At 39.3% G+C, this 57,671-nt stretch carries 59 protein-coding genes, 2 tRNA genes and 2 riboswitches (2 of these 63 cut by a window edge); of the genes, 31 read left to right on the top strand and 30 right to left on the bottom strand.

Translation table 11 applies throughout. From position 1 onward, the window contains the following. The 4 genes from AC6UDB_RS00620 to AC6UDB_RS00635 all read left to right on the top strand — a co-directional run. Positions 1-1,168, top strand: the 3' portion of a protein-coding gene (locus tag AC6UDB_RS00620) for a cation:proton antiporter domain-containing protein (protein WP_500708865.1). It extends 698 nt beyond the left edge of the window; 1,168 of the gene's 1,866 nt are visible here — the last part of the coding sequence; its start codon lies beyond the left edge, outside the window; the stop codon is at positions 1,166-1,168. Positions 1,169-1,353: 185 nt separating this feature from the next. Beyond that, positions 1,354-2,010 (top strand): histidine phosphatase family protein, encoded by a 657-nt coding sequence (locus tag AC6UDB_RS00625; protein ID WP_500708866.1) that lies wholly within the window; start codon positions 1,354-1,356, stop codon positions 2,008-2,010. Between the two features lie 10 nt (positions 2,011-2,020). Next, a complete protein-coding gene (hflX, locus tag AC6UDB_RS00630; RefSeq protein WP_500708867.1) occupies positions 2,021-3,283 on the top strand; it encodes a GTPase HflX in 1,263 nt (420 codons plus the stop codon). Positions 3,284-3,553: 270 nt separating this feature from the next. Continuing rightward, positions 3,554-4,900 (top strand): APC family permease, encoded by a 1,347-nt coding sequence (locus tag AC6UDB_RS00635; protein ID WP_500708868.1) that lies wholly within the window; start codon positions 3,554-3,556, stop codon positions 4,898-4,900. Positions 4,901-4,920: 20 nt separating this feature from the next. Here AC6UDB_RS00635 and AC6UDB_RS00640 read toward each other — a convergent pair whose 3' ends face one another. The 7 genes from AC6UDB_RS00640 to AC6UDB_RS00670 form a co-directional block, all read right to left on the bottom strand. After that, the gene (locus AC6UDB_RS00640; RefSeq protein WP_500696510.1) at positions 4,921-5,739 is read right to left on the bottom strand and encodes a DUF6681 family protein; all 819 of its coding nucleotides are present in this window, start codon (positions 5,737-5,739) and stop codon (positions 4,921-4,923) included. Further along, positions 5,739-6,287 (bottom strand): hypothetical protein, encoded by a 549-nt coding sequence (locus tag AC6UDB_RS00645; protein ID WP_500696509.1) that lies wholly within the window; start codon positions 6,285-6,287, stop codon positions 5,739-5,741. Before AC6UDB_RS00645 ends, AC6UDB_RS00640 begins: the two co-directional genes overlap by 1 nt. A gap of 91 nt (positions 6,288-6,378) precedes the next feature. Then, positions 6,379-6,948: a guanylate kinase gene (locus AC6UDB_RS00650; protein WP_500693500.1), complete on the bottom strand. Its 570-nt coding sequence runs from the start codon at positions 6,946-6,948 to the stop codon at positions 6,379-6,381. Then, a complete protein-coding gene (locus AC6UDB_RS00655) occupies positions 6,938-7,360 on the bottom strand; it encodes a bis(5'-nucleosyl)-tetraphosphatase (RefSeq protein WP_500707298.1) in 423 nt (140 codons plus the stop codon). Before AC6UDB_RS00655 ends, AC6UDB_RS00650 begins: the two co-directional genes overlap by 11 nt. 49 nt (positions 7,361-7,409) lie before the next feature. Next, complete coding sequence (locus AC6UDB_RS00660; RefSeq protein WP_500708869.1) at positions 7,410-8,549, bottom strand: cation:proton antiporter; 1,140 nt, start codon at positions 8,547-8,549, stop codon at positions 7,410-7,412. 59 nt (positions 8,550-8,608) lie between these two features. Then, complete coding sequence (locus AC6UDB_RS00665; protein ID WP_500696507.1) at positions 8,609-10,276, bottom strand: glycosyltransferase family 39 protein; 1,668 nt, start codon at positions 10,274-10,276, stop codon at positions 8,609-8,611. A 114-nt stretch (positions 10,277-10,390) separates the two neighbouring features. Next, positions 10,391-11,998: an ArnT family glycosyltransferase gene (locus AC6UDB_RS00670; RefSeq protein ID WP_500696506.1), complete on the bottom strand. Its 1,608-nt coding sequence runs from the start codon at positions 11,996-11,998 to the stop codon at positions 10,391-10,393. 161 nt (positions 11,999-12,159) lie between these two features. Here AC6UDB_RS00670 and AC6UDB_RS00675 point away from each other — a divergent pair, with 161 nt between their 5' ends. Next, positions 12,160-13,074, top strand: coding sequence for a proline-specific peptidase family protein (locus tag AC6UDB_RS00675; protein WP_500695260.1), 915 nt, complete (start codon positions 12,160-12,162; stop codon positions 13,072-13,074). A gap of 35 nt (positions 13,075-13,109) precedes the next feature. On the opposite strand, the gene AC6UDB_RS00680 is transcribed toward AC6UDB_RS00675, so the two are convergent. After that, on the bottom strand, positions 13,110-14,657 hold the full coding sequence (locus AC6UDB_RS00680) for an ABC-F family ATP-binding cassette domain-containing protein (protein ID WP_500693494.1): 1,548 nt from the start codon (positions 14,655-14,657) through the stop codon (positions 13,110-13,112). Positions 14,658-14,775: 118 nt separating this feature from the next. On the opposite strand from AC6UDB_RS00680, the gene AC6UDB_RS00685 reads away from it, so the two are divergent. The 8 genes from AC6UDB_RS00685 (at position 14,776) to AC6UDB_RS00720 (ending at position 21,631) form a co-directional block, all read left to right on the top strand. Further along, entirely contained in the window at positions 14,776-15,156 is a 381-nt protein-coding gene (locus tag AC6UDB_RS00685) for a VOC family protein (protein ID WP_500693493.1), read from the top strand. A 112-nt stretch (positions 15,157-15,268) separates the two neighbouring features. Further along, positions 15,269-16,915, top strand: a complete 1,647-nt coding sequence (locus AC6UDB_RS00690; RefSeq protein WP_500708870.1) for an APC family permease — start codon at positions 15,269-15,271, stop codon at positions 16,913-16,915. Positions 16,916-16,995: 80 nt separating this feature from the next. Then, positions 16,996-17,526, top strand: coding sequence for a hypothetical protein (locus AC6UDB_RS00695; protein ID WP_500708871.1), 531 nt, complete (start codon positions 16,996-16,998; stop codon positions 17,524-17,526). A 74-nt stretch (positions 17,527-17,600) separates the two neighbouring features. Beyond that, the gene (locus tag AC6UDB_RS00700; protein WP_500706291.1) at positions 17,601-18,110 is read left to right on the top strand and encodes a YbhB/YbcL family Raf kinase inhibitor-like protein; all 510 of its coding nucleotides are present in this window, start codon (positions 17,601-17,603) and stop codon (positions 18,108-18,110) included. A gap of 16 nt (positions 18,111-18,126) precedes the next feature. Continuing rightward, positions 18,127-18,594 (top strand): universal stress protein, encoded by a 468-nt coding sequence (locus tag AC6UDB_RS00705; protein ID WP_500693489.1) that lies wholly within the window; start codon positions 18,127-18,129, stop codon positions 18,592-18,594. A 162-nt stretch (positions 18,595-18,756) separates the two neighbouring features. Continuing rightward, complete coding sequence (locus tag AC6UDB_RS00710) at positions 18,757-19,560, top strand: alpha/beta fold hydrolase (RefSeq protein WP_500708872.1); 804 nt, start codon at positions 18,757-18,759, stop codon at positions 19,558-19,560. A 16-nt stretch (positions 19,561-19,576) separates the two neighbouring features. Continuing rightward, positions 19,577-20,761 (top strand): O-antigen ligase family protein, encoded by a 1,185-nt coding sequence (locus AC6UDB_RS00715; protein ID WP_500708873.1) that lies wholly within the window; start codon positions 19,577-19,579, stop codon positions 20,759-20,761. A 102-nt stretch (positions 20,762-20,863) separates the two neighbouring features. Then, positions 20,864-21,631 carry a flavodoxin family protein gene (locus AC6UDB_RS00720; RefSeq protein WP_500707224.1) on the top strand — a complete coding sequence of 256 codons (768 nt, stop codon included), beginning with the start codon at positions 20,864-20,866 and terminating at the stop codon, positions 21,629-21,631. Positions 21,632-21,682: 51 nt separating this feature from the next. Here AC6UDB_RS00720 and thiM read toward each other — a convergent pair whose 3' ends face one another. The 6 genes from thiM to AC6UDB_RS00750 all read right to left on the bottom strand — a co-directional run bounded on the left by thiM (position 21,683) and on the right by AC6UDB_RS00750 (position 26,037). Further along, entirely contained in the window at positions 21,683-22,474 is a 792-nt protein-coding gene (gene thiM / locus AC6UDB_RS00725; protein ID WP_500708874.1) for a hydroxyethylthiazole kinase, read from the bottom strand. A 4-nt stretch (positions 22,475-22,478) separates the two neighbouring features. Next, complete coding sequence (thiE, locus tag AC6UDB_RS00730; protein ID WP_500708875.1) at positions 22,479-23,117, bottom strand: thiamine phosphate synthase; 639 nt, start codon at positions 23,115-23,117, stop codon at positions 22,479-22,481. Between the two features lie 5 nt (positions 23,118-23,122). Next, positions 23,123-23,929: a bifunctional hydroxymethylpyrimidine kinase/phosphomethylpyrimidine kinase gene (gene thiD, locus AC6UDB_RS00735; protein ID WP_500708876.1), complete on the bottom strand. Its 807-nt coding sequence runs from the start codon at positions 23,927-23,929 to the stop codon at positions 23,123-23,125. Between the two features lie 19 nt (positions 23,930-23,948). Further along, positions 23,949-24,587, bottom strand: a complete 639-nt coding sequence (locus tag AC6UDB_RS00740; RefSeq protein ID WP_500708877.1) for a TenA family protein — start codon at positions 24,585-24,587, stop codon at positions 23,949-23,951. A gap of 66 nt (positions 24,588-24,653) precedes the next feature. Next, a riboswitch (TPP riboswitch) is annotated at positions 24,654-24,744 on the bottom strand. Positions 24,745-24,789: 45 nt separating this feature from the next. Next, positions 24,790-25,353 carry a cysteine hydrolase family protein gene (locus tag AC6UDB_RS00745; protein WP_500708878.1) on the bottom strand — a complete coding sequence of 188 codons (564 nt, stop codon included), beginning with the start codon at positions 25,351-25,353 and terminating at the stop codon, positions 24,790-24,792. A gap of 15 nt (positions 25,354-25,368) precedes the next feature. Further along, the gene (locus AC6UDB_RS00750; RefSeq protein WP_500708879.1) at positions 25,369-26,037 is read right to left on the bottom strand and encodes an SDR family NAD(P)-dependent oxidoreductase; all 669 of its coding nucleotides are present in this window, start codon (positions 26,035-26,037) and stop codon (positions 25,369-25,371) included. 224 nt (positions 26,038-26,261) lie between these two features. On the opposite strand from AC6UDB_RS00750, the gene AC6UDB_RS00755 reads away from it, so the two are divergent. Then, a complete protein-coding gene (locus AC6UDB_RS00755) occupies positions 26,262-27,326 on the top strand; it encodes a DUF5067 domain-containing protein (protein ID WP_500708880.1) in 1,065 nt (354 codons plus the stop codon). A gap of 152 nt (positions 27,327-27,478) precedes the next feature. Here the strand turns inward: AC6UDB_RS00755 and AC6UDB_RS00760 are convergent. The 3 genes from AC6UDB_RS00760 to AC6UDB_RS00770 form a co-directional block, all read right to left on the bottom strand. Beyond that, positions 27,479-27,550, bottom strand: a tRNA-Arg gene (locus tag AC6UDB_RS00760). Positions 27,551-27,596: 46 nt separating this feature from the next. After that, a complete protein-coding gene (locus AC6UDB_RS00765) occupies positions 27,597-27,923 on the bottom strand; it encodes a hypothetical protein (RefSeq protein ID WP_500695279.1) in 327 nt (108 codons plus the stop codon). Between the two features lie 57 nt (positions 27,924-27,980). After that, the gene (locus tag AC6UDB_RS00770) at positions 27,981-28,601 is read right to left on the bottom strand and encodes an LVIS_2131 family protein (protein WP_500708881.1); all 621 of its coding nucleotides are present in this window, start codon (positions 28,599-28,601) and stop codon (positions 27,981-27,983) included. A gap of 83 nt (positions 28,602-28,684) precedes the next feature. After that, positions 28,685-28,774: riboswitch (TPP riboswitch) on the top strand. A gap of 65 nt (positions 28,775-28,839) precedes the next feature. Between AC6UDB_RS00770 and AC6UDB_RS00775 the strand changes: the two genes are divergently transcribed. From AC6UDB_RS00775 to AC6UDB_RS00785, 3 genes are all read left to right on the top strand, one after another. Then, the gene (locus tag AC6UDB_RS00775; protein ID WP_500708882.1) at positions 28,840-30,204 is read left to right on the top strand and encodes an ATP-binding cassette domain-containing protein; all 1,365 of its coding nucleotides are present in this window, start codon (positions 28,840-28,842) and stop codon (positions 30,202-30,204) included. Next, a complete protein-coding gene (locus AC6UDB_RS00780; RefSeq protein ID WP_500708883.1) occupies positions 30,194-30,838 on the top strand; it encodes an energy-coupling factor transporter transmembrane component T family protein in 645 nt (214 codons plus the stop codon). The genes AC6UDB_RS00775 and AC6UDB_RS00780 overlap by 11 nt, the downstream gene beginning before the upstream one ends. 70 nt (positions 30,839-30,908) lie before the next feature. Next, the gene (locus AC6UDB_RS00785; RefSeq protein ID WP_500693476.1) at positions 30,909-31,106 is read left to right on the top strand and encodes an LBP_cg2779 family protein; all 198 of its coding nucleotides are present in this window, start codon (positions 30,909-30,911) and stop codon (positions 31,104-31,106) included. Between the two features lie 32 nt (positions 31,107-31,138). Here the strand turns inward: AC6UDB_RS00785 and AC6UDB_RS00790 are convergent, their stop codons facing one another. After that, positions 31,139-32,296, bottom strand: a complete 1,158-nt coding sequence (locus AC6UDB_RS00790; protein WP_500708884.1) for a hypothetical protein — start codon at positions 32,294-32,296, stop codon at positions 31,139-31,141. A 165-nt stretch (positions 32,297-32,461) separates the two neighbouring features. Between AC6UDB_RS00790 and AC6UDB_RS00795 the strand changes: the two genes are divergently transcribed. The 11 genes from AC6UDB_RS00795 (at position 32,462) to AC6UDB_RS00845 (ending at position 43,318) form a co-directional block, all read left to right on the top strand. Next, positions 32,462-32,806: a hypothetical protein gene (locus AC6UDB_RS00795; RefSeq protein ID WP_500693474.1), complete on the top strand. Its 345-nt coding sequence runs from the start codon at positions 32,462-32,464 to the stop codon at positions 32,804-32,806. Positions 32,807-32,853: 47 nt separating this feature from the next. After that, a complete protein-coding gene (locus AC6UDB_RS00800) occupies positions 32,854-35,232 on the top strand; it encodes a helicase C-terminal domain-containing protein (RefSeq protein ID WP_500709026.1) in 2,379 nt (792 codons plus the stop codon). Further along, positions 35,219-35,716, top strand: coding sequence for a GNAT family N-acetyltransferase (locus AC6UDB_RS00805; protein ID WP_500708885.1), 498 nt, complete (start codon positions 35,219-35,221; stop codon positions 35,714-35,716). Before AC6UDB_RS00800 ends, AC6UDB_RS00805 begins: the two co-directional genes overlap by 14 nt. 84 nt (positions 35,717-35,800) lie before the next feature. Further along, positions 35,801-36,325, top strand: a complete 525-nt coding sequence (locus AC6UDB_RS00810) for a Fur family transcriptional regulator (protein WP_500707238.1) — start codon at positions 35,801-35,803, stop codon at positions 36,323-36,325. A 158-nt stretch (positions 36,326-36,483) separates the two neighbouring features. Continuing rightward, positions 36,484-37,173, top strand: a complete 690-nt coding sequence (locus tag AC6UDB_RS00815) for a VIT1/CCC1 transporter family protein (RefSeq protein ID WP_500700839.1) — start codon at positions 36,484-36,486, stop codon at positions 37,171-37,173. An 11-nt stretch (positions 37,174-37,184) separates the two neighbouring features. Then, positions 37,185-37,889 carry a VIT1/CCC1 transporter family protein gene (locus AC6UDB_RS00820; RefSeq protein ID WP_500708097.1) on the top strand — a complete coding sequence of 235 codons (705 nt, stop codon included), beginning with the start codon at positions 37,185-37,187 and terminating at the stop codon, positions 37,887-37,889. Between the two features lie 205 nt (positions 37,890-38,094). Beyond that, positions 38,095-39,303: a quaternary amine ABC transporter ATP-binding protein gene (locus AC6UDB_RS00825; protein ID WP_500696488.1), complete on the top strand. Its 1,209-nt coding sequence runs from the start codon at positions 38,095-38,097 to the stop codon at positions 39,301-39,303. After that, positions 39,303-40,184, top strand: coding sequence for an ABC transporter permease (locus tag AC6UDB_RS00830; protein ID WP_500693468.1), 882 nt, complete (start codon positions 39,303-39,305; stop codon positions 40,182-40,184). Before AC6UDB_RS00825 ends, AC6UDB_RS00830 begins: the two co-directional genes overlap by 1 nt. Further along, complete coding sequence (locus AC6UDB_RS00835) at positions 40,184-41,092, top strand: glycine betaine ABC transporter substrate-binding protein (protein WP_500693467.1); 909 nt, start codon at positions 40,184-40,186, stop codon at positions 41,090-41,092. Before AC6UDB_RS00830 ends, AC6UDB_RS00835 begins: the two co-directional genes overlap by 1 nt. 91 nt (positions 41,093-41,183) lie before the next feature. Further along, positions 41,184-43,112 carry a M13 family metallopeptidase gene (locus AC6UDB_RS00840; protein WP_500708095.1) on the top strand — a complete coding sequence of 643 codons (1,929 nt, stop codon included), beginning with the start codon at positions 41,184-41,186 and terminating at the stop codon, positions 43,110-43,112. Positions 43,113-43,150: 38 nt separating this feature from the next. Then, on the top strand, positions 43,151-43,318 hold the full coding sequence (locus AC6UDB_RS00845) for a hypothetical protein (protein WP_010022596.1): 168 nt from the start codon (positions 43,151-43,153) through the stop codon (positions 43,316-43,318). Positions 43,319-43,368: 50 nt separating this feature from the next. Here AC6UDB_RS00845 and AC6UDB_RS00850 read toward each other — a convergent pair whose 3' ends face one another. The 5 genes from AC6UDB_RS00850 to AC6UDB_RS00870 all read right to left on the bottom strand — a co-directional run bounded on the left by AC6UDB_RS00850 (position 43,369) and on the right by AC6UDB_RS00870 (position 50,329). Beyond that, positions 43,369-44,175 (bottom strand): alpha/beta hydrolase, encoded by an 807-nt coding sequence (locus tag AC6UDB_RS00850; protein ID WP_500693465.1) that lies wholly within the window; start codon positions 44,173-44,175, stop codon positions 43,369-43,371. A gap of 134 nt (positions 44,176-44,309) precedes the next feature. Further along, positions 44,310-45,356 carry a WxL protein host-binding domain-containing protein gene (locus AC6UDB_RS00855; protein ID WP_500708886.1) on the bottom strand — a complete coding sequence of 349 codons (1,047 nt, stop codon included), beginning with the start codon at positions 45,354-45,356 and terminating at the stop codon, positions 44,310-44,312. An 85-nt stretch (positions 45,357-45,441) separates the two neighbouring features. Next, positions 45,442-48,435, bottom strand: coding sequence for a pectate lyase-like adhesive domain-containing protein (locus AC6UDB_RS00860; RefSeq protein WP_500708887.1), 2,994 nt, complete (start codon positions 48,433-48,435; stop codon positions 45,442-45,444). 25 nt (positions 48,436-48,460) lie between these two features. Continuing rightward, positions 48,461-49,492 carry a WxL protein host-binding domain-containing protein gene (locus AC6UDB_RS00865; protein ID WP_500708888.1) on the bottom strand — a complete coding sequence of 344 codons (1,032 nt, stop codon included), beginning with the start codon at positions 49,490-49,492 and terminating at the stop codon, positions 48,461-48,463. An 18-nt stretch (positions 49,493-49,510) separates the two neighbouring features. Next, entirely contained in the window at positions 49,511-50,329 is an 819-nt protein-coding gene (locus AC6UDB_RS00870; RefSeq protein WP_500708889.1) for a hypothetical protein, read from the bottom strand. Between the two features lie 352 nt (positions 50,330-50,681). Between AC6UDB_RS00870 and map the strand changes: the two genes are divergently transcribed. Further along, complete coding sequence (gene map, locus AC6UDB_RS00875; RefSeq protein WP_500695297.1) at positions 50,682-51,482, top strand: type I methionyl aminopeptidase; 801 nt, start codon at positions 50,682-50,684, stop codon at positions 51,480-51,482. 127 nt (positions 51,483-51,609) lie between these two features. Beyond that, positions 51,610-52,212, top strand: coding sequence for a matrixin family metalloprotease (locus AC6UDB_RS00880; protein WP_500708890.1), 603 nt, complete (start codon positions 51,610-51,612; stop codon positions 52,210-52,212). 45 nt (positions 52,213-52,257) lie between these two features. Here the strand turns inward: AC6UDB_RS00880 and AC6UDB_RS00885 are convergent, their stop codons facing one another. From AC6UDB_RS00885 to AC6UDB_RS00905, 5 genes are all read right to left on the bottom strand, one after another. Continuing rightward, on the bottom strand, positions 52,258-52,887 hold the full coding sequence (locus tag AC6UDB_RS00885) for a DNA-3-methyladenine glycosylase (RefSeq protein WP_500693458.1): 630 nt from the start codon (positions 52,885-52,887) through the stop codon (positions 52,258-52,260). Between the two features lie 38 nt (positions 52,888-52,925). Then, complete coding sequence (locus tag AC6UDB_RS00890) at positions 52,926-53,372, bottom strand: universal stress protein (RefSeq protein WP_500693457.1); 447 nt, start codon at positions 53,370-53,372, stop codon at positions 52,926-52,928. Between the two features lie 94 nt (positions 53,373-53,466). Beyond that, entirely contained in the window at positions 53,467-55,182 is a 1,716-nt protein-coding gene (locus AC6UDB_RS00895; protein WP_500706273.1) for a BCCT family transporter, read from the bottom strand. Positions 55,183-55,276: 94 nt separating this feature from the next. Beyond that, positions 55,277-55,834, bottom strand: a complete 558-nt coding sequence (locus AC6UDB_RS00900; protein ID WP_500693455.1) for a sugar O-acetyltransferase — start codon at positions 55,832-55,834, stop codon at positions 55,277-55,279. A 42-nt stretch (positions 55,835-55,876) separates the two neighbouring features. Beyond that, on the bottom strand, positions 55,877-56,551 hold the full coding sequence (locus AC6UDB_RS00905; protein WP_500693454.1) for a ribonuclease H family protein: 675 nt from the start codon (positions 56,549-56,551) through the stop codon (positions 55,877-55,879). 107 nt (positions 56,552-56,658) lie between these two features. Here AC6UDB_RS00905 and AC6UDB_RS00910 point away from each other — a divergent pair, with 107 nt between their 5' ends. After that, complete coding sequence (locus AC6UDB_RS00910) at positions 56,659-57,099, top strand: hypothetical protein (RefSeq protein WP_500693453.1); 441 nt, start codon at positions 56,659-56,661, stop codon at positions 57,097-57,099. Between the two features lie 90 nt (positions 57,100-57,189). Here the strand turns inward: AC6UDB_RS00910 and AC6UDB_RS00915 are convergent. Both AC6UDB_RS00915 and AC6UDB_RS00920 read right to left on the bottom strand, forming a co-directional pair. Next, positions 57,190-57,263, bottom strand: a tRNA-Asn gene (locus AC6UDB_RS00915). A 125-nt stretch (positions 57,264-57,388) separates the two neighbouring features. Next, a protein-coding gene (locus AC6UDB_RS00920) for an NAD(P)-dependent alcohol dehydrogenase (protein WP_500693452.1) crosses the window boundary here: on the bottom strand, positions 57,389-57,671 show its final stretch. Its footprint extends 818 nt past the window's final position; the window shows 283 of its 1,101 coding nt (coding positions 819-1,101); its start codon lies beyond the right edge, outside the window — the gene reads right to left on this strand; the stop codon is at positions 57,389-57,391.

Consider the following 57,671-nt stretch of genomic DNA (forward strand, 5'->3'; position numbering starts at 1 on the left):
AGCCTTCTTCATCATCGTTTTACTATCAACGATTGCCGTCTTTGTTGGATCAGAGGACATCTTAGGAGCATTCATCGGTGGAATGGTCTATAAATTACTACAACCATCCGAAACCACGAAAGATCGATTGGATTCAATCGGATATGGGCTCTTCATTCCAGTCTTCTTTATCATGAGTGGTGTTGGTTTGAATGTCAAAGAGTTGCTGTCAAACCCAGCGACTTTGGTTCTAATCCCTGTTTTCTTTGCTAGTTACATCATCGCGAAGTTGGGACTTTATCCCATCTTTAGGTTACGTTTCAATAAGCAAAACTCACTGGCTGGAATGGCCCTTCCGAGTGCAACCATCACCATGGTTCTGGCAATTCTCCAAGTTGCTAAGGGGATGAAAGTGATCACATCTCAACAGTCGGGGGCATTTTTGCTTGCAGCAATTATTACCTGTATCATTGGCCCACTGGTCTTTAACAAGGCCTTTAAAGTCGAACCAGAAACCTATCCTAAGATTAAGGTTAATTTCTTTGGGGTTAACTTAACTACCATCCCAGTCGCTCAACAACTTTCAACTGGGTGGTACGACGTTAACGTATACACTGATAATCAGGAGCACTACCGCTCCTATAACAGTCAGGCTAACGTTCATCTTGTTTCTAAGCTTGACCCAAGATTTTTAATTGACAACGGCTATTTTGACTGCGATATCGTCGTTATGGCCTACTTTGATTCAGAGAAAAGTTACGAATTGGCCAAGTCGGCTAAAAAATATGGCGTCAAACGGGTTATCGCTCGTTTTGAAAATCGCGATGTCCTTGATAAGCATCAAGATGAACTCCTTTCTCTAGGAGTTGAGATATATAACAACCTTGCCGTTAATATTGCCATGCTAAGAGAGTTGATTGAGGTCCCGTCAACATTTAAGATGATTGAATCTAACGAATCAGTTCTCCATGAAGTTAAACTAACTAATCCGAGTTTGGCTAACATAGCAGTCAAAGACCTTCCCTTTAGTAGTGACATTACTATTAACGAAATCTTTCGCGACCATAAACTACTTCACCCGACCGGTGAGACGATCCTAAGATTAGGTGATCAAATTATTTTCTCAGCCCAAAAGGGAACTGGAATTCAAATCAGAAGTGATTTTAACCCGGAAGCATCACAAAATTAGATTAATTAATCCACTGACTAAGATGATGTCAGTGGATTTTTTATCTGGTTCATGATGATTTACGCAAAACAATATAATGATTATTTCAAATGATTACTAAATTATACCAATTCCACCCGTCCCGTTTATCTTGGACGTTAAAATATGCTAGAATTAAGCAACTAGTGAATCAGGGGGAAATAAAAATGACTTCAATCAATTTATATTTTGTCAGACACGGCCAAACATATTTGAATCGTTACCATCGTTTACAGGGATGGGCAGACTCAGCTTTAACCGATAAGGGAATCACCGATGCAATCGATGCTGGAAAACACCTTAATAAGGTTGATTTCAACAAGGCATATAGTAGTGATACCAAAAGGGCCCGTGACACCGCCGAACTAATCCTAAAGGAAAATCCATCAGGACTAGTTGAACCGATCGAAATGGAAAACCTCAGAGAAGAGAATTTTGGATACTTTGAGGGCAATGACATGGGACAAGTTTGGCACATCATTGGGGGGCCGTCTGGCGCTGATTCATACAGTCAAATGATCGCCACTTATACGATGGAAAAGACCCGCGACATGATTGCTGACGCCGATCCATACGGGGATGCCGAAAATGATTCACAGTTTTGGAAACGAGTTCAAACTGGGCTGGACGAAATCGTTAACAACGCTGAAGATGGTGATGATATTCTCATTACTGTTCATGGAACTCTCATTCGAAGTATCGTTAGTCGTTTTAGTGACATCGATATTAGTGAACCCATTCAGAATGGCAGCGTCACTAAAGTTGATTATAAAGATGGCGATTATATTATCAAATACTATAACAACATTTCAGATCCAGTCTAAAGGAGTATAAATGATCGACAACTTTACTGATATAATTACAATTGGTTTAGATTTAAATGATGCTAATTTTCAGTACTCAATGGAGGAACTTAACAACTTAGTCACCGCGAACAACATGCATAGCGTTGAAACTGTGACCCAAAAATTGGATCACCCTGATCCAGCAACCTACTTCGGCAAAGGTAAGGTTGAATTTCTAGAACAACTCGTCAAAACGTCTGGGACAGATATCATTGTGGCAAACGATGAACTCAGTCCTAGTCAAATTCGAAACCTTGAAAAATTAACCAACGCTAAAATCATTGACCGAACTGGGCTAATTTTGGAGATCTTCGCCAATCGAGCTCGTTCTCGTGAAGCCAAGTTACAGGTCCAGCTTGCCAAACTAAACTATCAACTCCCAAGGCTCCGTACTAGTGCTAGTCAACGATTAGACCAACAGTCTGCTGGTGGCGGACTAGCTAACCGTGGTGCTGGTGAAACCCAAATTGAATTGAATCGTCGAACCATTCAACATCAAATCACGCACGTTCGTCACGAATTAAAGGAAATTGACAAATCATACGACACTCAAAGTAAAAAGCGCAAACAAAACGATTTGAAAACCATTGCTCTTGTTGGTTACACCAACGCAGGCAAATCCACGATTATGAATCAACTGGTAAAACGATTTGGTGAAAACGAGGAGAAAGAAGTTACCGTTAAAAACATGCTATTTGCCACCTTGGACACCAGCGTGCGAAAGATTGAGCTACCAAACCATAAACGTTTCCTTGCAACCGACACGGTTGGTTTTGTCAGTCAACTTCCGCATCAACTAATTCAAGCCTTTAAATCAACTTTAAAAGAGGCAAGCAACGCTGATCTCTTGGTACAGGTAGTTGACTACTCTGACCCAAATCAAGAACTAATGATGCAAACTACTGAAAAAACTCTAAGAGAAATCGGGGTCCCCGACATTAACATGATTAAGGTCTTTAATAAGGCTGATAAGAGTGGAGAAAATTATCCCGTTCGTGAAGGCAATAACATCATCATGTCAGCTCTTGACCCTGATTCAATTAATTTATTAATCGACATAATTTCTCAAAACTTGTTTAAAGATTACGTCAAAAAGACGTACCTCATCCCTTTCAGTAGTGGCCAAGTAGTTTCGGACCTAAATGAAAACGAAACGGTCTATCAGACTGATTACACCGATCAGGGAACGAAGTTGAAAGTTGAACTTCCCGAAACATCGGCCAAAAAATACCAAAAATACGAAGTTAATTAATAAAATTACATTGACATTTAATATGGATCGCGGTTAAATGGTCCTATACTAATTTAAGAGAACAATATTTAAAGAAACCGCCCAAGAGAAGCCGACGTTATTCTGGAAGTTGGCTGACTAATCTTTATTTAACCACCTCTTAAAACACATTAATACGCAACAAAAAGCGCTCTGAAAATTTCAGAGAATTTTGGGTGGAACCGCGCAAATTTGCGTCCCTGACATTTAGTTGTCAGGGACTTTTTTTATTCTCAAAGGGAGGAATTTTATATGAAGAAACCAAAAGAAGAGTCCAATGTAAAGTTAAACCGTTCTTTAGGAATTTGGTCCGCACTCTCACTTGTAGTTGGAACCATCATCGGAGTTGGAATCTTTGTTAGACAAGCTGCCGTTCTAAACGATGCAGGATCAGCAAATGGTGCCATGCTGGCTTGGCTAGCCGGGGGACTTCTGACTTTAGCCGCGGGACTTTCAATTGCCGAGATTGCCTCGCAAATTCCAGAAACCGGTGGACTATATGCATACATGGAAGTCATTTATAACAAGTTTTGGGGCTTCTTATCTGGATGGATGCAGATTATTGTTTATGGTCCCGCAATGATCGCTTCACTTGGAGCTTATCTTGCCATCCTATTAGGTGACTTTTTCCATATTTCACCAGAATGGAACATTCCGATAGCTATCATTGCAGTTGTTGCGGTTGGTCTATTAAATACCTTTCCCAATCGATTTGGAGCTGCTTTTTCAATTATTACCACAATTTGTAAGCTCGTCCCAGTCGCAGCGCTTATTATCTTCGGACTTTTCTTTGGTCACGCTAATGCTTTTACTCAAAGTGTTAGTGACGTCCACTCCTCAGTTGGTGGTTTTGGAGTTGCCATGTTAGCCACTCTATTTGCCTTTGACGGGTGGATCCTAGTTGCTAACCTTGGTGGAGAAATCAAAAACCCTAAAAAGATGCTACCACGTGCTATCACCTTCGGAATTTTAATTGTCATTGCCATTTATATGCTAGTTTCATACGGTGTTTTAAAAAGCATTGGTCCCGAGAAAATTCATGATCTTGGAACAAATGCCATTCCATACATGGCTAACAAAGATTTTGGAATGATTGGTGGGAAGATTTTAAGTATCGGTATCATCATCTCAATCATCGGTTGCATGAACGGAAAAATCATGACCTTTCCCCGTATCATGTATGCCATGGCGAAAGAAAATCAACTTCCGTTCTCTAAGCAGTTAGCTTACCTCAATCCAAAGACCAGAACGCCAGTGGTATCAATTGCTGCTGTTCTGATCATTGTAATCATCATGATCTGTTTCTTTGATGCCGACCGACTCTCAGAACTATGTATCTTTACTGTCTATTGTTTTTACGTGATGGCGTTCTTCGGGGTTTTCATCCTTAGAAAACGTCACCCCGACCGAAAGCGAGTCTTCTCAGTTCCACTATATCCATTCACACCAATCGTAGCTATTTTGGCATCCCTTTTCGTAATCTGTTCAGAAATTGGATCAGACTTCTATGGAGTCGTTTGCTCACTGGGAATCGTTGCACTCGGGATTCCAATCTATTACTTTGAAGTTATTCTCAAAAGAAATAAGGTTAAAAAATAAGAGATCTCAAATGAGATCTCTTATTTTTTCTGATATGCAATTTTAATCTGAACCGCATAGTCGTCAGCTCCATCAATTAAGCCGGCTCGACCAGAAGTCTTGTATTTTCCTCCAACCAAAAAAGCTTCAGCTAGATACAACTTGACTTTATTCTTATCGATTTTTTGAATATCTTCAAAACCAGCCTTAACAATGTGGCCAACGGGTTCACAATTAACCTGATTCATTCCGGCATAGACTTCATACTTTCCGTTTTCTTCTCTTAAATCAAAGTAAGGGATTAACACTCCATCACCCAAAGCGTAGACGCGATGCTTAGGATTAGCTTTAATTTCGGAAAGAAGCGCCCGATCGCCTAATCCATTGTAGTCATCACTTGCAACTTTTTTGGTAATCATGGTATCGGCTAACTGATGAACGTTATGGCGCTCACTAATTGTCGATTCCAATTTAGCTGGCATCGTTTTTCTTTCATCAAATAAACCGTTGGCGGGAATATTGCGATAACGACGACTTCCACTACGAGCCTCGGTTTGCTGATCAGTTTCCTTGGGCTGAATGTGCAAGACCTTATTAATGACCGGGGTAACATCAAACTTCGCCCGTTTTTTAGTAAAGTAATACATGATGTTTAGGTACAAGAAGTACGCTAAAATCAAGACAACTAAGAAGACCAGAACCCCCCTAATCATAAAGCCATTTACAACAAAACGGTAGGCAACGTACAAAAGGTAAAAGTCGCCTAGAATCCCTAAAATTACGTAAATTCGGCTTTTAGTGTTTGTTTCAATCGTTATATATCCAAGATAATGATTAATAATATCTAGAAAACTAAACATTAATGTTCACCCCCAGGATTAGTCGTATTGGCTTGGGTATTATTCTGAGTATTGTTAGAAGTAGTCCCCGTACCATTATTAGAATTGCCGTTATTTCCGGTATTCTGACTTGATTTTTCGGCATTTCCACCGTTATTATCAGTTGTCTTTTGATTGTTATTACCAGTCTCCGAATTATTTCCATTCGTGCTGGTCGAATTATTTTGCTCCTGTCCACCAGAAGTTGTTTTCCCTTGTTCATTATTTGGTGACTTACTATTACCATCGTTATTGTTATTATTCATATTATCTTGTTTAGCCCCAGAACTATTGGATTCATTTTTACTATTATCGTCATTAGAATTCGAGTTCTGGTTCTTAGTACCCTTATTATTATCATCATTCTTCTTAAAGTCAAAAATAGAACGTTTCTGGCTTTGATGGGTAGTGACTTTAGCACCCTCGTGGGTATTGGTTGCTTTATTGACAACAATATTAGTGGCTCCTAACGCTAAACAAATTGAAATAATGGCAAATGGAGTAAGAAATGGTGGTACTCGATTTGGCATTTAATCATCCTCTCAACGTATATTCTCTTTTGTGAAACTTAATTATTGCACTTAAAAGTAAAGAATTTATTCCAGTCGATAAAAGATTTCTTTAAAGTTGTCTTTTTAAATTTAGTACAATTTGATCAATCTGATTCTTAGTTTGACTCCATTTCTCATTATCAATCACAATTGACCGATTTTTTAAAGCAGCTGGAAGCTTTAAATCACGCGCGTCTTCTTTACTTTCCATTCGAACTTGAATCTGAGCCAGAGTATCCCCGCGATCAATCATGCGCTTTTTAAGCTCAGCCGGATCTTTAACTTTCAAAAAAATGACAACCGCTTCTACTCCTAATCGATCCTTGTACGTAATTGCACCCTTCGTGTCTAACACAATTGAAACAATGGGAGACTTTAAAAAAGCGCGATCTAACCCTTCGTATGATGATCCATAACAGTGCCCCGAATATCTTACTGATTCTAAAAGATGAAGTTTTTTAAAACTTGTCGGTGATTCAAAATAATAATCCACTCCATCTTGCTCTTGATCCCGTGGTGCTCTGGTCGTATGGGTAATCACCTTAGGAATTCCATACTTTTTCATTAAATAATCCGAGATAGTGGTCTTACCAGTGCCAGCGGCTCCAGTAATCACAATTACAAATCGTTTATTTGACATAGTGGTCCTCAATGTATTCATTGGCCTTTTTAAGTGGTGGAAGTAAGTTATCGTATGTGACTAACTTCAAAGCTTCTTCGTAGGTGCACCAACGATCTTCACTAATCTCTTCCTTCTGTCTGGTAACCGAAGTGTCAACCGGAACCTCCGTCACAAAGAAAGTTACCACTTTGTGGTGGCCATTCTTCATGTCATACTCGACCTTTACATCAAAACCATCATCAATTTCAGCATGAATTCCCGTTTCTTCTCTTAATTCACGTTTAGCAGCCTGTTGTAATGTCTCATTTCCCTCGACGTGCCCCTTGGGATATCCCCAAAAATCACTAGTTGCACTTTTTAAAAGTAAATATAGTGGTTGATTTTCCTTAAGTTGAAAAACAATCGTTCCACCATCAATTTCATTAATCATAAAAATGCCCCATTTATTTGTTTCTTTCATTGTACCAAAAAATCAAAAACTACACTGATTTAATACTGAACTTAAGCATAATTGGTGAAAGAATCGTTGAAAGTACAATTACCATAATAATTTCGGAGTAAAGTTCAGAAGCAAGCAGATGACTAGATAGTCCAATCTGAGCCACAATAAGAGCCATTTCACCTCTTGATACCATTCCGGCACCCACTACGTTGGCATCTTTTAGGGTCAATCCAGTTAATTTCGCTCCAATTCCACACCCAATCCATTTGGTAAGAACCGCTAAGATCGTCATTATTACAACAATCAACCACGTGCTAGAGAGCCCCTTAAAACTCATCTCCATCCCAATTGCGGCAAAAAAGATTGGAATAAAGAAGGAATAACCAATTCGATTAGCACTTTGAATCACCTGATCATGAAGCGGCGTACGTCCAATTGCAATTCCAGCAAAGAAAGCCCCTAACACCGTGCTCAGATTGGCCGCTTCTGCCAGATATGCCATGATCAAACAAATGCTAATCCCCATAATCGACACGGCTGAATTGGCAGGAAGAAGGTCGGCTAACCGCATGAGCCAAGGTGCAATCCATTTAATGACAACAAAAATCAATCCAAAAAACAAGATTTGAAACGTAAACAGAACAAACAAATTTTTAGATCCTGATTCCGTCCCAAACACACTGGAAAAAACACTCAACAAAATAATTGAAATCACATCGTCAACTACCGCGGCCCCTAAAATGGTTGCTCCCGCGACCGATTTCAACTTGCCAAACTCCTGAAGCACTTCGACACTAATGGATACTGAAGTAGCCGAAAAGATCACTCCCCAAAAGAGCGCTCTTTCAATTCCTTGGCCTAGTAGTTGACCATAAAGGGTAAAAGCGACCACCGGTAAAATGACCCCACAGATAGCAACGCTAACGGCCGGCTTTAAGTACTTCTTGACCAATTCGAAGTCACATTCTAATCCCGCAATAAACATCAAAAAGATGACCCCAATTTCGGATCCAACCGAAACCAGGTGATTTAAACTGACTAGGTGCAAAACCGCGGGTCCAATTAATAAGCCGGCCATAATCTCTCCTACCACCGCTGGCATCCCAATCCTTTGACTTAAAACTCCTAAAATCAACGTTGAAAGTAAAATCAATCCAATTGTTGCTAAATATTCCATATAACCTCCGGTATCCCTCAAAAAAAGCAGAGTTTGCCAATTTGACAAACTCCACTAATTTAATAAAACTTATGTTCTTTTATCATTTTCTTTGCATTGGGGTTAGGCTTGGACCTAGCTTCAAACAAGTAATAGGTAGCTCGTCTTTCCTCAAACATTTGGGCATGACTACTACGCAATTTATAATTCTTAATTAGCGCATCACGTCCACCCTTTCTAGAACCACTGCTCATGTACTTGTACAACTCAGCATTACTCTTGTTGCTTGTATTATCAACCCTAATTACCAACCATTGAACTTGTTTCTTTCGAACCACCTTGTTAGCTGATCTCATCATTTTAGGATAAGCGCGGCTAGGAATATTATTACGTTCGAAGAAGTAATGAGTTGGATATGCACCAGAACTGGTGTAAAAACCATTTTCTAAACGACTGTAAGTTAAAAGGGTCGGTGTTCCCTTACTTTCGTCTCTAATAATCTTTCCAAACGAAACTTGAGCAGGCTGTTGGTACTCACCTTTCTTAGGATTAAGAGTAACGTATAAGTTTTGGGGATGCAACTTCGAGTAAATAAAGTTATTGTTTGATCCAAGGACAAAGGTTAAGGCCATACATAGCGTTACGAAAACAAACGTCCAAGGGAGAGCGAGCTTTCTGTTAGATTCAAAGTGTCTGATAAAAAACACCAGTACAAAGATAGTTGTCACCATGATAAATGGGAAATAAGCTAATTGATAGTACTGATAGATTTTACCAAAGGTGTGACCGTAAACTGCTACAATCGCATTTACAATCATCATGAACAAGAAAAGCGACTTTGAAATTCCATCTTTAAAGATTTCATGGTCAAATAAAACATAGATTAAGCCCAAGAGACCAAAGACCACCGTGATCGGATACTGCGTCAGAAACTTCATAAAGAATCCAGTTGCCATTAGAATCTTAGTTGGTACAATTCCCGATGAACCGTAAACGGTCATGTTAATGGTAAAGTAAACGTGGATAAAGGACTTAAAACTCCCTGTTACTAAGAAATAAATCAACCATGGAATAAGTGCGATTAAGAAGCTGAGTCCACTAAAGAAAATCAATCGCCACATTTCTTTAAAGCGACGATGGTAAACATAGAAGATAAACATAAAGACATAAAATCCAATCCATGGACCAAGTAAAGTGTACTTCGAAAAGAAGACCACTCCGACCATGAATCCCTGAATCATCCATTCCCACCATTTGATATCAAAATCATTTTGACAAGCCTTTAAAGCAACATAAATCAAATATAAAACGGCCGGGAACACGAAGAATTCAACCGAACCACCATAGTCATAAAATGGCTGAAGCACGGAAAAAACTGGCATGAACAATGAAATTACAAATGACCAATTTTGTGACAAGTATAATCTAGCAATCTTGTAAGCCATGGTCATAATAATAATCATCGCAATAATCTCAAACGGTACCATCCCAACAAGCGATCGTTTTGTAATCAGTGAGGCTAGTCCGTAAAGCAAATAAACAAATGGCCCTTTTTGCTCAAAAACATCCTTATATGGAATGATTCCGTGAAACATTGCTTTACCGACAGTGAAAAAATTATTACTGTCGGGTGAGGTATCAAAATAATAGAACGGTGAAGCAAATGACAAAAGTAGAATTATGATAATACTCATTACTACAAACGTTAAACCAAATAAATAAGGTTTAGTTTTTAGTTTTTTTAACATACATTGTTCTTCCAATCATTAAGAATTTAAGCTCACACTCAATAATAAAAGCAATTATACCACATTCCTCCACTCAAACGCGGAGACGCCAGACTTCATAACCTTATTTTAAGATTATACTTTTCTTTTTAGTAACCAATATACTGACTTCCGATTATTGGGAGCCTTTTGTTCATGAGTGGATACGACCCGATAATTCTCTAACAGGGTTTTGGATGCTGGCCTAGTAGAATCGTGTCTGCCAAAGTATGTTTTGATTGAATCAGCTTGATTAGTCTTTACGACAATCCATTCAACCGCCTTCTTTTTAACAACTTTATTTTGTGACTCGACCATTTTCGGGTTCTTATCATACGAGATATTGTTGATCTGGAAATAATACTGCGTGGGAAGTGCTCCTGAAACCGTGTACATGCCAAGATCAAGATATCCGTAGTTGAGAAGGGTTGGAGTTCCCTTACTCTCTTTTCTAATAATTTTGCCAAACTTCTTTTGCGCGGTCTGAGGATCACTAGGATCCAGCGTTTCCTGATTGTTATTCGGAAATAATTTTGATTTTTGAAAATTGCCGTTAACCCCCATGGTAAAGAACAGGACTAAAAGCGTCATCAAAACAAATGTCGAAATAAGTCGCTTATTAGGCAATGTAATTTGCTTATAATTTAGTCCTTTAGCAATTAAAACGACCAACGTTACAAGAACATACGGCATAAACGCTAATTGGTAATAGACGTATAGGGTGTCTGGGGTATAGCTGTAAACAGCAAAAAAAGCACTCACAAACATCATACACAAAAAAATATTCTTTTCCGCCCCATGGCTAAAGACGACAAAAAGAATTAACGGAATTGCACCCAAAACAAAGAGTTGCGGTTTATCAATTAAAAATTCACTAAAAATGGCTAGTGAGCCAGCAATCTTCGTGAAAATTCCACCATTAGCTGAGGTGCTATAAACCGTCATGTTGGAAACAAAATAAACATCGTAAAAGGCTTTAAACGAGTTAGTAACGAGAAAATAAATTCCCCAGGGTACTATCGCGGCCAAAAAACCAACGCCACTTGAAAGAATCATCTTAAAAAGACTACTAAACTTTTTATGATACAAATAAACCAGCGCAAAAATAATGTAAAAAGCAATCCAAGTGCCCAACAGCGTGTATTTAGATAAAAAAACCACCCCAACTAGGAATCCCTGAACTAACCAGTTCACGTTACTAATCGCAAAATGATTGTGGCATGCTTTAAAAGTTAAATAAATGGCCGATAAAATCATCGGAAAGACGAATTCTTCCGCCAGGCCACCATAGGTAAAATACTCTTGAAACATTAAGAAAAAGGGCGTTATAAGTGCCAAAATTGAAGCAGTTGGTTTACTAACGTATAAATGAGCGGTTTTAAAAACCAAAAATAACGAGGTTGCTAACGCAATTATTTCTGCTATGGTAATTCCAATAATCGAATAGTGACTGATTAAATAAGCGAGCCCATAAAGCAGATAAACGTATGGCCCCTTTTGCTCAAAAACATCCTTGTACGGAACTAGTCCGTGCATCATACCCTTGCCTACCGTAAAGAAACAGTTAACGTCGGGCGAATAATCAAAATAATAAAGTGGGGATGCGTAACTAAACATCCCAATAAAGATTAAGGCTACGACCACAAAAGCCAAAAAATAACAAACGTTTACATTTTTAATGAAACGTTTTATACGGAACTCCATTTCCGATCCTACTCCTTTTTAAACCGTTCCCATTATATCCTAGAATAATTGTTATGTACACGTTTGAACGTGTATCACACGGGTACGTTGATTCTTCCACACTTTTTTTACCATTTTAAAGTGTTATCATAATAATTAAACTAATTAGGTAGGTGAATGTTATGAAACAAGGAACTAAAATCATTACATTAGATAATGGTTACCACCTATGGACTAACACTCAAGGGACCGGAGACATTCATCTTCTCGCCCTTCATGGTGGCCCGGGTGGAACACATGAATACTGGGAAAACACTGCGAAACAACTGAAAAAACAAGGACTAAACGTCCAAGTTCACATGTACGATCAATTAGGTTCGTGGTACTCCGACACTCCCGATTTTGATGATCCGAAGGTAGCTAACAAGGTTTTAACCTACGACTACTTCCTTGACGAGGTTGAAGAGGTTAGACAAAAACTCGGAATCGATAAATTTTATTTGATTGGTCAATCTTGGGGTGGTGCTTTAGTTCAGATGTACGCCGCTAAATATGGTGATCACCTGAAAGGTGCCATTATTTCTTCAATGGTTGATCGGATCGGGGACTATACTGACCATTTAGCTCAAATTAGAGAAAAAGCGCTCACCCCCGAACAATTAGCGTACATGAAAAAATGCGAAGCAAATAACGATTACGATAACGATAAGTATCAGGAACTGGTCGAACTCTTAAACCGTGAATATGTGGATCGAAAGCAACCCCCTGCAATTGCCCACGTCATTGATACCATGAGCAAACCGATCTATAACGCCTTTCAGGGTGATAACGAATTTGTCATCACTGGAAAGTTAAAAGACTGGAACTTTACTGATCATTTAAAGGACATCAAAGTTCCAACACTGGTCACTTTTGGTGAACACGAAACCATGCCAATGGAAACCGGAAAACGAATGGCTAAAATGATTCCAAACGCTCAATTTGTTTCAACCCCAAACGGTGGTCATCACCACATGATTGATAATGCCCCCGTCTACTACGACCATTTGGCCAACTTCATTAGACAAGTTGAAAATGGAACTTTCAACCAAAAATAAGCAAACGAAAAGACACTTCAAAATGAAGTGCCTTTTTATTTTTGGTTTAAACTTAATTTTTCAACGTCAATGGTCTTGTCAACCAATCCATCATAAAAACTGGCTTCATGACTAACAATGATGGCATTCCCAGGAAATTTAATAATTGCCCGTTTTAAAGCATTTTTAGTCTCATCGTCCAGGTGATTAGTCGGTTCATCCATGATTAAGAAATTGCTTTTTACAAATTCCATCAAAGCCAATTTGACCTTAGTTTGTTCTCCACCAGAAAGTTCACCAATTGGTTTCATGGCGTTAGCAGCGTCGAGTCCACAACGACCCAGCTGAGAACGAATCTCCTTCTGTGTCAACTTGGGATACTTATCCTGAATGATTTGCAGGGGTGTCATCTTACTATTCGGCCAGATCAAGTCTTGACTGAAATAGTTAACCTTCGCGGATGGAGAAAAGTTAGCCTTTCCCCCCTTTGCCGGAATTTGTCCGAGGATTGATTTAATTAAGGTTGACTTTCCAACCCCATTAAAACCCTGAAGCCCAACTTTCTGATCAGTATTAACGGAAAAGGTAACTGGCTTAAGTAACGGTTGATCGTAACCAACTGACAGTTGGTCAACCACTAGTGCGTTCTGGGATCCAGTATCAGCATACGGAAAGTCAAAAGAAGCCTGGATGTTACTTGAAGGTGGCTCAATCACATCCATTCGTTTTAACATCTTTTCTCGTGATTTAGCCATATTGGAATGACTTCCGGCCTTGTTTTTTTGAATAAAAGTTTTGGCCTTGGAGATCTCTTCTTGTTGTTTCTCGTACTCCCGCTGCTGGGTCATTTCTTTTTCGTCTTTTTGTCTCATGGCGGACTTGAAATCACCACGGTACTTAGTGACCTTCCCAAACGCAACGTTTACGATACAATTCGTTACTTTTTCTAGAAAGTCGTAGTCATGGGAAATGATCATCGCTGCCCCATCAAAACTATTTAAATAATCTTCCAACCAATTAATGTGAGCGGTATCCAGATAGTTAGTCGGTTCATCAAGCAAAATTACATCGGGATGCTCCAGAATTAATTTCGCTAAAATGATCTTAGAGCGTTGTCCCCCGCTCATTTCAGAAATGGTTTGATCTCTTCCAATGTCGTCAAGACCCAATCCATTAATCACCTGCTCGACTTCAGTATCAATATCATAAAAATTACGAGATTCAAGTTGTTCTTGGATTCTTCCCGCTTGTTCAAGTAACTTTTCGTCCATATTGTCGGCATATTTTACGTACAAATCGCTCATATGCTGATTCATGTTGTAGAGGTCTGAAAAGGCAGTATGCAAAAAATCAATCAGTGTCATTCCCTTTGGAATATTAACGTACTGATCTAGGTAACCAACTTTGGTCCCCTTTTGCCATTTGATGTCACCAGATAAGGGCAATTGCTTATTGGTCAAAATCTTAATCAAAGTTGATTTTCCAACCCCATTTTGGCCCACAATTCCCATGTGCTCACCTTTATTTAGCTGAAATGTAGCATCCGAGTACAGGTCTTTGTCGGCAAAACTCATACTTAGATTAGATACACTTAATAACGCCATTATATAATTCCCTCCATTATTTCATAACTTATACCGTAACACCGAATCGCAATCAACGTCAATCAGGTGAATTTGAGTGGTATAATTGTATGTACATTTTTAAAAAAGAGGAGTGCCTATGAAAATCAAAGATATTGATCACATCACCCTATTGGTAAATGACATCGAGAAATCGATGCGCTTTTACCATGAGGTTTTAGATTTACCAGTTGTGATCGAAACTGATTCTAGAATTGAATTTCAGCTGGGTCACCAACGACTCGTTTGTGTCACAAACAAGGAAGATAACGTTAAACCAGAAAATCCAACTCCTGGTTCTACCAGTTTCAGCGTGGTTGCAAGGGATCCACTTGACTCAATCCAGTCACATTTAGCCAACTACTTTATTGAAGTAGTTGCAGGACCGATCGAAAGTCAGGGACATAACGGTAAAATGAATTCACTATTTATCAATGATCCAGATAAAAATTTGATTGAAATTAGAGAGTATCAACGATAGGAATGAAAGGGAATACAACCCGGCTAAAATCCCCATCAAATAGTGTTTTTCAATTTTACAACCATAATCATTTTTGTTATATTCGTCGAATACGCAAAAAGGAAGGATACTTATGAAAAAAGAAAATTCGAAGGACAATTCAAATCAAAATGTTACTAAACCAAAAATGAGCCTTTTCAGTGTCACGATGCTGGCACTAAGCTCCATCATTGGTTCAGGATGGTTATTCGGTGCCTGGGAGGGTGCTAAAACCGCTGGTCCAGCTGCCATCATTTCGTGGATCATCGGTGCCGTTGTGATTGGTGCAATTGCGTTTAACTACATCGAATTAGGAACCATGTTCCCAGAAAGCGGAGGAATGAGTAAGTATGCCCAGTATACCCACGGACCGCTTCTAGGATTCATCTCATCATGGTCTAATTGGGTCTCACTTGTAACGTTGCTTCCAATTGAAGCGGTCGCTGCCGTTCAATACATGAGTTCATTGCCTTGGTCATGGGCCAACTGGACTCACGGGTTTTACGCCAATGGCACGGTTACTACCGAAGGGTTATTCGTCGTTTTTCTCTTCATCTTAGTGTTCACCTTGTTAAACTACTGGTCAGTCAACTTACTGACTCGTTTCACTACTTTGACTTCAATTTTTAAAATTGTAGTTCCTGTTCTTACCATTATTATGCTACTTGCTTCTGGTTTTCATCCCGGAAACTTTAACAACGTTCAAACTGGTGGGTTTTTCCCATACGGAACGGCTCCAATCTTTGCGGCTACCACCGTATCTGGAATCATCTTCTCTTATAATGCTTTTCAAACGGTTATAAACGTTGGTGATGAGATTACCAATCCTAAGAAAAACATCTGGCGGGGAATCGTTATTTCACTTTTAATCAGTATCATCATTTACGTTATGTTACAGTTCACTTTCGTTGGTGTTATTGACCCGTCAACTTTAGCCAAATACGGTTGGCATGGTCTTAATTTCAGTTCACCATTTGCTGATTTAGCCATTATGTTGAACTTGAACTGGCTAGTAATTCTACTCTATTTAGATGCCTTTGTTTCACCCTTTGGGACCGGAGTATCATTTGTTGCTTCAACTAGTCGGACACTAGCAGCAATGACCGAAAATGGTCATATGCCAAAGTTTTTAGGTAAGATTAACCAAAAATGGGGAACTCCTAGAATCGCAATGATCGTGAACTGGATTGTCAGTTGTATCTTGGTTTCAGTGTTCAGAAACTGGGCTGTTTTAGCCAGTGTTATCTCAACTTCAACCTTAATTGCATATTTGACTGGTCCAGTTACCCTTGGATCATTACGTCTCCACGCTCCTCACTTCAAACGTCCAGTCAAAATTAGTTTTGCTGGAATCATGGCACCACTTGCCTTTGTTCTTGCCAGTTTGGCAATCTATTGGGCAATGTGGCCTACTACCATTGAAGTCATCCTTGTTATTATGCTGGGGCTGCCGTTTTACTTCTTCTACGAAAACAAGAACGGCTGGAAAAATACCCTGACCAAGTTTCGTGGAGGAGCTTGGATGGTCGCCTATTTAATCTTTATGTCAGCATTTTCGTATATCGGATCCGCACCATTCGGTGGTCAAAACTGGATTCATTACCCATATGATTTTATCGTAATTATTGTAGTTGCACTACTGTTCTTCTACTGGGGTGTCTTTAGTTATCAGCGCACTGGTAACATGCTTAATGCTAAAAGCGTCAACGAACAGGTCGATGATGATCAGGTCAACCATTAGTTAAGTTAATGCAAAATCATAAGGATTTTGTTATAATGCGTATGCATCTTGTTTTTCTTGAAATGGATGGAGGGATTCTTATGAATAGTCAAGATCCAGATTCGAGATACGAACGTTATGACTTTAATGCCGCAAATGGTCCAAAGCATCAAAAGAAAAACTTTAAGGCTTGGCCATGGGTTCTAGGACTAGTAGTGATTGTGATCCTGCTAGTCTTTGGAATTCACTTTCTGACAAGCGGCAGTGGGAATCGGATGAATGGATCCTCCACAAGTCAACAGAGTAGCAGAGCTATTCAATCAGAAAAGAAAGCAAAACACTTTAATAAGGCGGAACAAGCTACGACCAACAAGGGAGCGTCAGTAAACAGGAACCAACAAGCACCAACAAATCAAAGTGGGTCACAATCATCAAACGGAAATAATTCCAATGGAAATAATTCAACGAGTGATTCTAGTTCGATGTTTGCTACACCAAAATCATTTGACTCAGTTCAAGACGCTAAAAACTATGCACACGCTACTCAAAGCAGTTGGTTAGCAGCTGGTTACTCTAACTTTACGATTGAGCGGAATGGTCAGGGCTTTTACACCTTGCAATTTGTTAAATAAGGAACTATTTATAGTTCCTTATTTTTTTATATTCAAATGAATTTGGTATAATGAAGTGTATAGGAGGCACTATTATGAAAATTAATACTCCACTTCAAAATGGATTTTTACCTGATAAGTATACTAAACACGCTGACCCAGATGAAATGTTAGATGGTAATCCAATCATTTCATTCCCGATCAAAATCTCTGATGTCCCAAAAAACGCAAAGTCACTAGTAGTTATCCTACTGGACGACGATTCAATCCCAGTTTGTGGTTTTACTTACATTCATTGGGTGGCTGCCAACATTGATCCAAATATATCTGAAATACCAGAAAATGCTAGCCAAGATCAATCAATTAACATGACTTTGGGGAAAAATAGTTTAGCTGGTGGACTAGTACACGTTACTGATTCAAAATTAAATCAACACTACATTGGTCCTACTCCTCCCGATAAACCACACGATTATCAGTTGCATGTTTACGCCTTGGATCAAAAACTAGATTTAACCAACGGCTTTTGGCTTAATGAACTAAAGGAAAAAATGGCAGGACACGTCCTTGCCAGTGCCGAACAAATTTTACCAGTGAAAAACTAAAACGGAGGCTTTCATAATGCTAAATGGATACAAACACATTCTAGTACCAGTTGATGGATCAAAAGAAGCAGAGGCTGCTTTATACAAGGCGGCAGCGGTAGCACAAAGAAATAAAGGCCGAATTGACGTCTTAAACGTGATTAACACCACTAATTATGGATACAGCCTAGGAGTTGTTGATGGCAGTGTTATCACCCAAATCGTTAATGAAGAACTTAACTATTTAAAGGATTTAGTTAAGAAAGTCAAGGACCAAACTGGCATTGACGATATTCATATCCATGCTCGGTTTGGAAGTCCTAGAGAAGTAATTACTTACGAATTTCCCAAGGACCATCAAACCGATCTAATTATGATGGGAGCGACTGGTAAGGGTCGCTTGTACCGCATGCTTGAAGGTTCAGTTGCCGGATACGTTAACTCACATGCCGCCTGTGATGTGATTATTGTTAGAACCAACATGGAGAATACCCCAATCAAATAGTTAAGACTTATTTAAACAAAATAGCTAAGCCCTTACGCTTGGCTATTTTTTATTGCCTTTTAAAGATCAATTCATTTCAACCATCTAGCTGAATCACGTTAATTGTTATATGATGTTAGATGTTAGTGTACAAATTTAAAATAATTAAAAGGAATGTTTGCAATGCACATCAAAAAAAGAAAACACACCAAATCATTCATTGCCCTCTTTATCATCATCGTGATCTCCATCTTCGCCGGTGGCGGTTATTATTATTGGCATAACCATGGTAGTTTTCTCAGTAAATTAGACGTTAATCAAAGCGATACCGCTACTGTGTTCATTCCCGGACTAGGTGGAAATAACATCACGACTGGTTACATGGTTGACACCCTAAATCGTTACCACCTAGCAACCAAAACCTTACAACTGTATGTGAAAAAGGATGGTACCGTTAAAACCACTAAACAGTTCCATAAGTTTGGTGCTGATAATCCGACCGTTCAAATTGTCTTTCAGGACAATCATCATCCTTATTTTCAATCAACCCAAATGCCAAACGTAATGCGCTATCTGTACAAGAAGTACAACATTCGTTCAGTTAACATGATTGGGCATTCGTCTGGTGGAAACATTATTTACTATTACCTAGCTCATTATCCCAATCTTAAAAACGTTCCAAAGGTTAAAAAGTTCATCTCACTTGCAACGAACTATGCTCCAAACGATCCCGACGTAAAGAACCTACCAAAAGACCTTCAGATTCTTAATCTAGTTGGGGATATGAACCATTCTGGAACGGATGGCGAAGTTACAATGAAAAGTGAAATCCCAATGAAGAATCTTGTGACTGGCTACGTCAAAAGTTACAAGCTCTACGTATATCACGGAAACAGTTCCCAAGCTCAGCACACAATGCTTCACGAGAACCCATCCATCGTTAAGATCATCGCAGAATACTTCTTCACCGATAAGATGACCCAATAATTGGAGAATTTAATTAATGGCTTTAACCAATAAAAATCATTTATATCAGCTCGTGTACGTGCTAAGTTACGTTGTTTTTCTGGCGTCGTCAGTAATCCTTTTGAACAGTCAATTTAATAACGTATATTCCGCTAAAAGTTTCTTGCAATGGCAAATCGCAGGGGTAATCACGTTAATTGTCATCGGAATCCAAATCGTACTATTACTTACCAGGAGACATAACCCTAAACAGTGGACAATTATCATAATCATGGCAATCATCTTTATCTTGTCATATCTTTTTCATTTAAATGTGATTACCAGTACCCTATTTTTATTGTTCTTATTCATGGCCAACGCTGACTTATTAAATCAAGATGCGTTTGCGACCATCGACCTTGCAACTAAACTCGTTGTTCTAGTCGTAATTTTGGCCTTTTTGATTTTACACGTCTTTCCACCACAAAATGCCATTTCATTTACCAGAGGCTCATCCACTAGATATGCAATTGGATTCACTCATCCAAACGTCTTAAGTGGTTTCATCTTAAGTATTTTCTGTTCGGCCCTTTTGTTAATACAAAACAGTCGAAAAAAACTGATGTACTTCGTATATGCCTTTATTTTCGTTAGTTACTTAGTCATTGCCTACCTGACTGGTTCACGCGGATTTATGGTTGCTGGAGCTATCCTAGTACTCGGATTCGCTTTGAGCTTTGCTCCCAAAATCACTCACCTACTACCAAAAATCACTTGGATCCTGGTTTCATTGACTTTCGTAGTAGGGATCGGCATGGTCGCTTGGGGTTCATCACTGCCATTATTCAACGTGTTGAATCGTGCCCTTTCCGGTCGTCCCGGACAACAGTTAACCGTCATTCAATATTTCTATTCGCCAAAGCTAATTGGACAAAATATGCCTCTGTTGGGTGCCCGATCAAACTTGTGGGTCGATAACACGTTCCTATTCATCTTATTAAGTACCGGTTTCATTGGTTTAATGCTGCTACTGGCATTGTTTCTTGCTAGTGCTTACAAGGCTAAACAGGACGATAACTATTTCCTTTGTGTGATTTTAATTGCCCTTGCTGTTCAAGGCATCATTGAAACCCAACTTACTAATGCTTACATGTTTGCACCGTTTATTTACGCTTTTGCCCGAGTAATCCAGCCGGATCATTTTCATCAGCAGGCAATTGGGAGACACGTTAAAACCACATAATCAAAACCCATCATTAATGATGGGTTTTTTAATTGATATTAGTTTCACAAAAATATAACATGAAATAGAAAGAATCAATTAATTTCAAAGGAGGTCATAAATTTGCGTTATCTAGCATTTTTAGGCTCACAAAGTAAGGATGGCTTGACTGCCAAATACCTTGATGCAGTAATCTCAGGTCTTCCAAAGGACGCGCAGGTTGAGACATTATTTCTGCAAGATTATGACATCAAACCAGATAATCTCAAAAATCCCAATCCAACGCTTGACATGATTGAAAAGAAAATGGAAGAAGCGGACGTCTGGATCATCGCATCCCCGACGTACTTTGCTGATTTATCAGGAGTTACCAAAAATCTATTCGATTGCATGCGTCACCGAATGGTTAAAATGAACAGTATTGGTGATACCTTGCCCGGTAAGTTTAAAAACAAACACTACCTAAGTCTGACTACTTGCTTTCTCTCCTCATTTCAAAACTTCTTTACTGGCATTACCGATCAAACCTTTCGGACCATTGATAAGATCATGACCGCAGCTGGTCTAATCAAACTTGGAGAGGTTATTGGAACACATACCTGGGGAAGTAAGGGAATTCCTGACCCTAAAAAAATTGAACTGTGTAAACGGTGGGGACAAAAGATTGCCAACAAGCCACGAAAGGATGATAGTACTTTGAAACGTTATATCGAATTATTTTGTATGATTGCAGTAATGTCACTAGTGACAATGTTAATTGAAGGATTAGTTTTTGGACTGAAATTTAACGGAGAATTTTGGCTCTTCTACGTAGCATTTGTGGTTATTTTCTATGTTCTTCTAGCAATCTTGCTTCACTTCTTTACGTTCTTAAGACATCGTCGTCGTTAAACTTAAAACTAAATAAAAGCGACCAATTTTTAACAATTGGTCGCTTTTGTTCTAATCATTGCTTTTTTCAATCTTAATTGAATCGGAAAGATGATGGTCGTCCAGTCGGTACAAGTTGTTGAAGAATTCGACTTCAAATGACGCCGGCTCATCCGGATATTTTTGCTCCGCTAGTTCACCAGCAATGCCAACCATAGCCGTCCCTAGTGCAATTTCATGAACACTTTGATGGTGAGCGGCAACCACACCGATGACCCCATCTAACACATCTCCAGATCCGACGTTGATTGCTAATTCATGACTGCCGTTGTGGACCACATATGTTTCCCTTCCATTCGAAATTACATCGTCAACTCCTGAAATGACAACCGTGGAATGAAATTGTTTAGCAGCCATTTTAGCAACCTGAACGCGATCACCATTACCGTCAGCAGCATCAATTCCACGACTGCCCCAGTCAATTCCGGCAATAAAGGCAATCTCACCAACGTTGCCACGCAAGACATCAATATTAATTTCACTACTAATCTTCTTAAAAACTTCCGTTCTTAATTCTGAGGCACTCACAGCAACTGGATCAACCACCACCGGCAAACGACGATTATTAGCTGCTTGACCAGCAATTATATCTAATTTAATACTATCATCGTTCATCGTCCCCAGGTTTAGGACCAAACTGTTAGCAATTGCCACCAAGTCATGACCCTCATTTGAAGAGTCACACATAATTGGTGAGCCACCAACATAACTAATTGCATCCGCTACTTTCTGTGGGGTCACCATGTTAGGAATGTCCAAAACAACGGGATTTTCCCTTCTAATTTCTTCTAAAATCGACGTCATACTATCATTTCCTCTCTAGTTTGCTAATTGTCTTTTCAACGTTAGTGCTGTCCATAATTGCTGATATTACCGCAATTCCAGCGTTTGAAACCTGATAAATTGACTGACAGTTACCTGCATTAATTCCACCAATCGCAACTACCGGTAAATTTACCTGTCTTTGCAGCTGAACTAAACCGGAAACGCCAATCGGTGACTCGGCATCCGCTTTACTAGTGGTCGGAAAAATTGGTCCAATTCCTAAATAATCGATGCCAGTGAGAGGTTCACTACGTTTTAACTCTTCTTTGGTACTGATCGACAATCCAACTATCATTTCTGGATTATCATGAATCACCTTTTGCACACTTTCATCACTTTGACCAACGTGAATTCCGTCTGCATTAATTTGATTAGCCAAATCCACGTCATCGTCCACAATTAGTGGAGTATGATGTTTAGTGGTTAAATGACGAAGCTTCTTTCCCATCTCAATCCTTTTCAAACCCGTAAGTGAGCCTACACCTTTTTCACGGTACTGAAAAGCTGTAACACCAGCATCTAAAGCTTGGTCAATGTGATCCAAAAATTCAGTTTCAGAACCGGCAAAATTTTGGGTACCTGCCACCAGGTATATTTGCAGCATTTTTTTGTTAAATTGCATATTTATTACTCCCACATTCCATGATTTAGGGGCCCGTGTCCATGACCAATAATTAATGGTTCCCTGATAATTTTATCCAGATAATCTTTCCCAAAGCGAATGGCAGTTTCCATACTTTCACCACGCGCTAAAGCCGCGACAATTGCTGAAGAAAGCGTGTCTCCCGTGCCATGAGTCCGAACCGTATTCACCCGCTCGGCAGTCAACCAAAAATCAGATCCATCCTTTAAAAGAACATAGTCTTTTACGATCTTATCAGTACCATGTCCGCCTTTAATCATGACGTTTTTAGCGCCAGCAATTTGAATTTTTCGCGCTGCCGTTTTGATTGCTTCATCAGATGCAATGGACTGATTCGTAATCTTTTCCGCTTCAGGTAAGTTTGGTGTTACTAAATCGGCCAATGGGATCAGTTCGTTAATCAAGGTTTTAATGGCGCCGGCTTCAAGTAGCACTGACCCTCCCTTGGCTACCATAACAGGATCGACAACAATTTGACCCAATTTGTACTTTTTAATGTTATCTGCCACTAAATGAACGTGTTCTTCGTCAAACAAAGCTCCGGTCTTAATTGCTTTAATATCAAAATCATCGCAAACGGAAGCAAACTGCTCATCAATAATCTTTTTCGGAAGTGGATACGTATCTTGAACACCAATGGTGTTTTGTGCCGTCACTCCCACTACCACGTTGGTGCTAAACACCTGACAGGCCTGCATCGTTTTAATATCAGCTTCCATCCCTGCTCCACCACCAGAATCAGTCCCAGCAATTGTTAAAGCTTCTGGATATTGATTTATTTCACTACTCATAGTTTCCCCCTAAAAAGTTCTAAGCGTCATACATTCTGTTCCAAAAATCCAATTCATAATGACAACTATTCTGAAAAACTTGATTTGCGATGGCCCTTTCGTTTGGATGAATTTCTGCCTGGAGATCAATAAAAGCAAAAATTTGTTTTACCTCATCTGCATCAGCGTAGAATTTGATCCAATCGCTAAATGGATTGTTAATAAGACTGGTTTCATTTAGTTCAGTAGCAACTACATAGTAAGTCCAAATACACGGTGCGAGCACGCTCAATCCAACTAGAATGGACTTAGTGCTCACGGCTTCACGCATACTTTCAACGTAATCCTTGGTAACGTTGAACATGCGGGCATCTTGAAGTTCATCATCAGTCACTTTTGCAATTTTTAACATGACCTCGTGCGGTGTGCTTTCGTTTTTAATTCCGGCAACGCAACCTGCTAAAAATTTTTTCAAATTAACATCACTTGTTTCAGTTTGAATTTGTTGAAACTGTTTAACGTAACCGTCTAAATACATTTCATCTTGTTGAACATAGTTAATTAGCGCCCTTTCCGGTACCTTACCGCTTTTAATTTCTTTAACATAATCACAATTCATGATTTGATTCATTATTGCTGTTGCATTACTTACCAATTCATCGGTGAATTTACTTGTCATCAACTACTAACATCTCCCAAACAAAAAGGCTCCTCATTATAATGAGGAGCCTTCAATTATATTCTTAATTAAAGATCGCACGATTCCTTTCGCAGGTATTAACCAGTTCAAGTTCAATGGGTATAGTCTCAGCCACTTGGCACCCCCTCATACAGCTATTCAATTAATTTTATTATATTCCTTAAAATTTGGCATGACAATCCTAATCAACTACTTTGGCACCCAAGACGGTCTTAAAGTGATTCATCGCAAACTTCTGACCCAAATCGGAAAAGGTTGCCACCCCATTTTGATGAATAACCAAGTTATAAGCAAGGTTATAACCAGCAATTGCGGTATGCAAGACACAAATGTCGGTGCAGACACCCACCAGATGGAGAGTTTTAACGTTTCGTTCTCTCAATCTAAGATCCAGATCAGTGCCAGCAAACGCACTATACCTAGTCTTATCCATTTGCCAAACGTTATCTAACTTTTGGTTCTTATCAAACCACTTTCCGACGTTTCCATACAACTGACGACCCCAAGTTCCCCGTACGTTGTGAGTTGGATACAACTTTGTTTCAGGACTATATGGATCATCCTTTTTATGAACATCGGTGGGGAAAATAACAAATTGACCATCATTTTTGAATTTTTCAGCCAAGTCGCTAATTGACTGGTCGAGATCTTGAGCTGGCTTCCCGGCGGTCAAAGACCCTTGATCATCAACAAAATCATTGGTGTAATCAATGATTAAAAGCGCACTTTTTTCTTTATCAGCCATTTTTAATCTTCTTTCTTAAAAATCTGACGGCTTCTCCGGATATTTAATTTCTTTTTCAGAACGATCTTCAGCGGCTTTCACGTATACTTTGGCAACATTATCAGGTTGCATCTCTTCACTACTACCAGACAACCCCTGAATGGTAATCAAGCCAACGTAAATATTATCATCTTGAACCGCATCATGAAGTGAAAAGGCATAATCACTTAGGGCCGCCTTAGTGGCTGCTAAAGTGACATTCCCCTTGGTAGGATGAAAGGCAGCTCCACCACCAGTAATCAGAATGTTCCGGTTTGCCTTCTGACCGTCTGAAAGGCCAACGAATTGGCGGGTGGTGGTAACGGCACCAAAAACGTTGGTATTGTACATTTTCTTAATCTGGTCTAATGGTAATGAGAATGGTGTATCTAAAGTCTTATCACCCACGTTATAAACCATGGTTTGAGGAATCCCGTATGCCATTTTAATCTTACTAAACACGTTGGTTACCTGAGCTGGATCGGTAACATCAGCAGCAATAAAATCAGCTTTAATCCCTTCTTGATTCAAATCTTTAACAAATTGCTTTAACTGACCAGCATCTCGAGCCACCATAATCGGTGTCTTGCCAGCTTCACCAAATTTTTTGGCAATTGAAAAGCCAAATCCTTTTCCAACTCCAAAAATTACTACACTTTCGCTCATAAAATTCCCTCCTAAAGTTGATTCAAGAAAAGTTTACCACCATTTGAGGAAACAAACCTTTTTAATGTTTGTGCTTAGTTTTAAAGCTTCTTTTAATAATCTTAACGAAATGTTAACATATTATACATGTTACAAATTAGAATAATTAGAATAATATGTACAAAAGTCCAAATACTGATGACTATAAAAGCTGAATACTTAAATTCTTTATAGGAGGTTTCTTTATGAAACTAAAATTAAACGTTTGGATAGGAATTGACGATATTATAAATGCAATTGTACTATTTTGTGCAATGTTTCTAATAATTGGCAGTTCTTTCGCAGATGCATTTGGTGGTACACAATCTCTTGGAACTACTGCAGTTATACTTAATCTTTTTGCAGTAATAGGACTAATTCTACATATCGTCCAATTACAGCAAAATCGTCGCTGGGGTAATTCAATTGTCTCCCCAATACTAGGAATTATTGGAAATGCAATTTATTTCGTTACACCACTTCTCTCAATTGTTTCTGTAGTTCTTTTAATCATTTCAGCAGTATTTGCTTTCATGCAAAAAATTGTTAAGCCTACACAAACCCCATTAAGAAAAGTCTGGTATAAAGTTTGGTGGGAATATGTAGCAATTATTATATCTATCATCGCATTCTTTTTAGTGTCTAAAGCACAGACAGGATCTGATGATCATGCCTCAAATAACGTAAACCAACATATTAGTAAAGAAATCAATAAAAACACAAACGCGACCATCTCTAAAAAGCAAAATAATAATTTGATTCATTTTGATGGGGATAAAATCGTCACTCCTAAGGGTGTCGTACAAGTAATTAAAGAAGCAACTGGGGACACTACTGATGGAAAAACTGGAGTTATTTTTATGTATAAAATTACTAATAACTCAAACCAACCATTATCACCAAACCAGATTTTAGAAGATAATCAAATTAATGTATATCAGTCACTAAACGATTCAAAAAAACCTGCTGATTCAAGTCAAGCACTTGATTTTAATTCCCTGATGAATTCCAGCGATGATAATGCTAACAACATCACTGAATCAATTGATAACGATAACGATAATTGGAGTAAAACTAAGATTAACCCTCATAAAAGCATAACAATGAGTGATGGAAATGTCTGGAAAGTCCAAGATGACAAAACTCCATTAATTTTGTCCGTTGGTGATAGCATTCAAAATGTTGATAGTAGTAAAATTAATAAGAACAAAAACTCTTATACAATTCCATCATCACTAGAAAAGATTTCAATTAATCAATGGAATGGGTGATCATTTAAATACAAAAGGAGCCCCACTACTAAAAGTAGTGAGGCTCCTTTGCGACTTAGTCTCCGTTAACTAAGTATACCAGTTTTAATAATTTTGTCAGCCCTTACATTTGCTTTCTATAAGTGTTTTGAAAATACCAGACAAATAATATATGCGCCCCCCGAGAGTCGAACTCGGATCATGAGGACCGAAATCTCATGTGCTATCCATTACACTAAGGGCGCTTAACAAATACTATGCTATCGATAAACACAGTAAATTGCAAGTAAATTATTCATTTGCGACCTTATTTGCGCTTGCCTCAAGGTCTAACTCTAACTTTAGCGAATTGTCCTTAAAGTCGTCAATTAAACTTTGTCCTTTAGAAACGTATTTTCCAACCGTTTTCCCAGTGATGCTAACAAATTCAATTGTCTTATCATCAACCACTTTTACAGAGTCATAATGGCCTTCTTCCGCCGCATCTAGATAGGCTTGAGCTAATTCCTCGACGTTATCAAGGATCAGCTCATCCAGTGTAATCGTTTTGCCCTCTTTTTTTAGTTCGTCTAACAAATTTTTAATTTCATCCATTGTCTCTGGAATTTTTTCACTCATTTTAAACACCTCAATTTAAACAAAACCACCGATACGTACTTATCGGTGGTCAATTAATTATTTTTCTTTTTGCACAAACGTCTTATTTGGAACTCTGATTAAAATGAATTGGTTAGCATCCTTACCAGCATGCATCCCCAAACCGTTCCAAAAGTTTCCTTTGTATCTCAGGGTAACCACCTTGGCCCATGCATTTTGAAAATGCTCGTCATTTAACTTGATGCTCTTATGCTTCAACTTGTAACTACGGCCAGTGACTTCAGCATTTCCACGCGTAGTAACTACCTGAGCATTCGTACTTGGCAGTTGATACTTAATGTTCTTTAGCCAGAACGAATACTGCTGGATCGGTCCTCTGTTACCTTCAACCTTTACGTAGTAAGAGCCATTCTTATCACTTTGAATAATCAATGGTTCGACTTGGGACGTCGTAATCACGTTGCGATTATTGGTTTTAGTAATATTTCTGAAGAAAGTCGTATATACCATCAAAGTCAGTAGCAAAACAAAAAAAACAATTTCTCCAACTGATATCAAAAAATTACGCCATTCAAAAGTTTTTTTATCCTCGATAATCATCTTAATTCGTCGTGATCGAATATTCTTAATCATAAAGATCAACACGATTAACACAACTACCCATGCAACTACACCTATAAGATTCCACCATGAATTCATGAAAGTATCCTCCGCTTCATTTTCCTATCTTCCCTATTCTAATTGAAAATTGATTTTTATGCCATCTTTGATATACTTAGTTTAATTAAACATAGGGGTGCCGAGTGGCTGAGATTATACCCGTTGAACCTGACTTGGACAATGCCAGCGCAGGGAATATAAGATTAAGCTTGTTGATACATCAGCTGGACGTTCTCGCACTCGCGCTTGAAACGTCTTTTTTTATGGAGAATAACCAATGATAACAATTAAAAATCTATCATTTTCATATCCTGAACAGGATAAAATTCTAAATCAGGTCAATTTAAATTTTGAACCAAATAGCATCAATCTCCTGTTTGGTCCCACTGGTAGTGGAAAAACTACCCTCTTAAAACTAATTGCTCAATTGTATCCAAAATATAGTAAAGGCCAACTAACCGGAAAGATTGACATGGATGAAAAACCAGCCATGTTATTTCAGGATCCAAACCATCAGTTTGCGATGAAAACCGTCAAAGAAGAACTCATTTTTGCCCTTGGCAACCTTCACGTTGACCCTGTTAAAATGCCCAACCGGATTGACTCTGCTTTAAAGTTTTGTGGTATTAATGAACTTAAAAATCGTGCCATTACCACCTTGTCGGGTGGCGAAAAGCAAAAAGTTGCCTTAGCTGTGACAGTTGCGATGAAACGTCCCGTCCTTTTACTGGACGAACCATTTAGTAACGTTGATGTTGATAGCAAAAAAGACATCATCGAACGATTGATTCAATTAAAAGAAAAAAACAATCGGACCATCATTATCTCTGACCACAATCTTTCTGACTATCTCGACGTGGCTGATCATTTCTTTAACGTCCAAGCTGGCTCAGTTCAAGCCGTTACGGCTGACCAGATTAAAAATGAACTTGCAAACGACCCTAAAGAAGAGATCCACTACAAGATTATGTCAGACAACGATCCCGTGATTAATTTATTAAATTTTTCCATGACGAACGGTAATCAAAATCTAATTGAACCAGAAAACATTGACCTGTATCCCGGAATCACTTACCTAAATGGGAAGAATGGAAGCGGAAAGTCCACCTTCTTTAAGGCGCTGTCTCGCCTTCATTCGTACAACGGGGTCGTCAAAATTATGAATCATAACATTAAAAAGTCTTCACTTCCCTCTCTCATGAAGTCCGAAAACTTGATTTTCCAAAATTCAGAAGACCAATTTTTAACCATCACGCTTAAAGACGAACTGACTCTAGCCAAGAAAAATGCCATCACCAAACAATGGACTGATGACCGAATTAACGACCTCTTAAAGGCTCTGCACCTTGATCATCTTTTGGATCGGGTTGTTTACTCACTAAGTGGTGGACAAAAGAAGAAACTCCAGATCGTGATTATGTTGATTCGAGATGCGCCCATCCTCATGCTTGACGAACCATTCGCTGGTCTTGACCAAAAATCAACCGTCATTATTTCGCGGATCCTTGAGAACGAGGCTAAGAACGGGAAAACCATTATTTTTGCTTCCCATCAACGGACTGACCTCGTCGAAAATGCTGATTTCTTTATTGAACTTGCCAATCATCGATTAACTTACAAGGAGGATGTTCATGAATCCTAGTCTAAAATTCGTTTTGGTATTGATCATTGCCCTAGAAGTTTCTTTCACTACCAGTATCGTTGGTAACAGTGTGCTAATCGTCTGTGGACTCGCCTATCTCATAGTGAAACACGTAAACTTCAAGCATCTGTTGTGGATTCTTCTGATTGCCTTCATTCCTGCGGTCGGATTACTAATCTCCCAGATTTTATACGCTAAAAGCACGCACGCGGGAATCCTATTATTTACTCGGATCTACGTTTACATCGTCTATGGAGCGGCCTTCACGTTAACCACTAAATTATACGAACTGGTTAATTCGCTAGAGCAAAATCTCCGGCTCCCAAGTAAATTTGTTTATGGGGCAATGGCGGCTTTCAACCTTCTACCAGAAATTCAAACCGAAATTAACAAGATTAAAACTGCTAGTTTGATGCGGGGAGTTAAATTACACTGGTGGTCACCGACTCTATACTTTAAAGCCATTTTATCAGCAATTCGCTGGTCAGAAAACTTAGCTCAAGGAATGGAATCACATGGTTTTGTCGAAGGTCAGCCCCGAACTTTTTATCAGACCATTAAAATCACAAAGGTGGACTGGCTCGTCTTTGTTTTTAACGTCATTTTACTTCAAGTAGTTCTGCTTCTGCTCTAGTATTCTTTGTCTCAAATAAATAAATTAATGTATAATAGAGTCAAGTAAGCGAAGTAGAGGAGGAAGCAAAATGAAAATTGGAGAAGAATTTAGTCAGGTAGCAACCGATCTAATTAAATTCCAAGAAAAACATGACATCCCTGACAACCAAATGGCCGTTGACCTACACATGACGGTGGAGAGATTTCATGCCATCAAGAGTATGCAAATTCAACCTACTCAGGATGAAGTAAAAATAATTAAGCAGTTTATTGTTCATAACAAATAAAAACGATGACTTTTATAAGAGCCATCGTTTTTTTATCCGATTTGTTGCTCAATTAGATATGAGTCAAGGTAGCCAAAAGCAATCTCGTCAATATCTCCGAGATTAATGAGTTGATTATTCACGACGAATAATTTTGCTTTGTCAACGATTTGAACGGTTATCTGACCATGCTCGTACTTCACGGGAAATCCGAGGTAAGATTGGCCGTCATTCATTTTTATTCTAACCACCCGTTGAAATTTGATGGCCATTTGAATCGTGACTTCAAATAGATTAATCGTCGAATCAAAACTTCGATCATTATTTAACACGGGTTGAACGAAGACCCCATTAGCCGAATTGATGGACACGAAGTGATTAATTAGCCGCAAATAATCACTTTTAATCACTAATTTATCAATCTCATCAATCTTAATGAGTTCATATCCACCAAATCGTCCCATCATATCAACCAACGAAAACATAACGGAATCAGAATTAACCGCTTTCACCTGACCAATGAAAAACAAATCAGAATGAATCTTCGGTATCATCACAATTCTTCTCCCTGTTTCCATGGCCGAGTACAAGTTGGCTTCAATGGCTAATTGTCCGTCGATGACTTTCGGGGCAATGTGTTTGGCAAATAAAACTGACTTAGAATCCGTTAATAACTTTAACTCGGTTCCAAGAAACTCAACCGAACGAACCAACGGTTTAATGATGGTCTTATGGGTCACATTTTCGTTGTCAAATTTATCAACAACGGAAAGTGAAAATTCAAAGTCCGACAGTGAATTAATGAACCCTTCAACGGAATTGCCGTCTTGAGTTACCACCATCACCGCTTGTTGGTCGACAAATGAATTGCCCAAAATCTGGGTCAACAGATCATTTTTAGAATTAAGCTTCATTACTTCCTGCTTAGTTCCGTTCAGTTTTAATTGACGAGACATTCGGATACGTCCCTCCATCTTGGTGAGGTCCTCACTTTGAAAGTCAATATCATCGATATCTCCGTAAACAACGTAGACCAGTCCGTTAGCAAGCCCGTAATCATCGTACGTGATCAAAATTGCACCGGCAGCATCAAGGGCAACGACCACGCCAGTATAGAAGACCGTTGTATTTTGCTGGGTCAAATTTACCAATAAATTGTTATTCATCGAATACTTCAAGTCCTTAACAACTTGATTAACTGAATTATCCAAACAATCACCCGCTTCTCTAATAACATCAGTTTAATCTTATCACATGTATGGATTCGACCAAGTTTAGTGCGCTTATCATAACATAAATTTTGCGTTCTTTTTAAGCTTTCACTTTCTATTTTCATTTATTGGGCGAATGCTTTAAACTAATAGTGAGGTGAAAATATGTCGAAGAAGAAAATAGAACGTAAACAACGCCAAAACATCATCATTGATATGAATGATTTTATCATAAAATATGCCGCTACAATGTTAGGTGAAAACAAAACTAATCTAGCTCAGCAAGTCTATGAAGCCGGTAAAAACGACGTCAAAGGATTAGATAAATTATTTAACGATGCTGGCTACGGACGAAGAGAACAATACGAAGACATTGCTGAAGGATATGTTTGTAATTTCTATCACGTAATGCCAGATCAAACAAAAACTGAGGTTGATCGGCTAACCAAAGAGGCAATGAATTACTTAGGGTCTCATGCAAACGAGTTCAATCGTTGGCGTGAAGAATAAAACAACTTCGTTTGAAGTTGTTTTTTTATTGAAAAAAGGAGGTGGACATAGTGAACAAAGTTGGAGTCAGAGATCTCGTTGAATTTTTACTTCGAAGCGGAGATCTAAATAGTAGTCTTAGTAGTCTGAACACGGCTCAAGCTGGCACTAAAATCCACCGGAAAATTCAAAAAAATCGTCCTAGTAATTATGAAAAGGAGTACTACCTAGAAAAAGAAGTCCAGGTTAATCAGACTGATTTTCTGGTTCATGGTCGTGCCGATGGTGTCATCATGAGTGATAAATCAGCCACAATCGAAGAAATCAAAACCTCTGACATTGAGTTTAACGATATTCCAAAAAACAAAATGATTCTTTACTGGGGACAAGTACAGGCTTATGCCTATTTACTAATGACGGAACATCCCTCAATCAAATCAGTCACCATGCGGCTGACGTACGTCCAGACCCCTGAAGAAGAAATTACACAAAAGGAACGTTCCATTACATACGAAGATTCCAAACGTTTCTTTGACAACTTAATTCACGAATTTGGGGAATGGCTTGAACTTAAAGACCAGTTAAATGAAGAAAAAAGAATCACCGCCAAAAAAGTTCAATTTCCCTTCCAAACGTATCGAAAGGGTCAACATGAACTGGCAGCTGCGGTATATAAGACCGTCGCTTCTAACCGCCACCTGTTTGCAGAAGCTCCCACTGGAACCGGTAAAACCATCTCAACCCTCTTTCCTACCATCAAAGCCATGGGAAATGATCTCATTTCAAAGGTGTTCTACTTAACGGCTAAACAAAGTACTAGACGAGTTGCTGAAGACGCCATTAATCTCATGAGTAATCATGGATTACGACTTCGAAGCATTACCCTTACCGCTAAGGACAAGATTACGTTTGATGATGAACGTGACAAATCACCAGAGGATAATCCCTATATGCTGGGCTACTATGATCGCTTAAAACCAGCCCTAAAGGATATTTTAAAAAATAATCACCAGATCACGCGTGACGTGGTGGAAAAGTACGCAAAAAAATACACACTTGATCCCTTTGAATTCTCGCTTGATATCAGCCTTTTTTGTGACGTTATCATTGGTGACTACAATTACTTATTTGATCCACAGGTCCACCTTCAACGCTTCTTTGAGGTGCAAGATTATCAGAATTTTTACCTGATTGATGAGGCCCATAACCTAGTCGATCGTTCCCGTGACATGTACTCAACCGAACTATCATCTGAACCATTAGAAAAAGTTATCAAGTTTCTATCAAAGAACAAGGAACAAAACGCAAAGGTCTTAACCAAGTTACGATCACTCAAACGTCAATTTAATATGATTGCCAAACCATTAAGAAAAGACCATAAATTCGAGGTCGCACTCGATGATCCACTGGATAAATTTACAAAAGCAGTCACTAACGTAGTCAAGGTCCTCCGGAAATGGATCGCAAAACAAGACGACGGTGATGACCTGGACTTGGTGCTTGATTTTTTCTTTCAGTGTACGGGATACCTCAAAATCAACGAGTACTATGGTCCAAATTACAAAACGAGAATCCTCATCAATGGTAAGAATACGACTGTTCGTCTCTTCTGTATGGATCCAAGTCACAATCTAGCCGAGACCCTTAACCTTGGTGGCGGAGCAGTGTTGTTTTCGGCCACCCTTTCACCGATGAACTACTATGCCAAGGTTCTCGGTAACGAAGACAATAGTTTGAAGTATCAACTGCCCTCCCCGTTTCCAAAAGCAAACCAGAATATCATCATCACCTCTTACATCAATACTACGTTTCAAAAACGTGACCAAAGCATCTCTAAGATTGTTGATACCATCAACAAAATGATCAGCGGGAAAGCCGGCAACTACCTGATCTTTGTTCCATCAGGAGTGTACCTAGAAAAAATCTACGATGAATTTAACAGACAACACCCCACGGTTAAAACAATCAAACAAGAAGCTGGCATGAATGAAGCAGCGCGTTCCAGCTTTATCAATCAATTCAATCAACCAAACGACCATCCTGTTGTCGGATTTGCCCTTCTTGGTGGCATCTTTTCGGAGGGAATTGACCTGGTCGGTGATAAATTAATTGGAGTTGGGATTGTCGGGGTTGGACTTCCGGGACTTAACCCAGAAACCAACCTGATTCGGGACTACTTTGATGCCGAAAATGGTCACGGATTTGAATATGCTTATCAACTACCGGGCTTAAACAACGTTTTTCAGGCTGCCGGACGTCTCATCCGTGGTAAACATGATCAGGGAATCGTTGTATTAATGGATCAAAGATTTACCCAGAAAAGGTACACAAACCTTTATCCTCAACAATGGAAAAATTATCAGATTGCTCACAACCCTCATGAACTCGAGCATGACATCAAACAATTTTGGAATAATATAAAGGAGAAAAACCATGACGAAACTTGAAAGTTACCACCCAATTTTTACCGCTCACCTTGAAATGGATTGGCTGACTACCATGAATCTTGGCGAAATAACCTCACTCTTAAATGGTCGCACAATTGCCAATGTTCGCCTGGATGGTGAGTATAACCCCACTAGAACAGCCGATCTAGTTAATCTTGACATGCGTAAAATCATGAAATCTCAGGCTCTGATTTGGGGAGTGTTGGACAAAAACACTCATACTCTACTCGGAATCTTTGCCATCAGTAATTTAGACAATAACCAACCCCAGTTTTACTTTATCTTTGAGGTCGGAATTGCTCCGGATCTAATTTCCGAATTATTAAATCACATGATTAAGTTTACTTTTCAAGAATTAAAACAGCCAAACATCTCTATTCTATTAAATAATAATCAGCATAATCTTATAAGTATAATAAAAAGATTAGGTTTCTCTCAAGTAGCCCGATCCCCGAAATCCGCTAGATTTCAATTATTTCAGTGATTTCAGTTGAATTGTGTTCCATAAGCTACTAGAATGATTATTGAAATAAAAGAGTAACATTATAATGTATGGGAGTGCATATTTATGAATGAAAAAGAGAAGAAAGAAGCGTATGGGAAAGCCATGGACATTCTTAAAAGTAACAATGTCCGAATTACCCCGCAACGACAAATTATTTTAAAGTACCTTATCGATCACAATAACCATCCTTCAGTTGAGACCATCTTCCATTTTTTGGAAGAAACCTTTCCCAACCTAAGTATGGCAACTGTTTACAATAACTTACGTTTATTTAAAAAGCTTAGAATCGTGATTGAATTGCCAAATCCAGATGGCGGATATCGCTATGACTTTTACAGTCATCCGCATTTTCACGCCATTTGTGATACCTGTGGAAAAATTATTGATATTGATGATCCAAAGTTCAAGCAAATTGATAAAGACTTACAGGATGCAACCAAACAGGTTGGATTTGATCCATCAGTTTCAAACGTTGAAGTTCATGGAATTTGTAAAGAATGTCAAGCAAAGGAAAAGGACCAACAGAGTCAAAACAAGAGCAACAACCAAAAAGTTGTTGAAATATCTAAAACTTCATCAAAGGACTAATTAAAAAACTAATTTTATTTCAAAAATCGATCACCATGACATTTGTTCATGGTGCTTTTTTTATGCCTAATTTCTCTTTCGTGTTTACTATGTCAAGTTATTGCGGTAAAATAGTAGTTGAGCTAGATTATAATCATTATAAACTGGAGGAGTCAGTTATGTCAAAAATGAAAACATCGCTTGCCCAGAAAATCAACGTTTTGCGGGCTAGTGTTATGGGTGCCAATGATGGGATCCTATCGGTTGCTGGAATTGTACTCGGGGTCGCTGGTGCATCAACTAGTAATTGGGCAATTCTAATCTCAGGTTTAGCGGGAATGCTTGCCGGAACGGTATCCATGACGATGGGAGAATACGTCTCGGTTAACACCCAGAAGGATTCACAACGTCAGGCAATTGATCTCGTTAAACAAGGCCTTAAAAATCATTATGATGACGAGTTTAACTTCGTTAAAAATAAGTACCTTAAAACCGGAATGGCAAACGCCCTGGCTGAAAGAGCCACTTCCGAAATGATGCAAAAGGATCCCCTCACTACCGTAGTTCGTGAAAAATATTCATTTGATCGAAATGATTTCACTAATCCTTATGCCGCTGCCATCGCATCAATGATCTCGTTTCCAACTGGATCAATTCTTCCCCTGGTAACCATTTTCGTTGCACCAGCGCAATATCGCGTGCTTGGGACCTACATTGCCATCGTCTTGGCACTTTCAATCACCGGATACGTTGCTGCCATTCTTGGAAACGCTAACCGGACTAAGTCACTGATACGAAACGTCATTTCGGGGTTAGTAACCATGACCGTTGCCTACCTTGTTGGTCGTTTAGTCGGATTAGCATTTTAGGAGGTAAGCAGATGCGTCTTCATTTAAAGAAACAACTAAAAGATAATAACGACAATACCATGGATGAGAAATTGAACAATCTCCGTGCCGGCGTTCTCGGATCAAATGACGGAATTCTCACCGTCGTTGGAGTTCTTTTTTCAGTTGCCGTAGCTACTACGAATCCCCTCACTATTTTCATTGCCGGACTATCGGATCTGCTTGCCTGTGCCTTTTCAATGGCAGGAGGAGAATATGCTTCAGTAAGTTCCCAACGTGACACTGAGGAAGCGGCCGTTAAAACCGAAAGCAAGCTTTTAAAAACCAATTTCGATGATGAAATGGCAAGTGTCGTTCAATTTTACATGAGCCGTGGGGTTAGTAAAGAAACGGCAACTGAAATTGCAAAGGATCTATTATCAAAAAAACCGCTTGAAACGGTAGTGAGCGTCAAATATGACCTTCAGTTAGGGAAATATCTAAGTCCGTGGAGTGCCGCTTTCTCGTCGCTGTGTTCTGCTGCACTTGGTGGAATTCTCCCACTACTTGCCATGACGCTGCTTCCCGTCGGACTTCAGTGGCCTGGAACTATCATCGCTGTCATCATTGCTGTAGCTATCACCGGATTCTTAAGTGCCGAACTTGGGAATGGTCTGGTGAAGATTGCGGTAATTAGAAACGTCATCGTGGGAATCATTACCATGATCATTCACTATGGGATCGGACAATTCTTCTAACACATTTCTCATCTTTTAACATTAATTTTAAAATAAAATTACATTACGAGAACCTACATCAGAGTAAGGACATAGAACCCGTAAAAACCGGTGTGCCGCGCTTTATAAATGGTAGAAAAGTTGACATATACGGTTGTACTTGTTAAGTTGGTTAATGTAGATATTTTTACTTTAATTGTCAGTGTTAATCGAAAGGAGGAGTTCTGTGGCTCAAAATAATAATGAAAAAATCAAAGTTGATCACATCACTAAAATCTTTGGTCCTCATATTAAAAAAGCACAAGAACTTTTATCTAAGGGAGAAGATAAGGCTCAAATTCTTGAAGAAACTGGTAGTACAGTTGGAGTTGATAATGCTAACTTCTCAATTAAAAACAACGAAATTTTCGTTATCATGGGACTATCTGGTTCGGGTAAGTCAACCATGTTAAGAATGTTTAATCGCTTGATTGACCCTACTTCTGGATCCATCTACTTAGATGGAGAAGACATCATGAAGTTTGATAAGAAACAATTACTTAACCTTCGTCGTAAAAAAATGAGTATGGTATTTCAAGGTTTTGGCTTACTTCCTAACCGTACCATCCTTGAAAATGCTGCTTTTGGACTTGAAGTTCAAGACGTTGACAAAGAAGAACGTGAAAAAAAGGCCCACGAATCACTAGAGATGGTGGGTCTTCACGGATACGACGATAGTTATCCAACTGAACTATCTGGTGGAATGCAACAACGAGTTGGTTTAGCACGTGCCATCACTAATGATCCTGATATTCTTTTGATGGACGAAGCTTTCTCAGCTCTTGACCCATTGAATCGGCGGGAAATGCAGAATGAATTATTGGAACTACAACGGAAGTTGCATAAAACCATTATCTTTATCAGTCATGACCTAAATGAAGCACTAAGAGTTGGTGATCGGATCATGATGATGCACGATGGCGACGTCATTCAAGTTGATACACCAGAAGACTTACTTGATCATCCTAAAAATGATTACGTTAAGAAATTCATCGAAAACGTTGATCGTTCTAAGATTCTTACCGCATACAACGTCATGGTTAAGCCAAATACCGTTAATATCGAAAAAGACGGTCCTAAGTTAGCCCTTCGTCGGATGAAGGAAGACCAAATCTCAAGTATCTTTGTTGTTGATTCACAAGACCACTTCGTTGGAATTGTCGACGCTGATGACGTCAACGAAATGATTGATAAACACGAAAAAGATCTTCACATCGCATTAAAAACAAATGTTCCAACTACTGCTCCAAGTACACCAATCGGTGACTTGTTCAATGCCATCTCTAAATCACCAATCCCATACGCGGTGGTTGATGACGAAAAACATCTGAAGGGTATTATTTTGAGAAGTGCCGTTCTTGATGCCATGGCTACGAAGAAAGGAGGAGATAACTAATGAATAGTTTGTTATCTATCGCTAGCATTGGTGCAATTCCCATTGCCAAGTGGGTCAATGACTTTTTTGCTTGGTTAACTGGATTTGCTGGTTTCTTTAATGCAATTACGCTTTTCTTAAATACCGTTATGAACGGAATCCAATGGGTTTTTGACATTATCCCAATTTGGTTGTTTATTGTCATTATCCTACTTGGAACCTGGTTCTTATTTCGCAAAACAAAACACTGGGGCTTCATGCTCTTTGAACTTCTTGGCTTCCTTTTAATCTGGAACCAAGGATACTGGCGGGACATGACTCAAACTTTGGACTTGGTTCTGACAACCTGCCTTTTAATCGTCATCATTGGAGTTCCACTTGGAACCTGGATGGCTAAAAGTAAAATTGTGGAAACCATTGTGAGTCCAATCATGTCATTTCTTCAAACCATGCCAGCTTTCGTTTACTTGATCCCTGCCGTTGCTTTATTCGGAATCGGTCAAGTTCCTGGTGTATTTGCTTCCGTAATCTTCTCAATTCCACCAATCGTCAACATGACCAACCTTGGAATTAGACAAGTCCCAAGTGAATACCTTGAAGTATCGGAATCATTTGGTTGTACCGCATGGCAAAAACTCTTCAAAGTTCAGTTCCCACTAGCAAAACCAACCGTTATGTCAGGGATTAACCAGGGAATCATGCTTGCCCTCTCAATGGTAGTTATTGCTTCAATGATCGGTACAATGGGGCTTGGAGAAGCCGTTTACTTTGCCGTTGGTAGAAATGATGTTGGTACTGGTTTTGCAGCGGGTATCGCAATCGTTATTCTTGCCATTGTTCTTGATAAAATCAGTAAAGGCCTTGGTGGTGCCAATAAAGCTGATGCAAGAGCAAATAAATAATGAATAAAAAATTTACAAAATGGATTCTAGGAATCACTTCCGCGTTACTTTTAGCGGTAACTCTAACCGCATGTAGTGTAAATCCACCAAAGTACAATCCCAACGCTAAAGTTGGACCACAAGTTAACTACACAATAACCGGAATTGATTCCGGAGCCGGAATCATGTCATCAACCACCAAGGCGTTAAACACCTATGGACTTAAGAAAGAAAAATGGCAACTTCAGGCTAGTTCTACTGCTGCCATGCTTTCATCTCTTGATAAAGCGCTCAAGTACAAACAACCAATCGTAATTACTGGTTGGACCCCGCACTGGATGTTTCAAAAGTATCCTATCAAGTTCTTAAAAGATCCAAAGAACGCCTATGGTAAGGGTGAACACATTCAAACTATCATCCACAAGGGATTTGAAAAGAAAAATCCTGGGGCAACAAAACTTCTCAGACAATTCCACTGGAACGACGAATTAATGAGTGAAGTCATGTTTAAGATTGATAAGGGTGAAAATGCTGAAAAAGCATCAAAAGAATTCATCAATAAACACCCCGAACTAGTTAAACAGTGGCTTAACGGTGTTCCTGAGGGACACGGTCAACCCGTTAAACTGGTCCTCGTTTCCTGGGACTCTGAATTGTCATCATCCAACGTGGTTGCTCAACTGCTACGGATGAAGGGTTATAAACCAACCCTTTCAGCAATGGAAGCTCAACCAATGTGGACGGCCCTTTCAACTGGATCGGCCGATGCTTCAACTGCTGGTTGGTTGCCAACAACGATGGCACCGATGTACAAGAAGTACAAAAACAACGTTGAAATCGTTGGTACCAGTATTGACAAGGCTAAAGTTGGCTTAGCTGTGCCGAAGTACATGAAGAACGTTAACTCAATTGAAGACCTAAAAAAATAAATAATCGAAAAAAATGAGTCTCATGAACAACATTCATGAGACTTTTTTGATACCATTTAATTATGAGAAAAAATTCGAAAGGACAATGACTATGACTAACAAAGAATTTCCAATTGATAAGTCAGAACTAAAAACCGACTTCTATGACGCCATTAATGGAGCATGGATTAAACAAGCAACCATCCCGTCTGATCACTCTTCAACCGGTGGTTTCATGGATCTAGTTGATGATATCGACAAGACCTTAATGAAGGATTCAGCCGACCTATCAAGTGGTCAATTAACCGCTAAAACCCCCGAACTCGAAGAATACAAAAAGTTCTATAACATGACTAATAACTTCAAAAAGCGTGATGAAGATGGCGTTAAGCCTTTAAAGCCAGTCCTTGACCGAATCAGTAATCTGGAAAATTACAATGATTTAAACGATCAGCTCCCCGATTGGATCCTTTCTGGACTCCCAACCCCATTTTCATTGGGACTTGATCCTGACATGAAGAATGCGAAAGTGAACGCCCTCTTTGCGAGTGGACCTTCCCTTTTTATGCCAGATAAAACTTACTACGAAAAAGATAATGAAGCGGCCAAAACCTTAATGCCAATCTTCATTCAAATGACCACCAAGTTATTTGAAATGGCTGGATATAGTGAGAACGACAGTCAAAAGATCGTTGAAAATGCGGTTGAATTTGATCGCTTAATCGCCCCAAACGTCAAGTCAGCTGAAGAAGCTGCTGACTACAGTAAAATGTACAACCCAGAAAGTACCGACGAATTAGCTCGGTCAACCAATGCCTTGAACCTAAAGGAAGCCATTAACCAATTAGTGGGTACCCTTCCTGAAAAGATCATCGTCACCGAACCCCAATTCTTTAGTAATCTTTCCGAACTTTTAACTTCATCTCACTTCCAGCTTATGAAGGACTGGATGCTTGTGAAGACACTTAATGGGTACAGTGGCGCTCTCTCAGACGAATTCCGGGTAGTTGGTGGGACCTATAGTAGATCGCTCTCAGGCAAGAAGGAAGCCACTAATAAAAAGAAGGCCGCCTACTACCTTGCATCAGGAACTTTTGATCAAGTGGTTGGTGACTACTACGGTAAAAAATACTTTGGTGAAAAAGCCAAAGCTGACGTTCATCAAATGGTTGATAGTATGATCGACGTATATAAAAACCGACTTTCAAACAACCAATGGTTAAGCGACGACACTAAGAAGATGGCAACTAAAAAGCTTTCTACCCTTGGAGTTCAAGTCGGATATCCTGATGAACTAGATCCGCTTTACAAGAAATTTCACGTTACCGAGGAAAAAGATGGTGGCACGGTTTTAAGTAACCTACTTAACTTTGAAAAAATTGCCAACCAAGACGAATTCTCAAAGTGGAACAAACCAGTGGAAAGAGAACGTTGGGAAATGAGTGCCAACACCGTGAATGCTTACTATCATCCCTTTAAAAACATCATTGTCTTCCCGGCCGCCATTCTACAAGCACCATTTTACAGTTTAGATCAACCCGAAAGCGCTAATTATGGCGGAATCGGAGCGGTTATGGCTCATGAAATTTCACACGCCTTTGACAATAATGGCTCTTTATTCGACCAGTATGGTAACCTGAATAATTGGTGGACCAAGTCCGATCACGAACACTTCTCCAAGTTAGCCCAGAAAATGATTGACGAATTCAACGGCATTCCATTTGCGGGTGGTAAAGTTAACGGTAACCTGACCGTCTCAGAGAATATCGCTGATGCGGGTGGTCTTAGCTGTGCTGAAGAAGCCGCTAAAAATGGTGATGACACTGACTTATACCAGTTCTTTACCAACTGGGGTCGGATTTGGCGAATGAAAGCCACCCCAGAATACCAGAATCTATTACTATCAATTGACGTGCATGCACCTGCTCCACTTCGAGCATCTGTTCAAGTTAAGAATCTTGATGACTTTTACACAACTTTTGACGTAACCGCCAAAGATCAGATGTACTTAAAACCTGATAAACGAGTTCAAATCTGGTAGGATGTAAGTGAAAAATAGAACAGATGGGAGTGCATAATATGAAACTTACTGATTATATCGATAAACAAATTCAATTCTTAGACCAACAATTACAAGATGCTAAAGACAAGAGTGAAGTTAAGGGTCAATACCTCATTGAATCAAAGATTAACGAACTTCAAGCATTAAGCCGTGCCGTTGAAAAAGGTGTCGTTAACCAACTCTAATTAAAACAAAAGCGAGATCACATTAATTTGTGATCTCGCTTTTTGTTTGATTATTCAGCGAACAGGAATCTTTCAATAATTCTTGAAGCCATCTGATTGTTTAATAACTTACTGTGTTGACCTGATCTTCCGCTTACTTTAATTTCCTGATAGTCAGAGCCCGGGACAAGCTTTCTTAATTCACGAGCAGACGAAGTAGTAACTCGTCCGTCAGATTTATTTGTCTTGCTCAATTGTCCGTAAACGTTGAGAACACTCACACCCTTCGGAAAACTCTTAGAAGCATCCTTTAATTCACTAACTTTCGGGTAGCGATGGTTCATAACATCAGTTACCGGCATGATGCCCTTGTATGGTCCACCAATTGATATGAACTTGGTCAGTCGCATATGATTCGATTCTTGACCATATGCCACGGCGTTCTGATAAATCGTTAGACTCCCAGAACCAAATCCTAAAGCATTATATTGTTGATAATGGTACTTATGATTTAAATGAACGAGAATCTCATTCAGCCACTTCGCCTGAATTACCGTGGAAGCAGTATTGTCGGTAAAGTTGACCTTGATAATCGGATACTTAGCGTGTACATTTCCGTTAGGATGGTAATAAATCTTACCGTCCGGATAAACATTAATCTTCATGGCATACTCGCCGCCCTCACGACTAGAAGTAACCGTCAGGTGGTTAGCAGCCTTGGAAGTTTTATTTAGGTCTGATACAAATAAAATGGGGGTGTGTTCGCCACGCTTTACACCATCAACGTTGATCCCAAATTCAATAAAAAGAAAACCAGCCACAACAATGGCAATTCCAATCGCAAATAAAAAAATGTTTTTCTTTGCTGCTTTTTCCAAAAAATCACTCTTCCTTTGTTCATAAATTAGGAATCCCAGTGACACAAAAATCCCGCACAAAAAATCCGGAACACGCAAGCACCGGTTTCCAAATAATAATACACAACTGTGTATGAAACATAGTCTTATTAGATTTATAGCTCATCTTGTTTTCTTCCGGCAAAAAAGAAATAAAGACAGATACCAATGGTACCCAACAACAATATTAACATAACCAACCAGAAGATGCTCTTTGAAACCGCTTTATTTATTGAATGAGTCGCTGAAATTGGGTTATTGACAGTAAACCCACGCGTAAAGTTCCAGACCTTAGTTCCCTTAAATTGAGGATCATTAGAAATCATTTTTAAGTGAAGCAAATAGCGTCCGTTCGGTAATTGGTTAGCGGACTTAGGAACCAGGTAATTAAACGAACTATTAGGCGCGATTACGGCATCAAAAGTTGTATGTGAGTCTAAAGCATTCATACTGTTAATCGGTGTAACGTCAGTCTTAATCTTGGTTTTTCCAAGCACCGCCGCCCTGTCATTTGATAACTTGACTTCCATCAAATTAGGATTACTAGTATTCAGCATCTTAATCCCATTCATTTTGATGTTAGCAGGTTGTTTTCCGTGTTTTAACTGAATTCCAACCGAATATGAATACAGTGAATTGACTGGTGATGACGACTGGTTGCCATTATCTTCGACAACGTAAAGGCCACCAAGAATGGTTCCCTTGAAGTCTTGAAATCGCCTGTCATTCGGAACATTTAGATTTAAAACAACGGTTTGCTTTTGTTGCGGTTGAAGTGAAACCGACTGATCGGAAGTTTTAGCAAAAGTTACCAACTTCTCAATCGGAAATTGACGGTTATTAGTTTTCTCTTTATTAGCGTAACTAATCGTAGGAGCTCCAGAAGTAGTAGCGGGATTAACTCCCAATTTAACCTTTAATGGCATGTTAGTGCTTCGGTTAATCAATTTGATTTTTAGCTGTTGTTTCATCCCAGGAGTTGCCTTAATATCGAAATAATCAGCCCTTTTTTGTTGGCCTTTCACATCTTTAATCTGAGGAAGAACTTCCAGTGGGACCTGATTTTGTGTATCGGCCTGGGTAAAAACACTTCCAAGTAAGAAGAAAAGAACAAAAGCACCGAGTGCAACCATCATCACCATTAATCTTTGAACTACTTTCATTATAACGCCACTCCAATTTCCAAGTTTAATCATTCATTACGCACAAAAGACGACAACAATTCTTAAATTATCATCGTCTTAATCATTAGTCGCCCTCAGAAGGACCGTGAGACAAGTTCCAAGTCAGCGTTCCACTAGAGTTCTGTGAATTGCCACCAAGGCCCGCTTTATTATCCCTTAAAACTTCTTCATCTAGGTTCAATTTAATGTTATCCAAATTCCAAAATGTCTGATAGGTTGAATTATCTAAACTCACATCATTACTTGAGACAATCGGGGTTTCCTGTCCATTAAAGTTAATGAGGTCGGAAAGATTGTTTCCCGTTTTACTCCACTGCGTAAGTCCCATGCCACTTGGGGTACTTAATTCTTGGAGAAAACCATCACCAAGTGGGGACCCACCCAAAAGTAACGATGCATCATTTAACAGGTTTCCTTGATTATCATTTGCTGTAGCCGTAACCGATAAGTTCCAACCGTCATCATTTATTTCGCTACCAACAGAATTAGTAAACTGGGTAAAGATCCCCGGCTTCGAACTATTTGGATTGTAAGCTAACGAAGTTCCCTGCTCAGAAATTGGAACCGCCAAATGACCATTAATCGGTGACGCATTCCCACCGTTCATGTTAAATTGCATGCTTTGAGGAACTGCGTCGAGTCTTAACATTGCCGGATCATTATTGTCAGCAGGGTTGTTAGCTCCCGCAACTTGGTCACCCGGATCGACATTTTGTGGAAAGCCATTGTCATCCTGTGTTTGCGGTTGATATGGATTAATCACCCCTGGACTATTAACACCGTCAACTGGTTCTGGGGTCTCCTTCGTGTAAAACCAACTGGAATCATTATATCCAGCGGCAAAAGCCGTAATGGTTTCGTTCGCAGTCAGGTAGGTTTGCTGTCCGTTCTTTTTAGGCAACGTATAATTGAAGTGCCCGTTAGAATCAGTCTTAGCGACGTACTCCCTTTTGGAAATATTATCAGGAGCTTTGGGTTGAAACATTGGATATCCAAAGGCGTAACCATCATTTGGGATACTATCGTTGTTACCAACATTGGGTTGGATATTCGGATCACCAGTTAAACTAACATACGCATCTGCATAGGGTGCACCGTTGTCATCCGTGACGGTTCCGTCAATCTGGTACGAGTACTTCGAATCCCTTGCATCATTTAATGAATGGTCAAACTGCAGGTTACCTTCGGACTGGGAAGTCCCCACCTTTAAACGAGAGTATTGATATGGATCAAACGAAGTGGGTTGAAAGGTATCATTTGGATATGACCAGCCACTAGCCGGTGATTGTTCCCAACTCCACTGAGGCGAACCGTCATTATCAGAATTAGTTAAGTTCCAAGCTGAGAATGGTTGATTAGCACCAAACTCAATCTGTCCACTCCCGGTTGTACGACCGCGATTAACCGAAATAATTGGTTCATTAACCGGATGACTATAATTACTCATCCGCAGATCGCCATACCCTAGTTTACGTAAATCAATGTTCCCAGTTAGCGACTGAATTGCCATTCTTGAGTCATTATTTTGAACATTTTTATCAATGTTTAAGGTTGGCTGTTGATCAGAACCTGGGTCAAGTTCAGCAACCTGATTAGGAGCAAAGGTAATGTCACCGTTAGCAAATATGCCTGGACGATTAGTTGCTGGGCTTCCGTAACCATGATTACTATTGACCGTTAGGGTTGAACTCCCAATATTAATTCCAGATTGAGCACTACTATTTGCTCGATTATAAGAAGTGATGGCCGTATGACCAGGCGTCATATCAATATTAACCTTGGAGTAATTACCAATACTAAAGTCATTTTGGTTATTTCCACGCCCCAGATCAAATCCAGAAGTTTGACCTGAACTGTTGCTATTACCACCACCAACTGAGTTTTTAGCGGTCGCATCCATATCGACATTGACATTGTTACCAATCGCAATCTGACCCAGATTAAAGGGTTGACCAGTATTAGGATTAGTGGGAACATTTTGAATCCGCTGATCCCATCGTTCGTCTCCCCAGTCACCAATTTCAAAATTAGGAAGAGAAGAATTGTTATTACTGGTGGTTTTAACGTTAGTTGGATTGGAACTGTCATTACTGTCGGCAATCCACAATGCACATGCTTCCATCAGTTGTTGACCACCAAAGGAAATATTAGTATTAGTTCGCCCCATCGCTGAATACCGATTAACCTGGTTCAACCGGATTTGGCCCTTTAAAACGTCTAATCCACCATAGTTAACAAACGGTTGGGAACCAGTATACGAATAATTGGTGTAAGTTTGTACATCACCATGAATTCCACCGTTGCTATCACAAAACATCCCATAATAATTACCACCATACACGTTCAAGTTGTTAACCTGAACGTCTGGAAACTGGGATGTCCCATTCGAATTGCTTCTATTATTTCCATGCCAATCAAAACTATTACCGTCTAAATCAACCGTTGGACCATTAACGTGTTGATCGTCCGGATTACTATTAGAAGCGGTAACTTGTCCGTCGACCACCAGATTGCCACTTAGACGAGAAGCAGCCTGGACCTGTCGCATTCCGGTATCAGGAGCGGCAAAATCATTTGCAATTAAAATATGATCGACGTTTGAATTCTGGATGGCCGCAACAAAACTACTCCAGTCGCCCACCGAGACAGTCGATAAATCAGCCGTTTTAATTTGCGCAGCCGACAACTTGGTGGCTGGCACGTACTTACCCGCCTTAAAATCACTTTCGTCATTCTGACTTTCTTGCATTAATTGTGTGTACTTACCATTCTTTTGGTCCATATCATGGTTACTTAAGGTTTTTGTCTTCTGGTCGTTTCCAGATGACGCCTGATCCGGATTATCACTATTTGAACTTGTCTTTTTAAACGAACTGCTTTGACTAGTGGAATTAGCTTGATTAGCTGATGAACTAGCTGTTTGAGGATTACTTTCGGCCTTTACTGAAGCAGAACGATTTGAACTCGTTGTATATAAGAATAGGATCGTACAAGCCACTATAAATAACCCGGTCAGCCCACCGATAGTTACTCGTTTAATCCACTTGTCTTTTTTCACCGTTCATTCCCCCCCGATTTAAGACTTACATCTTGTGTTTTCGATGATTAAATATTACTAGAAATGCCAAAATTGTGACAATCAGTACTAACGCAACTATAATTCCGATCATAATCAAGAGTGTTCGATCTGAAAATGTCCTGATGTAGTCAACCGGACTAACGATAAATTTCCTTTGTAATTTAACGTGACTAGGTGATTCATTAACTGAATTTTTACCACTGAGATTAACGGTGGCAACGTACCTACCGGGCAATAATTGCTTATTCAGCGGTTGTTTGATCGCAAATTCACTGTTGGGGGCTATCTGACCCCTTCTAATCTCGTCGGTACTCGTCATAAGTTGATTGAACGTCACGTTCTTCAACGTTGCATTAGCCTTCACGTCATCTAACATGGCCGGTTTTTTATTTACTAGTCCAAAAGTAAACATTGCATGCTTGACGGCATCCTTCTTGAGATCGTTTTTGGTTGCCTCAATCTCACTACCTTGCGGTTTCCCTTTTCTAACCTCAATCGGGATGGTGTAAGAAAATTGATTATTAATCTCACCCTTAACTGCCGGCGCATCTTGTGTAAAAGTCACTGCGCCAAGAATTTCGCCATTAAAGTCGCGAAACTTATCATTATTTAGGTTAAGGGACATTTTCACGATCCGAGTTTGCCTGGGAGCTAACTGAAAATCACGATCACTTAACTCATTAAATGAGACTACTTGGCGCATGTTAACGGGTAATCCACGAAACTGACTTTGATTATTATTAAAAAATAACGCCAACTTAGATGATGTGGACGCAGAATCAACTCGGGTGCTAATCTGACAAGCGTTGGTTTTACTTAAGTTAGTTAACGAGACAGCGATGGGGTAATCACGTGCTTGGTTAGTTATAATCTGGTAGTATGAATTATCATGTGACACATGATAACTGTCATCGATCTTGACCTGGATTGGGGCCGTACTGCTCATACTAGCAGCCGAAGTCGTCAAAGTGGCCAAGACTACCACCATAAATAAAGCAATCAGCGTGATTAATAGTGATTTAACGAACTTTTTCATAATTAGTGTCCTAACTTTTTAGTGAACCTGAGGAGCATAATTCCAATCAATTGTGCCGTTGTATTCATTATCTTGACTAGGGACTTTATCATAGCCAGTAAAACTATTACTATTAAACGGAACTTCCAGGCGGAAATCTCCTAACGTCCATGCTAATTCATACACGCCAAACGAACCAACCGGAGTCATTGACTGATCAGCGGGGCCATTATTAGTATTCGACAACATTACCGGAGCATCTGCATCAGTCGTAATGGTGGTAGTTCCAATGTTGTCTGGTGACGCTGGTTGTGAGATATTATTGTACACAGCATCCCCAATGTCATATTGAAACAGTTGGGTATTCTTTAATTCAATGTACGCTCCGGGAAGGGCATCTCCATCACCGTTAACAAACCCGTTTCCATTCCCATCGGCTTCAAGTGTGGCCTTTAACTCCATTGGTCCGGTATCACCAAAGTCATGAACTTGGACAAACACAAAGTTATTCTGACTTCCGTCTTTAGACGTGCTAGATCCACTTGAAGTTAACGGACTATCCGCAAAATGTGGGTCACTGAGAGCCTGAAAGGTTAACTCTTTGGGGACATAATCGACGGCATCTTGATCATTATTCTCACCAGCCGCTCCATTAGCACCAATGTTGGAATTGTCACTTGGTGTAAAAGGATTGATGATTGGGACATTAAATCTTCCCTGCACGTTTAGGCCAACGTTGGTATTATTATTTTGGGAATAATCAATTAACCCATCGGCTTTTACAATTATGGAAAATAGGCACACTAACAAAACCATGCTGCATAGAAAAAGCCCTACATATTTTAATTTTGCTACCAAACTCGTCGCCTCTTTTATCTCAAAGAATAAAAAGTAATCTTCTTTAACAACAACTTGTTAACTAAACCAGATATCTTGCTTCATATTTTAGAATAATTATTAATTTATCACTTAATTAATTGATATTGTAACACGATCCCCATCAATCTTTAAATTTTATAAAAATAAATGTGATGTTCTTTCACAAAGACGTCGGTTAATTTATGATTAGAAATAATAGGCCCAGTAGTGATATATTAGAGGTGTGAGATTCTAACTAAACTTGGTAATTAAAAAATCATTTTTATGCTTTATTTAATTTTAATTATGGAAGAAAAAACAATTTATCCAACTAATAAAAGGAGATATTCACTTGATTACTTTAAAATCGGATCGTGAAATTAAAAAAATGGCCGAGTCTGGTGCAGTGCTAGCCGGTGTCCACAATGGTTTGAAAAAAATCATTAAGCCGGGTGTCGATACTTGGGAAATTGAAGAATTCGCTGACAAGTACATTACCGACCACGGGGCTACTCCATCAGAGAAGGGCTTTGACGGATATAACTATGGGACTTGCATCTCAATCAACAATGAAGTTGCCCATGGAATCCCGCGTCGGGGCTTAAAATTAAAGGAAGGCGACATTGTCAAAGTTGACATGTGTGTCAATAAAGACGGTTTTGAAAGTGACTCCTGCTGGTCATACGCGGTTGGTGAAGTCTCACCCAAGATCAAGAAACTCATGGAAGTTACTAAAAAAGGACTTTACCTTGGCATTGACCAAGCTCAAGTTGGTAATCGAATTGGAGACATTGGTGCGGCCATTCAACACTACGTTGAAGACGAAAACCATATGGGTGATGTCCGAGAATTAATTGGACATGGCATCCAGCCTTCCATTCATGAAGATCCAGCTGTTCCAGCTTATGGGGTTGCCGGTCATGGAATGCGTCTCAGACCAGGCATGACCATTACCATTGAACCAATGGTTAACCTCGGTACTTGGAAAATCAAAGATGATTATGATAAAAAAGACGATTGGACCTACTACGTTAGCCAAGATGGCTCATACTCAGCTCAATATGAACACACCTTAGCAATCACCGAAGATGGTCCTAAAATTCTCACTTCTCAGGATCACGTTGCTGACGCTAAATACATGTTCAAAAAATAAAAGTAATGAAAATGGATCCGAAATCATTAAGAATTTCGGACCCATTTCTTTTTTGTTCTCCATTCTGTTTCGCTATGCTAAGATGGATTTGTTTCAGACTAAATCAGGGATGAAAGGTGGACCAAAAATGAAAAAATCAATCAAAATTGTGGGAACCCTAATGGTATTATTAGTTTCAATGATTACCTTTAGTTCTTTCACGAGCTCGACCACTGAAGCTGATCAGAAAGTTGACCCTAACATTGGTTTTCGTTATGAACACCCCACCGCCAAATACTATATTCGGAGAGGAACTCCCCAATCGTACCAAACTATCATTGAACAAGCTGCCAGAAACTGGAATAAAACGCATGCTTTTACCTGGATTCGTTCCAAAACCAAAGTTCCGACAACCATTGGTACTACCAATAGTAATACTGGCTTCTGGAAGGGCAATCGGTACGCTGGAGTTACTTTGAATCTCACTAAAACCGTCAACGTTAAAAATCACACTTATCAGTCAGGTGCCAAAATCACGCTCAATCCGCGGGTAATGAGCAACATGGAATACACTTACAAGCAGCAATTGCTAACAACCGAACACGAATTTGGTCATGCAATGGGACTTAAGCACAATCACGTTCAAGAAAGTATCATGTTCCCAAATGACACCTACTATAATTCACTTGATCCTAATCAGATTGGTCTTAGTGACATTCATGGTTTAAAAAACCTGTACAATGAAAAATAAAACAATTTTAAAGGGATGCTACTTTCATAAAGTAGCATCCCTTCCTTATTTCCATCCGTATGTTTTTAAATCCATATCACGCTTAGGTATCTTAGACACATAAGGGTTCCCTTTAACGTAGAAACGATACGGCTTGTCCGTCCAAGTTCCTCGGTCACTAACCCCAATTCGTCCCGATTCGACCACTTCTTTTGGGACTTTCACATGATCAATGTCTAAGTCAAGGGCGGTGTTACCAAGCTCAATCAAGTTCATATCCTTGTCATAAATCCCCAAGGCATCCATTAATTTTCCCGGGCCATTAGTCAATTCAAAACCATTTTTCTTACGATTTTGTTTCATCAAGTCAATCCCTTGATAAGGTTCGATTCCACGAATCAAAATTCCCTCTGGTACGTCCTTAGCCTGAGCAGCAACGTCCAAACAAAGTCGACCATGAATGGAGTAGATATAAATCGTGCCAGGAACACCATACAAGGCTTCGTTCGATGGGGTCCTTTTCCCCTGATAGGCATGCGCTGCTGAATCTCTTTGTCCCAGGTAGGCTTCCGCTTCGGTAACGTATCCGCTCATCAACCCCTTTGGAGAATGATAAACCAGTAACGTTCCAAGCATTTTTTTAGTAATCTCATCGGTGGTACCTTCATTAAAAAAATCTCTTAACTTATCTGACAAAACCCTTACCTACCCTACCTATTATTAAAAACTTTAGACTAACGAATGATAATCGTTGAAATTTTAGACTGCTTAACCAGTTTAACACTAATACTACGATTACCGTGTTCACCGGTCGCATCAGCTCCACAAATTAAGAGATCTGCCTTAAACTTGGGAGCAATAGCATCCAAGATTTCATCGTCAATGTTCCCACCAACCGAAATAATGGGAGTTACGTCCTCCACGCCAGCGTCACTTGCTCGATCGGTGTAATTACCAACCACTTCTCGTAAATGATCCCGTTTTGCTTCGATTTTACTTGGTGTTAAAGAATCATAAATATTAATATCATTATTTTCTAACACCGAGCAAATTCCAAGTGCCGCATGAAACTTAATGGCAATAGTAACTGCGTAACGAAAAGCCCGTTGCGTTGACTTACTATCGTCGGGATCAACTGTCAATAAAATCCTTTCAAATGTCAATGGTTTAAATTTTTCCATTGTCTTCATCCCCTTTCAATAACATCATATCATTAATTTTATGATTTTTAATAAAAAAATAATCAGTAGCAACCCACTGATTATTATTAACTCATTATTCTTTATTAGGATCAGGTAGCGACGCTTCACCAGCACCATTTTGAGCGTCTTCAATACTTTTTACCATTTTTTTAGCATGAATACGACGCATCTTTTCCTTTTTTTGTTTAATTCTTAGATTGTCCATTGCTTTATTTTTAAGCACGATTCCCTCATCATTTTTAACCATGTGGTAAATCGATATCAATATCATGATACATACGAACATTAATGGAAATCCAGCAATCGCACAGAAGGTCTGAATGGTACTAAATCCTCCGACAACTACTAGTCCAAACGAGAATAAGACAAAGACAACAACCCATGTCATTCGGTTAAACTGGGTTGGTTCCTGTCCCTCCTTTAACCCTAAACTTGTAAATGAGGAAACAATGAAAGCTGAGGACGAGATGGTCGTCGCCAGAAAGATAAAACACGAAATACAGTAAACGATAAAAACAATTACCTTAAAGGGCAAACTGGATAATACAGCAGTAATGACAGCAGCCTGCCCCTGCGTATTCAAAATATGAACCAAGTTAATCTGGCCGGTCCTTTGTAACCATAACGAATAGCCACCAAGAATTGCATAAAAACTTAAACATCCTACTGAACCGTAACCAAGCATTCCAATCAAAGTGGAACGAATGGTTCGTCCTTTAGAAATACGAGCAATAAAGAGTCCCATGACCGGCATGTATGACAGCCACCAGCCCCAGTAGAAAATCGTTTCCAGTTTGGCAACGTCCGCAGTTCCATTGGGAATGGTATTAGTCGACATGGAAACAAACTTATCAGCCAAGAGTCCCAAACTGTTGGTCTCTGAACTTAAGATATAAATAGTTGGACCAACTAACAGGACAAAGGCTAAGAAAATAATGGCTGTCCAAATATGGGCATCACTCAAACGATCAATTCCACCATTTAATCCCTTATAAACGGTCCAGGCAAAGATCACAAATAGCACCGCAAAGAGCGCAGTTTTAAGTTCCAAATTATCTGGAATCCCTAATAAACGACTTAAAACATTAGAAATAATGGGAATTTCCATTCCAACCGATGATCCAACACCACCCATAATTCCAAAGACAACCAGAAAATCAACTAGCTGTCTGGTGTAATACTTCCACCTAGCCTCACCTTGAATAAAATCAATGGCAGAGCTAAGGCGTTGTACCTTGCCGTGTTTAACAAATAGAATATAAGCAATGGCAATCGTGGCCGGAGCAAACATCATCCATGCCATTGGTCCCCAGTTAAACTGACCAAACATGTGCGCATAATTATAAGCACTCTGTGAAAATGGTTTAGCCCCAAAGGGAGGATGCTGCAAGTATCGAAGCGGATCCACCATACTCAACATTAAAATGCTGGCATCAATTGCAGTCGCAAAGACCATGCTGCCCCATTGCAAATCACTATACTCTGGTTTGGAGTGGGGCTCACCCAAGCGGATAGCACCATACTTTGAAAAGATTAACCACATAAAAAATAAGAAGTTAATTATGTAAACCACCATATAGGCCCATCCCATTTGATTAGTGATCCAATTTAAGGCTACCGCTAGTACTCCTTGCAACTTGGAACCACCAATAATCAGAATGATTGAACCAATTCCAAAAATTAATAAGGTTGGAATAAAGACGAATTTATCAATATTAAATTTTTTAAAAATAAAGAAATCCCTCCAAACGCTTTTTTCACAACAAAAAACGCTATGTATGGTGCTCATAGAGCCACTTGCATAGCGTTGTAAAGGTCACACAAATGATAATTACTTATCTTTCACTATCATTATACACAACTAAGATAATAAGTAAAATTCACTAATTATTATCAATCTTTTTTAATACTTTGGCTGGATTGCCGACTAAAACCACATCGTCTCCAAATGATTTGGTAACAACAGCTCCAGCACCAACCACCACATTGTTTCCGAGGGTTACGCCGGGAACAATGGTGACATGACCACCAAACCAGGCATTATCACCGATGGTAATGGGAGCGGCCATCTCGACGTCCGCGATTCGCTTTTTAGCGTTTAACGGGTGGACGTTTGTATAAAGTCCACAATTAGGACCTATGTAACAATTTTTACCAAATGTGATTGGAGCCGTATCAAGCAGCGTTAATCCGTAGTTAGCGTAAAAGTTGTCTCCGATGTAAATATTAAAGCCATAATCAAACTCCATCCCAGTCTCAACAAAGAATCTTGGTCCGCTCTTTTTTAACAAGGATTGAATCAGTTGGTTCCGCCTCTCATTATTAGGGGTATTATTAGCCTCCTGCAACTGCTTTCGACAAAGGATCCTTCGACTAATCAGTTCTTTATCAAATTGATTATAAGATTCTCCCTTAGTCATTTTTTCTCTTTCACTCGTCATTGAATCACTCCTTTTAGGTCTTAACCTTATTATTAGGAAAATTTACATTTTGTCCATAGTTTGATTCAATTTCTCGTCCACGAAGACGTTCCCTTTATTTGTGGCATGACCCTTCGTCCAACCAAATTGGATGTTAGGAAACTGTTTCAATAAATCATCCAATTGTTGCCAGAGTTCCTTATTTTTAAGTTCTCCGCCACTACGTTTCCATCCGCGCTTTTTCCACCCGTCAATCCAGTGTTTAGTAATGGCGTTTAAAACGTATTTTGAATCGCTGACAACCCCAACACTCTGGTCGTTAAGCTGATGATCAAACAACCATTTCAAAGCTTTCACGAGTGCCATAATCTCCATTCTATTATTAGTCACCCCATACTCACCGCCTGAATCAACGTGCTGACCGGTCGGAGCATCAATTAGGTATGCCCACGCCGCCTTATCGTTTGATTTGACGTGACCACCAGCAACATTACCGTGATTTCTGGAACCACCATCGGTAAATACAATGATGGTTGGGCGTTTACCTACTTTACTTTCCACCGGATGGTTTTCAAATTGAACCCCATATAAGTACGCGCCAGCTTCTCTTTTAGTTGTAAAACTTTTATACTCAGCTCCCGAAAATCCATCAACTTGCTTTTTAGTGAGTTCCCACGTCGGATAAATTCCAGGGTGTCTCCCCTGCTTTACCGCGTAATACTTCTTATTCTTTGCCATTTTAGCTCCATTTGAATTAAAATCTTAATTAATTATTACATTTAATCATATCGTTTTGCATTTTGTAATATTTATGCGAAAATAACATACAGGAGGGGATTCATACAATGGCTGACATAGCTGCAAAATTAATTACAGTTGATCAAGCGTTAGCAATGCTCAAGGACCGTCATGCTCAAAAAAATGAACGTTTTCCCAAGTTAATGACTCCCGGTAAGTACATTTTACCAGATTACTTCTTAACTAGAAAAAGGGAAGCGTTTAAGATTAGAAAGCATACTTTCTTAAAGCGGCGCTCCCGCTCATACGTTGCTTTCGATTCAGAGAATGGTCAGACGCTTTGGTTGCACAATTTCCCTAGTCTATCAGAAGCATTATTCTGGTTAGATACCGGCCTTAAACCAGCCGATTCTGATTCAGGATCTTCATTCAAAGAATGGAAACAAGAGCATGCAAAAGAAATTGAAGGCATGAAAGACCAGCTTAGACAAATGCCAAAACCTAAAAAAAGTAAACCAAAAAAAGCTAAAAAGGGTAAAAAGCATTAATATCAAAAGTCCCGAGTTGAATTTGGGTTTTTGATTAACTAATTTCACAAAAAAGCACCGCTCAATCAAATGAGGGGTGCTTTTTTGTAGCTGCTGTGGCTGGGCTCGAACCAGCGACATCTTCATTAACAGTGAAGCGTTTCTACCAACTGAACTACACAGCAATAATGAATTACTTAATTTGTTGTTCACAAGTATACACAGTTATTAATTAGCTGTCTACTGTTTTATCAAATTATTTTAAATAAAAAAAGTTCTGCGCTAAAGAAACGCAGAACTCAAGTTTAATCTATTTTCGCAGCTGCTCGTTTGGGTAAATGATAACCTTTAAAGAGTTCGATTTATCCGTTCTTGATTTTTCAAGAGCCGCTTTCGTTTCATCTAGTGGATAAAAGTTAGTTAATAGATTATCAACCTTATCAGTGTTTTTAGCTAAAATCTTTAATCCAGTCTTGTAGTTGTTACAGTATCTAAAGATCCCCATAATGGTGGTTTCATGGTCAGTCATGAACGGAACATCCAGTGGCGTTTGGTCGGTTGTTGGGACACCAATGTAGGCGACTTTGCCACCC

The organism is Fructilactobacillus sp. X3R2C1, from assembly GCF_059901235.1.

Bases quoted from the DNA above. Each gene is read 5' to 3' on its own strand.
- AC6UDB_RS00625 (WP_500708866.1), top strand. From the start codon at position 1,354: ATGACTTCAATCAATTTATATTTTGTCAGACACGGCCAAACATATTTG.
- hflX (WP_500708867.1), top strand. From the start codon at position 2,021: ATGATCGACAACTTTACTGATATAATTACAATTGGTTTAGATTTAAAT.
- AC6UDB_RS00635 (WP_500708868.1), top strand. From the start codon at position 3,554: ATGAAGAAACCAAAAGAAGAGTCCAATGTAAAGTTAAACCGTTCTTTA.
- AC6UDB_RS00640 (WP_500696510.1), bottom strand. From the start codon at position 5,739: ATGTTTAGTTTTCTAGATATTATTAATCATTATCTTGGATATATAACG.
- AC6UDB_RS00645 (WP_500696509.1), bottom strand. From the start codon at position 6,287: ATGCCAAATCGAGTACCACCATTTCTTACTCCATTTGCCATTATTTCA.
- AC6UDB_RS00650 (WP_500693500.1), bottom strand. From the start codon at position 6,948: ATGTCAAATAAACGATTTGTAATTGTGATTACTGGAGCCGCTGGCACT.
- AC6UDB_RS00655 (WP_500707298.1), bottom strand. From the start codon at position 7,360: ATGATTAATGAAATTGATGGTGGAACGATTGTTTTTCAACTTAAGGAA.
- AC6UDB_RS00660 (WP_500708869.1), bottom strand. From the start codon at position 8,549: ATGGAATATTTAGCAACAATTGGATTGATTTTACTTTCAACGTTGATT.
- AC6UDB_RS00665 (WP_500696507.1), bottom strand. From the start codon at position 10,276: ATGTTAAAAAAACTAAAAACTAAACCTTATTTATTTGGTTTAACGTTT.
- AC6UDB_RS00670 (WP_500696506.1), bottom strand. From the start codon at position 11,998: ATGGAGTTCCGTATAAAACGTTTCATTAAAAATGTAAACGTTTGTTAT.
- AC6UDB_RS00675 (WP_500695260.1), top strand. From the start codon at position 12,160: ATGAAACAAGGAACTAAAATCATTACATTAGATAATGGTTACCACCTA.
- AC6UDB_RS00680 (WP_500693494.1), bottom strand. From the start codon at position 14,657: ATGGCGTTATTAAGTGTATCTAATCTAAGTATGAGTTTTGCCGACAAA.
- AC6UDB_RS00685 (WP_500693493.1), top strand. From the start codon at position 14,776: ATGAAAATCAAAGATATTGATCACATCACCCTATTGGTAAATGACATC.
- AC6UDB_RS00690 (WP_500708870.1), top strand. From the start codon at position 15,269: ATGAAAAAAGAAAATTCGAAGGACAATTCAAATCAAAATGTTACTAAA.
- AC6UDB_RS00695 (WP_500708871.1), top strand. From the start codon at position 16,996: ATGAATAGTCAAGATCCAGATTCGAGATACGAACGTTATGACTTTAAT.
- AC6UDB_RS00700 (WP_500706291.1), top strand. From the start codon at position 17,601: ATGAAAATTAATACTCCACTTCAAAATGGATTTTTACCTGATAAGTAT.
- AC6UDB_RS00705 (WP_500693489.1), top strand. From the start codon at position 18,127: ATGCTAAATGGATACAAACACATTCTAGTACCAGTTGATGGATCAAAA.
- AC6UDB_RS00710 (WP_500708872.1), top strand. From the start codon at position 18,757: ATGCACATCAAAAAAAGAAAACACACCAAATCATTCATTGCCCTCTTT.
- AC6UDB_RS00715 (WP_500708873.1), top strand. From the start codon at position 19,577: ATGGCTTTAACCAATAAAAATCATTTATATCAGCTCGTGTACGTGCTA.
- thiM (WP_500708874.1), bottom strand. From the start codon at position 22,474: ATGACGTCGATTTTAGAAGAAATTAGAAGGGAAAATCCCGTTGTTTTG.
- thiE (WP_500708875.1), bottom strand. From the start codon at position 23,117: ATGCAATTTAACAAAAAAATGCTGCAAATATACCTGGTGGCAGGTACC.
- thiD (WP_500708876.1), bottom strand. From the start codon at position 23,929: ATGAGTAGTGAAATAAATCAATATCCAGAAGCTTTAACAATTGCTGGG.
- AC6UDB_RS00740 (WP_500708877.1), bottom strand. From the start codon at position 24,587: ATGACAAGTAAATTCACCGATGAATTGGTAAGTAATGCAACAGCAATA.
- AC6UDB_RS00745 (WP_500708878.1), bottom strand. From the start codon at position 25,353: ATGGCTGATAAAGAAAAAAGTGCGCTTTTAATCATTGATTACACCAAT.
- AC6UDB_RS00750 (WP_500708879.1), bottom strand. From the start codon at position 26,037: ATGAGCGAAAGTGTAGTAATTTTTGGAGTTGGAAAAGGATTTGGCTTT.
- AC6UDB_RS00755 (WP_500708880.1), top strand. From the start codon at position 26,262: ATGAAACTAAAATTAAACGTTTGGATAGGAATTGACGATATTATAAAT.
- AC6UDB_RS00765 (WP_500695279.1), bottom strand. From the start codon at position 27,923: ATGAGTGAAAAAATTCCAGAGACAATGGATGAAATTAAAAATTTGTTA.
- AC6UDB_RS00770 (WP_500708881.1), bottom strand. From the start codon at position 28,601: ATGAATTCATGGTGGAATCTTATAGGTGTAGTTGCATGGGTAGTTGTG.
- AC6UDB_RS00775 (WP_500708882.1), top strand. From the start codon at position 28,840: ATGATAACAATTAAAAATCTATCATTTTCATATCCTGAACAGGATAAA.
- AC6UDB_RS00780 (WP_500708883.1), top strand. From the start codon at position 30,194: ATGAATCCTAGTCTAAAATTCGTTTTGGTATTGATCATTGCCCTAGAA.
- AC6UDB_RS00785 (WP_500693476.1), top strand. From the start codon at position 30,909: ATGAAAATTGGAGAAGAATTTAGTCAGGTAGCAACCGATCTAATTAAA.
- AC6UDB_RS00795 (WP_500693474.1), top strand. From the start codon at position 32,462: ATGTCGAAGAAGAAAATAGAACGTAAACAACGCCAAAACATCATCATT.
- AC6UDB_RS00805 (WP_500708885.1), top strand. From the start codon at position 35,219: ATGACGAAACTTGAAAGTTACCACCCAATTTTTACCGCTCACCTTGAA.
- AC6UDB_RS00810 (WP_500707238.1), top strand. From the start codon at position 35,801: ATGAATGAAAAAGAGAAGAAAGAAGCGTATGGGAAAGCCATGGACATT.
- AC6UDB_RS00815 (WP_500700839.1), top strand. From the start codon at position 36,484: ATGTCAAAAATGAAAACATCGCTTGCCCAGAAAATCAACGTTTTGCGG.
- AC6UDB_RS00820 (WP_500708097.1), top strand. From the start codon at position 37,185: ATGCGTCTTCATTTAAAGAAACAACTAAAAGATAATAACGACAATACC.
- AC6UDB_RS00830 (WP_500693468.1), top strand. From the start codon at position 39,303: ATGAATAGTTTGTTATCTATCGCTAGCATTGGTGCAATTCCCATTGCC.
- AC6UDB_RS00835 (WP_500693467.1), top strand. From the start codon at position 40,184: ATGAATAAAAAATTTACAAAATGGATTCTAGGAATCACTTCCGCGTTA.
- AC6UDB_RS00840 (WP_500708095.1), top strand. From the start codon at position 41,184: ATGACTAACAAAGAATTTCCAATTGATAAGTCAGAACTAAAAACCGAC.
- AC6UDB_RS00845 (WP_010022596.1), top strand. From the start codon at position 43,151: ATGAAACTTACTGATTATATCGATAAACAAATTCAATTCTTAGACCAA.
- AC6UDB_RS00855 (WP_500708886.1), bottom strand. From the start codon at position 45,356: ATGAAAGTAGTTCAAAGATTAATGGTGATGATGGTTGCACTCGGTGCT.
- AC6UDB_RS00865 (WP_500708888.1), bottom strand. From the start codon at position 49,492: ATGAAAAAGTTCGTTAAATCACTATTAATCACGCTGATTGCTTTATTT.
- AC6UDB_RS00880 (WP_500708890.1), top strand. From the start codon at position 51,610: ATGAAAAAATCAATCAAAATTGTGGGAACCCTAATGGTATTATTAGTT.
- AC6UDB_RS00890 (WP_500693457.1), bottom strand. From the start codon at position 53,372: ATGGAAAAATTTAAACCATTGACATTTGAAAGGATTTTATTGACAGTT.
- AC6UDB_RS00895 (WP_500706273.1), bottom strand. From the start codon at position 55,182: ATGAGCACCATACATAGCGTTTTTTGTTGTGAAAAAAGCGTTTGGAGG.
- AC6UDB_RS00900 (WP_500693455.1), bottom strand. From the start codon at position 55,834: ATGACGAGTGAAAGAGAAAAAATGACTAAGGGAGAATCTTATAATCAA.
- AC6UDB_RS00905 (WP_500693454.1), bottom strand. From the start codon at position 56,551: ATGGCAAAGAATAAGAAGTATTACGCGGTAAAGCAGGGGAGACACCCT.
- AC6UDB_RS00910 (WP_500693453.1), top strand. From the start codon at position 56,659: ATGGCTGACATAGCTGCAAAATTAATTACAGTTGATCAAGCGTTAGCA.